This window comes from Burkholderia anthinoferrum (assembly GCF_002925705.1).
Classification (GTDB): domain Bacteria; phylum Pseudomonadota; class Gammaproteobacteria; order Burkholderiales; family Burkholderiaceae; genus Burkholderia; species Burkholderia semiarida.
In genome coordinates, this window is the sequence record NZ_LFZP01000004.1 from 1 (window position 1) to 55,516 (window position 55,516).

General features: G+C 68.3%; 53 protein-coding genes (1 of these 53 cut by a window edge). 20 read left to right on the forward strand and 33 right to left on the reverse strand.

Annotated features, from left to right (window positions below):
- From C5F75_RS01870 to C5F75_RS01880, 3 genes are all read left to right on the forward strand, one after another.
- Positions 1–402 (forward strand): hypothetical protein (locus C5F75_RS01870; protein ID WP_181035358.1); only part of this gene is annotated, 402 nt, incomplete at its 5' end.
- Complete coding sequence (locus C5F75_RS01875; protein WP_081066436.1) at positions 374–640, forward strand: PAAR domain-containing protein; 267 nt, start codon at positions 374–376, stop codon at positions 638–640. The genes C5F75_RS01870 and C5F75_RS01875, both read left to right, overlap by 29 nt.
- Positions 641–660: 20 nt before the next feature.
- The gene (locus C5F75_RS01880; RefSeq protein WP_059584021.1) at positions 661–4,110 is read left to right on the forward strand and encodes an RHS repeat-associated core domain-containing protein; all 3,450 of its coding nucleotides are present in this window, start codon (positions 661–663) and stop codon (positions 4,108–4,110) included.
- Between the two features lie 114 nt (positions 4,111–4,224).
- Here the strand turns inward: C5F75_RS01880 and C5F75_RS01885 are convergent, their stop codons facing one another.
- The 8 genes from C5F75_RS01885 to C5F75_RS01920 are packed head-to-tail and all read right to left on the reverse strand — an operon-like array spanning position 4,225 to position 13,068.
- Complete coding sequence (locus C5F75_RS01885) at positions 4,225–5,580, reverse strand: GlcNAc-transferase family protein (RefSeq protein WP_059584020.1); 1,356 nt, start codon at positions 5,578–5,580, stop codon at positions 4,225–4,227.
- 38 nt (positions 5,581–5,618) lie between these two features.
- Positions 5,619–6,653, reverse strand: coding sequence for a fimbrial protein (locus tag C5F75_RS01890; protein ID WP_059584019.1), 1,035 nt, complete (start codon positions 6,651–6,653; stop codon positions 5,619–5,621).
- Positions 6,654–6,688: 35 nt separating this feature from the next.
- Positions 6,689–7,747, reverse strand: a complete 1,059-nt coding sequence (locus C5F75_RS01895; RefSeq protein ID WP_104011817.1) for a type VI secretion system protein TssA — start codon at positions 7,745–7,747, stop codon at positions 6,689–6,691.
- The gene (gene tssG / locus C5F75_RS01900) at positions 7,744–8,805 is read right to left on the reverse strand and encodes a type VI secretion system baseplate subunit TssG (protein ID WP_059584015.1); all 1,062 of its coding nucleotides are present in this window, start codon (positions 8,803–8,805) and stop codon (positions 7,744–7,746) included. The genes C5F75_RS01895 and tssG overlap by 4 nt, the downstream gene beginning before the upstream one ends.
- A 3-nt stretch (positions 8,806–8,808) precedes the next feature.
- Entirely contained in the window at positions 8,809–10,689 is a 1,881-nt protein-coding gene (tssF, locus tag C5F75_RS01905) for a type VI secretion system baseplate subunit TssF (RefSeq protein ID WP_059584013.1), read from the reverse strand.
- 1 nt (position 10,690) lies between these two features.
- Positions 10,691–11,212 (reverse strand): type VI secretion system baseplate subunit TssE, encoded by a 522-nt coding sequence (gene tssE / locus C5F75_RS01910; protein WP_059584011.1) that lies wholly within the window; start codon positions 11,210–11,212, stop codon positions 10,691–10,693.
- Positions 11,196–12,050 carry a type VI secretion system accessory protein TagJ gene (locus tag C5F75_RS01915; protein ID WP_104011832.1) on the reverse strand — a complete coding sequence of 285 codons (855 nt, stop codon included), beginning with the start codon at positions 12,048–12,050 and terminating at the stop codon, positions 11,196–11,198. Before C5F75_RS01915 ends, tssE begins: the two co-directional genes overlap by 17 nt.
- On the reverse strand, positions 12,037–13,068 hold the full coding sequence (locus C5F75_RS01920; protein ID WP_081066427.1) for a TagK domain-containing protein: 1,032 nt from the start codon (positions 13,066–13,068) through the stop codon (positions 12,037–12,039). Before C5F75_RS01920 ends, C5F75_RS01915 begins: the two co-directional genes overlap by 14 nt.
- A gap of 520 nt (positions 13,069–13,588) precedes the next feature.
- Between C5F75_RS01920 and tssH the strand changes: the two genes are divergently transcribed.
- Positions 13,589–16,258 carry a type VI secretion system ATPase TssH gene (tssH, locus tag C5F75_RS01925; RefSeq protein ID WP_059584008.1) on the forward strand — a complete coding sequence of 890 codons (2,670 nt, stop codon included), beginning with the start codon at positions 13,589–13,591 and terminating at the stop codon, positions 16,256–16,258.
- Between the two features lie 103 nt (positions 16,259–16,361).
- On the opposite strand, the gene slmA is transcribed toward tssH, so the two are convergent.
- The 3 genes from slmA to argB are packed head-to-tail and all read right to left on the reverse strand — an operon-like array spanning position 16,362 to position 18,681.
- Positions 16,362–17,027, reverse strand: a complete 666-nt coding sequence (slmA, locus tag C5F75_RS01930) for a nucleoid occlusion factor SlmA (protein WP_059584006.1) — start codon at positions 17,025–17,027, stop codon at positions 16,362–16,364.
- Positions 16,994–17,785 carry a pyrimidine 5'-nucleotidase gene (locus C5F75_RS01935; protein ID WP_059584005.1) on the reverse strand — a complete coding sequence of 264 codons (792 nt, stop codon included), beginning with the start codon at positions 17,783–17,785 and terminating at the stop codon, positions 16,994–16,996. Before C5F75_RS01935 ends, slmA begins: the two co-directional genes overlap by 34 nt.
- Positions 17,782–18,681 (reverse strand): acetylglutamate kinase, encoded by a 900-nt coding sequence (argB, locus tag C5F75_RS01940; RefSeq protein WP_006490510.1) that lies wholly within the window; start codon positions 18,679–18,681, stop codon positions 17,782–17,784. The genes C5F75_RS01935 and argB overlap by 4 nt, the downstream gene beginning before the upstream one ends.
- A 293-nt stretch (positions 18,682–18,974) precedes the next feature.
- Between argB and C5F75_RS01950 the strand changes: the two genes are divergently transcribed.
- The 3 genes from C5F75_RS01950 (at position 18,975) to C5F75_RS01960 (ending at position 21,284) form a co-directional block, all read left to right on the forward strand.
- A complete protein-coding gene (locus C5F75_RS01950; RefSeq protein ID WP_059584003.1) occupies positions 18,975–19,199 on the forward strand; it encodes a cysteine-rich CWC family protein in 225 nt (74 codons plus the stop codon).
- 110 nt (positions 19,200–19,309) lie between these two features.
- Positions 19,310–20,728 carry an ATP-binding protein gene (locus C5F75_RS01955; protein ID WP_059584001.1) on the forward strand — a complete coding sequence of 473 codons (1,419 nt, stop codon included), beginning with the start codon at positions 19,310–19,312 and terminating at the stop codon, positions 20,726–20,728.
- 13 nt (positions 20,729–20,741) lie between these two features.
- Complete coding sequence (locus tag C5F75_RS01960; protein ID WP_021156278.1) at positions 20,742–21,284, forward strand: response regulator transcription factor; 543 nt, start codon at positions 20,742–20,744, stop codon at positions 21,282–21,284.
- A 68-nt stretch (positions 21,285–21,352) separates the two neighbouring features.
- Here C5F75_RS01960 and hslU read toward each other — a convergent pair whose 3' ends face one another.
- The 8 genes from hslU to dapF all read right to left on the reverse strand — a co-directional run bounded on the left by hslU (position 21,353) and on the right by dapF (position 29,547).
- Positions 21,353–22,696 carry an ATP-dependent protease ATPase subunit HslU gene (hslU, locus tag C5F75_RS01965; RefSeq protein WP_059584000.1) on the reverse strand — a complete coding sequence of 448 codons (1,344 nt, stop codon included), beginning with the start codon at positions 22,694–22,696 and terminating at the stop codon, positions 21,353–21,355.
- Between the two features lie 10 nt (positions 22,697–22,706).
- Positions 22,707–23,243, reverse strand: coding sequence for an ATP-dependent protease subunit HslV (hslV, locus tag C5F75_RS01970; protein ID WP_059583998.1), 537 nt, complete (start codon positions 23,241–23,243; stop codon positions 22,707–22,709).
- A gap of 261 nt (positions 23,244–23,504) precedes the next feature.
- Positions 23,505–23,921 carry an RNA polymerase-binding protein DksA gene (dksA, locus tag C5F75_RS01975; RefSeq protein WP_006477498.1) on the reverse strand — a complete coding sequence of 139 codons (417 nt, stop codon included), beginning with the start codon at positions 23,919–23,921 and terminating at the stop codon, positions 23,505–23,507.
- A 495-nt stretch (positions 23,922–24,416) separates the two neighbouring features.
- A complete protein-coding gene (locus C5F75_RS01985) occupies positions 24,417–25,502 on the reverse strand; it encodes a CobW family GTP-binding protein (protein ID WP_059584036.1) in 1,086 nt (361 codons plus the stop codon).
- Positions 25,503–25,695: 193 nt separating this feature from the next.
- A complete protein-coding gene (locus tag C5F75_RS01990) occupies positions 25,696–26,910 on the reverse strand; it encodes a class I SAM-dependent rRNA methyltransferase (RefSeq protein WP_011546461.1) in 1,215 nt (404 codons plus the stop codon).
- Positions 26,911–26,986: 76 nt separating this feature from the next.
- Positions 26,987–27,907: a tyrosine recombinase XerC gene (xerC, locus tag C5F75_RS01995; protein WP_059583996.1), complete on the reverse strand. Its 921-nt coding sequence runs from the start codon at positions 27,905–27,907 to the stop codon at positions 26,987–26,989.
- Between the two features lie 13 nt (positions 27,908–27,920).
- On the reverse strand, positions 27,921–28,640 hold the full coding sequence (locus C5F75_RS02000) for a DUF484 family protein (RefSeq protein WP_059583995.1): 720 nt from the start codon (positions 28,638–28,640) through the stop codon (positions 27,921–27,923).
- 37 nt (positions 28,641–28,677) lie between these two features.
- Complete coding sequence (gene dapF / locus C5F75_RS02005; protein WP_059583993.1) at positions 28,678–29,547, reverse strand: diaminopimelate epimerase; 870 nt, start codon at positions 29,545–29,547, stop codon at positions 28,678–28,680.
- A 375-nt stretch (positions 29,548–29,922) separates the two neighbouring features.
- Here dapF and C5F75_RS02010 point away from each other — a divergent pair, with 375 nt between their 5' ends.
- Positions 29,923–30,225 (forward strand): HigA family addiction module antitoxin, encoded by a 303-nt coding sequence (locus C5F75_RS02010; protein ID WP_059583991.1) that lies wholly within the window; start codon positions 29,923–29,925, stop codon positions 30,223–30,225.
- A gap of 30 nt (positions 30,226–30,255) precedes the next feature.
- On the opposite strand, the gene lpxL is transcribed toward C5F75_RS02010, so the two are convergent.
- Positions 30,256–31,140, reverse strand: a complete 885-nt coding sequence (gene lpxL / locus C5F75_RS02015) for a lauroyl acyltransferase LpxL (RefSeq protein WP_059583990.1) — start codon at positions 31,138–31,140, stop codon at positions 30,256–30,258.
- Positions 31,141–31,405: 265 nt separating this feature from the next.
- On the opposite strand from lpxL, the gene metK reads away from it, so the two are divergent.
- The gene (gene metK, locus C5F75_RS02020) at positions 31,406–32,593 is read left to right on the forward strand and encodes a methionine adenosyltransferase (RefSeq protein WP_011546455.1); all 1,188 of its coding nucleotides are present in this window, start codon (positions 31,406–31,408) and stop codon (positions 32,591–32,593) included.
- Positions 32,594–32,704: 111 nt separating this feature from the next.
- Here the strand turns inward: metK and C5F75_RS02025 are convergent, their stop codons facing one another.
- A complete protein-coding gene (locus tag C5F75_RS02025; protein WP_059583988.1) occupies positions 32,705–33,046 on the reverse strand; it encodes a hypothetical protein in 342 nt (113 codons plus the stop codon).
- A gap of 352 nt (positions 33,047–33,398) precedes the next feature.
- Here C5F75_RS02025 and C5F75_RS02030 point away from each other — a divergent pair, with 352 nt between their 5' ends.
- On the forward strand, positions 33,399–34,172 hold the full coding sequence (locus tag C5F75_RS02030) for a phytanoyl-CoA dioxygenase family protein (protein WP_059583986.1): 774 nt from the start codon (positions 33,399–33,401) through the stop codon (positions 34,170–34,172).
- 139 nt (positions 34,173–34,311) lie between these two features.
- On the opposite strand, the gene C5F75_RS02035 is transcribed toward C5F75_RS02030, so the two are convergent.
- Entirely contained in the window at positions 34,312–34,518 is a 207-nt protein-coding gene (locus tag C5F75_RS02035; protein WP_059583985.1) for a DUF3185 family protein, read from the reverse strand.
- A gap of 193 nt (positions 34,519–34,711) precedes the next feature.
- On the opposite strand from C5F75_RS02035, the gene mgrA reads away from it, so the two are divergent.
- The gene (gene mgrA, locus C5F75_RS02040; protein ID WP_059583983.1) at positions 34,712–35,755 is read left to right on the forward strand and encodes an L-glyceraldehyde 3-phosphate reductase; all 1,044 of its coding nucleotides are present in this window, start codon (positions 34,712–34,714) and stop codon (positions 35,753–35,755) included.
- A gap of 107 nt (positions 35,756–35,862) precedes the next feature.
- On the opposite strand, the gene C5F75_RS02045 is transcribed toward mgrA, so the two are convergent.
- Both C5F75_RS02045 and C5F75_RS02050 read right to left on the reverse strand, forming a co-directional pair.
- On the reverse strand, positions 35,863–36,048 hold the full coding sequence (locus tag C5F75_RS02045) for a hypothetical protein (protein WP_006482800.1): 186 nt from the start codon (positions 36,046–36,048) through the stop codon (positions 35,863–35,865).
- A 354-nt stretch (positions 36,049–36,402) separates the two neighbouring features.
- Positions 36,403–37,287: a DMT family transporter gene (locus C5F75_RS02050; RefSeq protein WP_104011818.1), complete on the reverse strand. Its 885-nt coding sequence runs from the start codon at positions 37,285–37,287 to the stop codon at positions 36,403–36,405.
- A gap of 806 nt (positions 37,288–38,093) precedes the next feature.
- Between C5F75_RS02050 and C5F75_RS02065 the strand changes: the two genes are divergently transcribed.
- Together C5F75_RS02065 and C5F75_RS02070 are read left to right on the forward strand one after the other, a co-directional pair.
- Complete coding sequence (locus C5F75_RS02065; protein WP_006477514.1) at positions 38,094–38,306, forward strand: hypothetical protein; 213 nt, start codon at positions 38,094–38,096, stop codon at positions 38,304–38,306.
- A 46-nt stretch (positions 38,307–38,352) separates the two neighbouring features.
- Positions 38,353–39,384: a serine/threonine protein kinase gene (locus C5F75_RS02070; protein ID WP_059583980.1), complete on the forward strand. Its 1,032-nt coding sequence runs from the start codon at positions 38,353–38,355 to the stop codon at positions 39,382–39,384.
- A gap of 75 nt (positions 39,385–39,459) precedes the next feature.
- Here the strand turns inward: C5F75_RS02070 and C5F75_RS02075 are convergent, their stop codons facing one another.
- A complete protein-coding gene (locus tag C5F75_RS02075; RefSeq protein WP_059583978.1) occupies positions 39,460–40,902 on the reverse strand; it encodes a coniferyl aldehyde dehydrogenase in 1,443 nt (480 codons plus the stop codon).
- Positions 40,899–41,405 carry a hypothetical protein gene (locus C5F75_RS36655; RefSeq protein WP_155634564.1) on the reverse strand — a complete coding sequence of 169 codons (507 nt, stop codon included), beginning with the start codon at positions 41,403–41,405 and terminating at the stop codon, positions 40,899–40,901. The genes C5F75_RS02075 and C5F75_RS36655 overlap by 4 nt, the downstream gene beginning before the upstream one ends.
- 496 nt (positions 41,406–41,901) lie before the next feature.
- Here C5F75_RS36655 and C5F75_RS02090 point away from each other — a divergent pair, with 496 nt between their 5' ends.
- Complete coding sequence (locus tag C5F75_RS02090; RefSeq protein ID WP_059583975.1) at positions 41,902–43,542, forward strand: GMC family oxidoreductase; 1,641 nt, start codon at positions 41,902–41,904, stop codon at positions 43,540–43,542.
- Positions 43,543–43,571: 29 nt separating this feature from the next.
- Here the strand turns inward: C5F75_RS02090 and C5F75_RS02095 are convergent, their stop codons facing one another.
- Genes C5F75_RS02095 through fliF form a run of 6 tightly spaced genes read right to left on the reverse strand, consistent with a single transcriptional unit; the run spans position 43,572 to position 50,415 of the window.
- Positions 43,572–44,951 (reverse strand): flagellar hook-length control protein FliK, encoded by a 1,380-nt coding sequence (locus tag C5F75_RS02095; protein WP_104011819.1) that lies wholly within the window; start codon positions 44,949–44,951, stop codon positions 43,572–43,574.
- Between the two features lie 31 nt (positions 44,952–44,982).
- A complete protein-coding gene (fliJ, locus tag C5F75_RS02100; RefSeq protein WP_059583972.1) occupies positions 44,983–45,441 on the reverse strand; it encodes a flagellar export protein FliJ in 459 nt (152 codons plus the stop codon).
- 5 nt (positions 45,442–45,446) lie between these two features.
- On the reverse strand, positions 45,447–46,952 hold the full coding sequence (fliI, locus tag C5F75_RS02105; protein WP_264160265.1) for a flagellar protein export ATPase FliI: 1,506 nt from the start codon (positions 46,950–46,952) through the stop codon (positions 45,447–45,449).
- 32 nt (positions 46,953–46,984) lie between these two features.
- The gene (gene fliH / locus C5F75_RS02110; protein ID WP_059583968.1) at positions 46,985–47,668 is read right to left on the reverse strand and encodes a flagellar assembly protein FliH; all 684 of its coding nucleotides are present in this window, start codon (positions 47,666–47,668) and stop codon (positions 46,985–46,987) included.
- Positions 47,661–48,656, reverse strand: coding sequence for a flagellar motor switch protein FliG (gene fliG, locus C5F75_RS02115; RefSeq protein WP_050014223.1), 996 nt, complete (start codon positions 48,654–48,656; stop codon positions 47,661–47,663). Before fliG ends, fliH begins: the two co-directional genes overlap by 8 nt.
- Positions 48,646–50,415, reverse strand: a complete 1,770-nt coding sequence (fliF, locus tag C5F75_RS02120; RefSeq protein WP_059583966.1) for a flagellar basal-body MS-ring/collar protein FliF — start codon at positions 50,413–50,415, stop codon at positions 48,646–48,648. Before fliF ends, fliG begins: the two co-directional genes overlap by 11 nt.
- A gap of 248 nt (positions 50,416–50,663) precedes the next feature.
- Here fliF and fliE point away from each other — a divergent pair, with 248 nt between their 5' ends.
- The 6 genes from fliE to C5F75_RS02155 all read left to right on the forward strand — a co-directional run bounded on the left by fliE (position 50,664) and on the right by C5F75_RS02155 (position 54,772).
- Entirely contained in the window at positions 50,664–51,008 is a 345-nt protein-coding gene (gene fliE / locus C5F75_RS02130) for a flagellar hook-basal body complex protein FliE (protein ID WP_059583964.1), read from the forward strand.
- Positions 51,009–51,205: 197 nt separating this feature from the next.
- Positions 51,206–51,640 carry a flagellar export chaperone FliS gene (gene fliS / locus C5F75_RS02135; RefSeq protein WP_059583963.1) on the forward strand — a complete coding sequence of 145 codons (435 nt, stop codon included), beginning with the start codon at positions 51,206–51,208 and terminating at the stop codon, positions 51,638–51,640.
- Complete coding sequence (locus C5F75_RS02140) at positions 51,637–51,969, forward strand: flagellar protein FliT (RefSeq protein ID WP_059583960.1); 333 nt, start codon at positions 51,637–51,639, stop codon at positions 51,967–51,969. The genes fliS and C5F75_RS02140 overlap by 4 nt, the downstream gene beginning before the upstream one ends.
- 132 nt (positions 51,970–52,101) lie before the next feature.
- Positions 52,102–53,451, forward strand: a complete 1,350-nt coding sequence (gene fliK / locus C5F75_RS02145; protein WP_059583958.1) for a flagellar hook-length control protein FliK — start codon at positions 52,102–52,104, stop codon at positions 53,449–53,451.
- Positions 53,451–53,768, forward strand: a complete 318-nt coding sequence (locus tag C5F75_RS02150) for an EscU/YscU/HrcU family type III secretion system export apparatus switch protein (RefSeq protein WP_059583955.1) — start codon at positions 53,451–53,453, stop codon at positions 53,766–53,768. Before fliK ends, C5F75_RS02150 begins: the two co-directional genes overlap by 1 nt.
- A 269-nt stretch (positions 53,769–54,037) precedes the next feature.
- The gene (locus C5F75_RS02155; protein ID WP_059583953.1) at positions 54,038–54,772 is read left to right on the forward strand and encodes a PepSY-associated TM helix domain-containing protein; all 735 of its coding nucleotides are present in this window, start codon (positions 54,038–54,040) and stop codon (positions 54,770–54,772) included.
- A 61-nt stretch (positions 54,773–54,833) separates the two neighbouring features.
- Here C5F75_RS02155 and C5F75_RS02160 read toward each other — a convergent pair whose 3' ends face one another.
- Positions 54,834–55,516: the 3' portion of an XdhC family protein gene (locus tag C5F75_RS02160; protein WP_059583951.1), read on the reverse strand. It continues 343 nt past the right edge of the window; the window shows 683 of its 1,026 coding nt (coding positions 344–1,026); its start codon lies off the right edge, out of view; the stop codon is at positions 54,834–54,836.

Genomic DNA, 55,516 nt, shown 5'->3' on the forward strand with positions numbered 1-55,516 from the left:
GCCGCCAAGCGAGACGCCGCCGCCAAGCGAGACGCCGCCGCCAAGCGAGACGCCGCCGCCGAGCGAAACGCCGCCGCCGAGCGAGACGCCGCCGCCGAGCGAAACGCCGCCGCCGAGCGAAACGCCGCCGCCGAGCGAAACGCCGCCGCCAAGCGAGACGCCTCCGCCAAGCGAAACGCCGCCGCCAAGCGAAACGCCGCCGCCGAGCGAAACGCCGCCGCCGAGCGAGACGCCACCGCCGAGCGAAGAGCCACCGCCGAGCGAAGAGCCACCGGAATCGGAATTTTGATTGCGTGGCTAAACCGTGTGTCGCCGCACCCTGCACGGGTGCGGCGACACCAAAGTGATGGGTTTTACGGGGAGAGAAATCACCATGAGCAATCCAGCAGCCAGAGTCGGTGACGCGATCGGCCATGGCGGAGCGATCGTGACCGGTTCGGGCGACGTGTTCACCAACGGAATATCGGCCGCCTATGTCGGCAGCGCCGCGGTTTGCGGCCTTCATTGTTCGGCCCAGGCGGTTGTAACCGGTTCGGGGTCTGTCTTCATCAACGGCTCGCCGGCGGCTTTCGTTGCATGCTCGACGTCCTGCGGCGCCCCGGTCGCGTCGGGGTCGGGCGACGTGTTCATCGGCGGGTAACGGCAGGTCAGGGAGTTCAAATGAGTGGAATTGGAGGGTTGGGCGGCGTGCTTGCCGGGTTGCAGGGCACGGTGCTGGAGTCGCTCGACGTCGCGCCGCGTCTCGATCGTCATCGCGGGCAGCCGAGTGATTTGGCCGGCCGCCACGGGGTGGAGCGGGCGTTGTCCGGCCTCCTTTGCGAGTCGGTCGACATGGTTTCGGGCAACAAGATTTGCCTGCCGCGAAACGAAGTCGACTTCAGGCTGCCCGGCCGCTTGCCGATCGAATGGTCAAGGTTCTATTCGAGTGCGCTGTCCGCGAACGGCATGCTCGGGGTCGGCTGGCGCACTGCATGGGACGTCACGCTGCGACGCCGGAACGACGACCGGCTCGACTACATCGACGAACAAGGCCGGATCGTATCGCTGCCGATGCCTGAACGCGGCGACCAGATCATCGTTTCATCCGAGCAGCTTCATGTGGCCCGCCTGTCGGACGACCGGATCGTAGTCGCCGATCTGACGCCGCGTTACACCGTCTTCGGGGAATTCGACGAACACGGCATCGCACGTGTCAAGTATGTCGAGGATCTGGGGCGCCGCCGGGTGGGATGCATCTGGGACGGCGGGCGCCTGCTGCGCGTGCGCGGCACGTGCGGGCATGAATTGCGGATGCACTACGAGCGTGACGGATCGCACTTGACCGGCATCGAATGTGTCGACGGCGGACCGACCGGTTTTCTTGTTCGTTATGCGTACGACGAGCACGGCCGGCTAGCCGAGGTGCGTAATCGGCTCGGCGACGTCGTCCGCGGCTTCGCCTACGACGACAGCGGCCGCATGGTCGAGGAAATCGGTCCGCTTCGGCAGACCATGCGTTACACGTGGCAGACGATCGGCGGTGCGTCGCGCGTCGTCGAGCGCTCGACCTGCCGCGGCGCGCGCGAGCACTGCACGTACGAACTGGCCGAACGCAGTACGCAGGCAACCGACGTGTTCGGCCATACGGCACACTGGCAATACGATGCGCGGGGCCGCGTGCTCGCTTATGTCGATTTCGACGGGCGGCGGTACGCGTTCGAGTACGACAACGCAGGCTGGCCGAGCGCACTGACGTTGCCGGGCGAGCGCGAGGTGCGCGTCGTCAACGACAACCTGGGCCGGCCGATCCGTGAGGAGGCGCCATTGAGCGGCGAACGCTCGACGGTCTACGCGTTCGCGAGCCGCGAGCCGCTGAGCATTCGCCTGCAGGACGGCCGGACGTGGCTCTGGCAGCGCGACGACGAATTGCGGCCGACCCAGTTCCAGTCGCCGTCCGACGGCGTGACGCAGACGACGTATTCGGAACAGGACGGCGTCCAGATTCGGACCGACACGCACGAGCAGCGCGGCGCCGTCGTGCTCGAATACGACGGGCGCGGGCTCGTGTCGAAGCGGACCGATGCGGCGGGGCGCACGGTGAGCTATCTGCGCGACGGCAACGGACATGTCGTGGCCGTCACGGACCCGTTCGGGGCCGTGACGAAGATCGAGCCCGATCTGCTCGGGCGGCCGTTGATCGTGACGCTGCCGGACGGCCGGCAGGAGCGGCGGATCTGGAACGCCGCGGGGCAGTTGACCACGTCGACCGGCGTTGACGGGCAGGCGCGGCACTGGCATCGCGACCAGTACGGATGCGTGGTGAGCGCGGTGGACGAGGAAGGAAACGTCACGGCGCACGAGTTCGATGCGCACGGCCGCAGGATTCGCACCGTCGCCGGCAACGGCGGGATTCAGCGCCTGACCTGGGACCCGGTCAAGCGGTTGACGTCGATCGTCGACGCGGACGGCGTGACCCGGTCGTTCAGCTATGCCGCATCGGGCGCGCTGCAGCAGATCACATCGACGTCGGATGGACAGACGCGCACCGAAACCTTCGCCAACGATGTGCTCGGGCGGATGGTTGGCCGCGACACCGAACACGCGCGCTATCGTTACACGTACGTGCGCGACGGCCAGCTCGGGATGGTGCACTGCCTGCCGACCGAAGCCGGGGCGGCGATCGGCGTCGAACCCGACACGCTGCGCTTCGAATACGATGCGGCCGGGCGTCTGACGGCGGAACACGACATGCATGGCGCGCTGCGCTACGTGTACGACGACGCAGGACGGCTCGCCGCCGTGACGCTGCCGGACGGGCACATCTTGAAATCGGAGCGCGACGAGGCTGGCGTAGTCACGCTGATGGGACTGGGCCATGGCGACGAAATGCATGGTATCGCCGCATTGAGTTACGAAGCGGCCACGCGCCAGTTGTTGCGCTCTCAAGGGGAACTGTACCTGCGCTCGGTTTACGCGGGCGCATTGATCGAGCGCTGGTTCGCGATGACGGTGATCCGGACGGCCGACAACGAGATGTTGCCGGGCAGCGCGGAATTCTGGCGCGAGTTTCATTACAGCCCGGCCGACAATCTCGTGCAGGTCGACGATCGTTTCAACGGCCGGACCTATTACGACTACGATCGTCGGGGCTGTCTGCTGCGCGTCGTCTCGGACGAACTCGGCATCGAATATTTCACGTGGGATGCGGCGGGCAACCTGCTCGAGACGCCGCGCACCGGATGGCAGCCTGCCGTGTATCCCGATCATCGGCTACGTGAGTGTCGAGGCTATCGCTACGAATACGATGCGTGGGGGCAGGTGGCCGCCAAGCGCGGCGCGGCGGACGAACAGACGTTCACGTGGGACGCGGACGGCCGGTTGATGAGCGTACGGAGCCGGCGCGGCGAGGTGCGTTATCGCTACGATGCGTTGGGGCGCCGCGTCAGTAAATCGTTCGGACAATCGCAAGCGGGCGGCGCGCGACGCCTGGATGACAACGCGGAGGTCACGCGCTTCGTCTGGCATGGCGAGCGCCTTGTCCAGGAAACGACGGGCGAGAACGTGCGGATTTATCTGTATCAGCCGGCACGGGACGGGGCCGTCGGTTATGCGCCGCTTGCCTGCGTGGACCGGCGACGCAAGGACGACGGCACGTTTTCCGGAATGCACGTGTATTACTACCAGACCGATCTCGCCGGCACGGCGGTCGCGCTGACCGACGCGGCGGGCAAGCTCGTGTGGAGCGGCCGCTACAAGGCATGGGGGCAGGTGATACCGTGGACCCAACTGGCCACGCCGGTGCGGCAGCCGTTGCGGTTCGCGGGGCAGTATCTGGACGACGAGACCGGGCTGCATTTGAATGGCCGTCGCTACTACGACCCCGATGCGGGCCGCTATCTCAGCCCGGATCGTGCCGCGCCGGCGGGCGTGAGCCCGTATCGCTACGTGTCGAGTCCGTTGAGCGTCGCGAACCCGAACGGTCGCGCCGTTTCGCTGAGGCGGCCGAAGGGGGACGTTGACGGCGCATCATGCGCGGACGGCCCGATTGATCTGTCGACGCGGCTGACGGGCGGCATCGACGAGTGCGATGTCATGTCGGGCGGCGAATGGCTGGCGTGGCTGGACCGTTGAGGCGGGGCGGCGTATCAGGTGGGGGGCGGTCGGCCCCCCGTTTCATTTCGGTGAAGCAGACGGCGTTTTCCCTGCACCGGCCGGTATTGCGGCCATGCTTCACGCCGCAGCGGATCAGATCGAGCGCTGGAGTGCGCGCAGCAGGGTGCCGTCGCGGTCGAATAATTCGATCGTGTAGTGGTCGGGGACTTGTTCGAATCCGGTGGCGAAGTACAGATGCATGTCGAACCATTCACGCTTGATGTGCTTGTGAAACTTGCCGGCATCGAGCATTTCGCCGCGGTGAATCACCGTCCCGTCCTGCGCATGGGCGTTCATGCGGAAATGATCGAGCTGCGGCAGGATATCCGTGAACCGGGCCCGATGCGCCCAGACGCGGAAGTCGTGGGCGCGCAGCAGCGTGGCCTTGTATTCCTCATCGGATGTGCAAACCGGCGTATCGGAATTCGGCGGTAAGCCATCGAGCGTTTCCCGGCGCACGCCGCGGTGCGCGAAGCTGATGCCTGCGTAGGCTTCGTATTGTGCGAGCGTGCGCTCGACCCCGAGGCCGTACGGCCCGAAATCGATGCCGTCGGACGACGCGCCATCCACGCCGAGCAGCGCCCGGTTTCGCTCCAGGGAACGGTCGTTGCGGACATGCCAGTTCTCCGCGACGAGGCCGCTGGCTTGCGCCTCGGGCGTGTGGTCGTCCCATATCTTGACTCGGCTGGCGCGCGTGTATTCGTGCCACGCCAACACGCGATGCGGGATGTAGATATCGTAGCCGTGCGTGAACGCACGAGCGGCGATCGAGATTTCCTCGCCCAGAAAGAAGTAGTTCGGATCATGCCGCACATCGACGGCGAAATGCCCGTCCGCAAAAGCGAAGTGAGCGCTGTAGAACGCGCCCGGGACAGGCGCCTCCAACGCTTGCCAGTTATCGAGCCAGCCGGAACGAAGCGACAGCACGCCTTCCGGCATGAAGCGCTGGAAATACAGGCCGGTCGGCGTATGCGCGAGCGTGTCGCGCTGCGCGCCGGGCTGGAAGCCGGGCAGGTAGGTGGTAAGGAGCGGCTTCGCGCTGCGCGGGCGCAGCGACTCGAGCATCGCGATGGCCTGATCGTCCCACGCGTCGACGAAGTAGTGGTGAGAGTCGAGCTGCAACGTGTAGCGTTCGTCGCGGTACTGTTGCTGGATCAGATTGCGTGCCCAGCACGCGCCCTGGGATTGCCGATGGGGCACGTCGATCAGCTCGACGGTGGCGTCTCGATAGGAGAGCGTATGAGTCGGGAACGCGCCATCGTGGCACGCATGCCAACGCGAGAAGCCGTGCGCGAAGAAGGCGCCGATGGTCTCGTCCAGTGCGTGCTGCCAGCACACGACGACGCGGAGCTGGTCGGGTCGGGTGGCGCGCTCGATCAGGTCGAGCAGCGTCGGGATCAACTGCGGATCGCGATAGCTGGCGATCTGGACGAAAATGGTGCGTTCCATGGTCGATGAGTCGGGTTTCGTGAATCCCGTTGGAAAAGTTAGAGAATGTTCAGCGTGATGACCGAAGTCGCGTCGATCTTGCCCGTGGTGGGCGGCTGGTTGCCGACGCGCAGCACGGTGGCTTCGAGATCGAAACCTGACTCCATCGCGCCGCCCGGCTTCTGAACGAGCATGCTGCTCGCGTCGCCGGGCTTGAGCAGGGTGCCGGTCGTTTTGTCGCGCAGACGGATCGCGAGGTGCTGGGCGCCGGTATTCTGGATCAGCGCGGGGTTGTCCGAGTCCCGAGGCGCGCTGAGCGTGGCGGTGATCGACGCCGGGGGCGTCGGGCCCGAGCAGAGCACCCGGAAGTTCACGGGGCGCGTCGGGCCGGTTGTCTGCGAAACGTCATAGGGGCCGAACTGCCCGAAGTCGATGTTCAGCGTGCTGCTGTCGACGCGGCAGCTCGGCAACACCCGGAGCGACACGTTGCCGGAGTAGATGTTGGTGACGGCCACACCGGGATTGCCGTCGCCATAGGTTCGGGCGACATGGCCGAAGCTCGTCGTCGAAAAGCTCGGGATGTCGTTGCTGGTCTTGACCAGATCGATCCTGTATTTTGCGCCGTTGCCGTAGTTGACCGGCTGCGTGCCCGGGGTGGACGGATTTTCCTTCCAGTTGTTCGTGTAAGGCACGACGCTGGTGCTGCCGCTGGCGCGAACGTAGTTGAGCCGAAACCCGACTCCTGGCACGTTGGTATCGTAAATCTTGCCGCCGAGCGACGAAAGCTTGGGAGGCGTGATGAACTCCACATTGATCGTGCCGGTCGGCGGATCGCAGGCGATGAAAATCATCTCGGGCGTCGGAGCGGACTCACCGCTGACGAGCGGGCTGCCGATCGGCAGATCGGGGTCGACGTCGACGACCCCGGCCGGAAAGCTGATATTGAACGTCGTCAATATCTGGTTCGGCATGGGCCGTGTTTCGGTCCACCGCTCCGACTCCGCTTGAGTAACGGGCCGACACGCCGCCAGCACGGCCGGCGACGCGGACAGCAGGCACGCGGCAGCAAGGATAAATCGGGCTTTTTTCATCATTTGAATGCGCTGAAGACGATGAGAGGGCGAGGCGCTCAGATGTCGACGGCGTCCCATTGCGCGAGAAGCTCGGCAGGGATCACGTTCGCCAGCTCCGAGAAGCGCTTGCCGACCATGCGTTCGGATTGCCGGAGCAGCACGACGACGGGGCTGCTCGGCTCGTTTTGCTCGAACCACAGGCGCGTTTCCTGAATCGTCGCGAGCGCGCTCCAGCGATCCATCGGCCGCGCGTCTTGCGTGGTCCGGGCCGCGGCGCCGGCTTCGTGCGGCGCCGCTTCGGTCGGCGGGCTCGCCGTCGCCTCCGGTGCCGAAGCCGGCTCCACCGGCGCATCGGACGGACCGGCGGCAACCGGTGCGCGGCCCGCGTCGAGGGCCGTCCGCGCGAACGGCTGCAGCAGTTTCACGATACCGTCGAGATCGGGCGCATCGGCCTGCAACGTGTCGCGTGTCAGCGCGACGATCTCGGCGACGGCGCGTTGCGCATCCGCCAGTGCGACGATCGCGGCGTCGCGCCGGTTCCACAGTTCACCGAGCAGCCGGCTCGCCGATTCCGGCGCGAGCGCGTCCTTCGCGCGCGGGACCGCGAACGCCTTCTCGATGTCGCGCAACTGCAGTTGCAGACCGGCGGTTTTCGGCAGCCGGATGTCGCGGGCGTCAGCCAGTGCCGCGTCGGCGTCGGCGAGCGCGGCGATCGCGTTCGAGTAGACGATCGGATCGCGCTCGCCGTCGAGCACCGGCATCGGATGCAACGCCTCGCCGTAGCGCTCGAGCATCTGCAGCAGTACCGCGATGCCGTCGCGCAGCCCTTCGGCGCCGCTTTGGCGGATCCGGCAGCGGGTCAGGATCGTGAGCAGCCGCAGGTCCTTCGTGCGTAGCAGCAGCGCGCGGCAGTCGCGCTCGGCTTCGGCCCAGTTCGCCTGCTGCGGCGCATCGACGAAATCGCCGTATTGCGCATCCGTGCGTGGTGCGACGGCCGCTTGCAGCATCACGAAGGCCGGGTCGTATTCGAGATCGGGGCCGCATGGATCGTCGGCCGATACGGGTTCGAGCAGGTCGATGTAGCGCGCGAGCGGGTCGTGTGCGGCAGCATTCATGCCGGATTCTCCAGTTGATCGCAGTATTTCTCGGGCTCGAACACCATGCCGACCACCGGTTTGTCGTCCAGCGATTGGCCGAGCCAGGTCGAATAGCCGAGCCGGTGCGAGCTGTCGGCGCGCGCCGGCGGCGCGGCACGCGGCTTGACCAGCAGCTTGATTTCCCAGTCGTATTCGAGACCGACGAACGCGCGGACCCAGTCGACCAGCGTCGGGAGATCGTCGCCATGCGGCGTGAGACGCAGGTACTGGTCGAGATCGAGCGGCCCGATCACGAGACGGAACTTGTGCTGGCAGTCGGGGATCATGTCGCCCAGCAGCGCACCCTCGCCCATGATCGTCGACGGTGCGGGCGCGCCGAGCAGGCAGCGCTCGGGGCCGGTGATCTGAATCCAGTGCGGCACGAACTCGTCGACGGCCACCGGTACGCCGAAGTAATGGGACAGCGTTGCCGCCAGGCCGTCCGGATTGCGCGCCTCGCGCACCAGGTGCGCCGAGGCCGCATAGCGCGCATGCGGCGGCGGGTGCGTACGCGCGGCTTCGTCCGGATCGGTGCCCATCAGGCTGCCGATATAGAACGAGAAGGTTTCCTGCGACGGCCGGTCGAGCGAGACGGTCGCCTGTGCCGACGCCCACGCCCGGTAGAACAGCGTGAGCGCCCGATGATGGAACAGGTTGGCGAATGCAATGAGCGTCTTGTCCTGATGGCTCTCCGCACGGCTGTACGCCAGTTCCGTCATGTGGAGCGGCAGCGGGCCCTGCGGACCCCACAGTCCAAGCCCGAAGAGCCGGACGTCGAGCCGTCCGCCCTGCACGCCGAGCGCCGCGATTTCGCGCGGCGCGAACGCCATCGACGGTTGCTGGCCGACGCGGAAGGGTTCCTGCCGCGGCAAACGCGCCGTGCCGGGCAGCGGCTGGACGGTGTCGCGCGCGCTGATCGCGCGCAGCAGGCTGAGGAAGCCGGCCTGCCACGGCGTGTGCTCGTCGAACCACGCGCGCAGTGAATCGGGATGCAGCGGCGAGCCGTCGTTGACCGGCACCGAGTCGAATGCGTCCATCGCTTACACGGCCCCCCGCCCGCCCATGCGCGGTTTCCAGCGTGTCACGAGGCCGCGCTGCATCGAGCGCAGCTCCGTCTCGGTGAAGACATTGATCGATACGTGTCGGGCCAGGTATTGCTCGAGCACGAGGCCGAACAGATAGGGGCTCACTCCGGAAAAGCCGGTCTCGTCGACCGTCAGTTCGCAGCGCACGCCACGCCCGTAGACGAGCAGCCCGTGATCCGGAAGGCGCCGGACGACCGGCTCGGTGCGCGCCCCGACGAGGCTCTCGATCTGCGTGCGCTGTTCGTGCTCGCTCGTCCCGACGAACAGCCGCAGCATGTTGCGCAGCGCCTGGCCGCCGTCGCGATGGTCGAGCTCCGCGAGCGGCATGTAGTTGAAGCTCAACTGGCGGATCAGCCGCCATGCCGTCTCGCCCGTCGCATAGGGTTCGCGCGGCGTGCTCGGCGGATGCACGAGACTCACGCCCTCGATCGGCACCGAGTCCTGCATCGTGAGGTCGCTGAATCCGTTGCGCGGAATCAGGCGCGGCAGGTCGCGATTGGTCAGCCACGCGTCGACGGACAGATAGCGGATCGCGTCGTCGTAGGGTGCTTCGGCCTGATCGACGAGCGACACGAATACTTCGGTGCCGACGTACTCGCTGCGGGTGCCGTATTTGCGCGCGTTGGCCGACATCGCGCGCGGCTCCCGCAGAATCGAAAAGTAGCGCCCGTAATTGCCGATGTCGCTGTGTAGCGTCTGGTACAGCGGATTGAACGTCACCTCGGTCGACGTTTCGGCTTTCTGGCCGAATACGCGCGACACCGAGAAGACTTCGTAATCGAGCGGGCGGCTGCGGTCCGGAATCAGGTGGAACGCGGTCAGCGCGCGGTTGATCTCGATCCGGTCGGTACGCCGCGGAAACAGGTTGACGATCGGCGTGCAGAACAACTGAAAGCTCGACGCATCGACGTGTGTCGTCAGTTCGTCGGGCAGTCGGTCGAGCAGCAGCACGACTTCCGCTTCCTGGCCGTCGATCCTGGACAAGCCGGCCTGCAACTGCGTCAGCACGAAGAAATAGAAGCGTTGCCGGCAGGTGAAGTACTCGTGCAGCAGGTTGTGCCCGTGGAACGTATTCCACATTTGCGGCAACAGGCTCTGGTCGGGGCGAAGGCCTTCGAAATCGACCGGATGCTTGGCGACGACCGTGCAATCGTCGCGGGTGGCGCCGTGTGCGCGCACGACCGATGCGATGCCGCCGGCATGGATCAGTTCGAACAGATGCGACGCGATCCGTTCGTCGCCGCCGATATAGAGCGACAGCCTGTCGAGCCCGGTGATTTGCGAGAACTTGATCTCGCCCACCGTGCGCAGCCGCAACCGGAGCGCGCCGCGCAGCCGCATGTGCGGCATCAGTGTGCGCTGCAGGTCCGGAAGGTCCGGCGGGACGGCCGTCAGCTTCGCGTCGACGATCTCGATCGGCCAAAGCGTGATTTCATGGCCGCTGCGGAACTCGCACGCGGTCCGCTCGCCCGGCGGGATCGACGAGCGCAATACGCTGTGGCGCGGCACCGTGAAACCCTTGCTGAAGTTGCCTTCGCGCAGGCTCGGGCGCAGCTTCGCCACGGCCATGGACGGCGTCGGCGCAACGTAGTTCGGATACACGACTTCGAGCAGGCGCTGCGTGAAGCGCGGGAATTCCGCGTCGAGCTTGAGCTGCGTACGGGCCGACATGAAGCAGAACGCCTCGATCATCCGCTCCACGTAAGGATCGGCTGTCTCGATGCCGTGCATGCCGAGGCGGCGGGCGATCTTCGGATGCTGCGCGGCGAACTCCGCGGACAGCTCGCGCATGTAAGTCAGTTCGCGGTTGTAGTGGTCGAGAAATCTGGGATCCATATCAATGTTCGATGCGAGCGCCAGGATCGAGCGTCACCTTGTTCGATTCGATGTCGAAGGTGCTCTGGATCAGGAATTCGAGGGGGTACGGCGACCATTGCATCAGCCCGCGAATCTCGAACGCGAGCTTGTTGTAGCTGGCGGCTTCGCGCCCCGCGATGGGGCGAATCGCGATCGAATCCGCGAGCAGGCGCGGCTCGAAGCGGACGATCGCGGTCTTGACGAGCGTCTCGATCGTTTCCCAGTTGCGGTCGCTCAGGTAGCTTCCCGACAACGGCGGCACGCCATAGTTGACGACGGACGCGGCGGCCTGCGGATAGCGCGCGGCGTCCAGCTCGCCATCGAGATTGGTCGAGTTCAGCAGCAGCGCGAGATCGCGTTGAATGATCCGGCGCATGCCTTCGCCGTTCGGCGCATACGCGCGGGCGGTTTCGTGGCGCGCGTGCGGCGCGTCGTCCTGCAGCCGGTCAAGCAGGGACGGCAGGTACGCGGGCCGGTGCGGGTCTTCAGGATGACGTGCCATCGGTGTCTTCGTCCGTGAAGCGGCAGCCGCCGATATCGAGCAGCCCCCAGTCGCCGCGGTTGGTCGTCCAGGTTTTTTGGCCGAGCGCGATCACGTTCGTGTCGCCGAGATCCTGCCAGCGGGTTTCGCGCGCGAGCCGAATGGTGGCCGGGCCGTGCTCGGAGCCGGGGTAGCGGGTCGGTACGTAGCCGCGGAGAACCGTCGCGTCGCGCAGGATCAGCGTGGCAGGGCGCCATACGAGATCGGTCAACGTGCCGATCGGGGTGAGCGTGAGCGACTTGATATGGGCGAACGGAATCCACCGGTAACCACCTGCCACGGCCATTTCGCAGATCGGACCGAGGCGCGTGTCGCTGTCGGTCAGCCAGTCGAAGTCGCCCATTTCGGCGCTTTCGCCCCGGCTCGCGGGCGCCGCGTCGAGCGCGAACTCGCGCAGTGCGTCGGCGCCCGCCACGTCGCCGGCGCCCAGACGCGCATTCGCCTGCAGCAACCGCTCGACCCACGCGGGCGCCGCTTCATCGACGAAGCCGGGCGTGCGCGTGCCGGCGAATACCTCGGCGCGAAACATCTCGCTTTCGATGAGCCCGCGATGCAGTTGCGCGCGCGCGGTGCCCTCGGGCTCGAGCGTCGCCCAGGTCTGCAACTGCTTGAGCGCGCGTTCCCAGTCGCCGTAGACGCACAGCAACTGGAAAAGCAGCCAGCGTTCCGCCGGATCGGACGGTCGCCGCCGCACCGCTTCGATGGTTTGCTCTTTCAGCGCGTCGAGCGACTGGGTCTGCTGCAGGTTCTGTACCGTTGGGCTGCCGGTGGCTGGCGTGGCGGTATCAGGGGCGTTCATCGTCATGTTGTTCGGTCGTTGAAGTGTCGGTGAAGGTGGTCAGCATCGGGAAATGGCTATCGACGCTGATCAGGTGATGCTCGCGACGCGCGAGCAGCGCCGCCGTCGGAAAGTGCGGACGCCGCCGTTGCGCAGGCGCGAGCAGGTGGAGGACGTCGTGGCGTGCGTCGTCGACGAACAACTCGTCGGACAGGAACGGGTTCATGCCGTCGAGCACCCGATCGATTTGCTGGCGCGCGTCCAGCAGATCGCTCAGCAGCGAGCCGGTCCGATAGCGCTCGGTATCGAGGAACGGGTCGGGCGGCAACGGGACCGCGATCTGCGGCTGCTCTATTTCCTTCATCGCGTGCACGGCGGACCGCTCGCGGTGAATCAGCGCCCGCCGGTATTCTGCGAGCAGCGCGTCGAGCGGATCGCCGTTGTCGAGATCGGGCGAGACCGGTGCGACCACGCCGAGCGGTTCCTCGTCCAGCACGGTGCGCGGCGCGTCGCCGTGCGCGCCGTTCGATTTCGCGTCCGCCAGCGCCGTCAGATCGACGAACCCGGCCGGCTCGCTGCGCGGCAGCGCATTGCCCAGCGCGATCAGGTCGACGGGCGCCGGCGCGTCGTCCTGCGCGATGGCGGAGGACGGCAGGCCGATGGTCAACTCGTCGACGCCGACCGTGACCGTCTCGCCGAGCCGAACCTCACATGCGCGATGTCGCGGCACCAGGGTGGCGCCGACGCGGCAGGCGAGTGTTTCGCAGTGGTTTTCGAACTGGATGCGGCCATCGGCGTCGATGAGGAAGACCACGTGGTCGGTGAGCGGATTCGCATCGCCCGACACCGCGGCGAATTCGCCGGACGACGCCGAATACGCGCAGCGGTCCCGGCCGAGCGCGTGCTGCACCGGCGCGCGCGGCGCGCGGCCGCCCCGCCGGACGAGCTTCGCGAACGGCGGCGGCGCGGGATCGGCCGGCTGATGGTCGGGCGTCGTGCAATCGGGCTCGCGGGCCGCGTTCCTGCTCATTTTCGGCATAACGGTTGATCAGTAAAAAGCGAGGGTTTTATCGGTGCAGCGGCATGGCGCACGTGCCTCATTAATTCGAGATAAAGGGGCGCTTCGTTGCGGATTAATTCGAGATAAATCCGGCGTACAAGCGAGAATGAAGGTGCGATCGACGATTCGAGCGGGAATATTATCGTGCGCCGGTTTCGAGGTATATCGGAATTGTTCTAAATGTACGGGGCGTATTTCGTGCAACGACTTCGAAAGTCGGGCCGGCGTGGCAGTCGCGACGGATGTCGGGACGCCCGTGGCGGCGGCGATGTGAGCCGCCAGGGCGCCTTGCGAGGCAATTTGGGACGAACGCGCGGGGATGGAGGCGCGCGGTCCTTTTCGTGAAAAAGCGGATGAAAAAATAATACTTGTCCGATTGATCGATGAATGATGTGGGAGGTAATGTTGGCGGTTTTGATTTAGCATCCGCGGCGACGGATGACGTGACTGTATTCACGTTGGTCTTGCTTGCGGCGCGACTTATTTCCAGATCGATCTCATGACAATTTCAAGGCAGGCCTTATTCGGCAAACTCGGGCATTCGCTGTTCCGAAGCGTCGAATCCGCCACGACTTTCTGCAAGCTGCGCGGCAATCCTTACGTCGAACTGGTGCATTGGCTGCATCAACTGCTGCAGGCGCCCGACGGCGACCTCCAGCGGATCATCCGGCACTGCGACGTCGACTCAGAAGCACTCGATCGGGACGTGCTGCGCGCGCTGGCCGCGCTGCCGGCCGGCGCGAGTTCGATCAGCGATTTCTCCCATCACGTCGAAACCGCCGTCGAGCGCGCATGGGTGCTGGCATCCCTGGATTTCGGCGACCGCCGGATCCGCGGCGCATGGCTCGTCGCCGCGCTGGTCAGGACGCCCGAACTGCGCCGGGTGCTGCTGTCGATCTCTCCGGCGTTCGGCAAGATCCCGGTCGAGAACCTCGGCGAGATGCTGCCCGCGTGGATCGACGGCTCGCCGGAGGCAGCGGATGCGCCGTATGACGGGACCGACTTCGGCGGCGCGGTGCCCGGCGAGGCCGCCGGCGCGCTTGCGCCCGCGGGGGCCGGCGGCTCGCCGCTCGAGCAGTACTGCAGCGATTTGACGGCGCGCGCGCGCGCCGGCGAGATCGATCCGGTCGTCGGCCGCGAACTCGAGATCCGCACGGTGATCGATGTCCTGTTGCGGCGGCGTCAAAACAATCCTTTGCTGACAGGCGAGGCGGGCGTCGGCAAGACGGCCGTGGTCGAGGGGCTCGCGCGCGCGATCGTCGACGGCGACGTGCCGCCGAAGCTGGCCGACGTGCGTCTGCTGAGTCTCGACGTCGGCGCGCTGCTCGCCGGCGCGAGCATGAAAGGTGAATTCGAGGCACGCCTGAAGGGCGTGCTCGAGGCGGCAACGAAGTCGGCGGTACCCGTCATCCTGTTCGTCGACGAGATTCATACGCTGATCGGTGCGGGCGGCCAGGCCGGCACGGGCGACGCGGCAAACCTGCTGAAGCCGGCGCTCGCGCGCGGCACGCTGCGCACGGTCGGCGCGACGACCTGGGCCGAGTACAAGCGCCATATCGAAAAGGATCCGGCGCTGACGCGGCGCTTCCAGGTGCTCCAGGTGCCGGAGCCCGAGGAGGCGGCGGCGATCGACATGGTGCGCGGGCTCGCGCGCACATTCTCGCGGCATCACGGCGTCGTGGTGCTTGACGAGGCGATTCGCGCTGCGGTCACGCTGTCGCATCGGTACATCCCGTCGCGGCAACTGCCGGACAAGGCGATCAGCCTGCTCGACACCGCTTGCGCGCGCGTGGCGCTGTCGCAGCACGCGCCGCCGCGCGAGCTGCAGAACGTGCGCCAGCGCCTGCAGGCGGCGCAAGTCGAATGCGACCTGCTCGACCAGGAGCGATGCATCGGCCTGGGCGACGCGGACGCGCTGGCCCGCACGCAGGCGCGCATCGCCGAGCTGGAGCGCGAGGCGGCGAACGTCGATGCACGCTGGCGCGCGCAGGCCGAGGCCGCGCAGGCGCTGTTGAGCGCGCGAGAGGCGGTGCGCGAGGCCGCCGACAGCGTGTCGGCCGACCGGCTGCAGGCGCTCGAGCGTGCGCTCGTGGATCGGCAGGGCGAGGCCGCGTTCGTTTTCCCGGAAGTGAACGAGGCGATCGTCGCGGCGATCGTGTCGGACTGGACCGGTATTCCGGTGCGCCGGATGGTCACCGACGAGGTTGCCGCGGTGCGCACGCTGCCCGACACGCTCGCGGCGCGCGTGATCGGTCAGCCGGACGCGCTGCAGCAGATCGGCGAGCGCGTGCAGACCGCGCGCGCAGGGCTGACGGATCCGAAAAAACCGCTGGGCGTGTTCATGCTGGCCGGCCCGTCCGGTGTGGGCAAGACCGAGACGGCGCTGGCGCTGGCCGAAGCGCTGTACGGCGGTGAGCAGAACCTGATCACGATCAACATGAGCGAGTATCAGGAAGCCCACACGGTGTCCGGGCTGAAGGGCGCGCCGCCCGGCTACGTCGGTTACGGCGAGGGCGGCGTCCTGACCGAGGCGGTGCGGCGCCGGCCGTACTCGGTGGTGTTGCTCGACGAGATCGAGAAGGCGCATCCCGACGTGCACGAAATGTTCTTCCAGGTGTTCGACAAGGGCTACATGGAGGACGGCGACGGGCGCTACATCGATTTCCGCAACACCACGATCCTGCTGACGAGCAACACGGGCTCCGAGCTGATCGCGAGCCTGTGTTCCGACGAGACGCTCGCGCCTCGCGCGGATGCGCTGTGCGCGGCGCTCGGGCCGGTATTGCTGAAAACGTTCCCGGCCGCGTTCCTTGGCCGCGTGACCGTGGTGCCGTACAGGCCGCTCGCACAGGCGGCGCTGGCGCAAATCGTGCGGCTGCATCTGGATCGTGTAGTGACGCGCATGGCGGACGGGCACGCGGTGGCGTTCGGCTATGCGCCAGCGGTGCTCGACTACATCGTCGAGCGCTGTCTCGTCCAGGAAACCGGTGCGCGCCTGCTGATCGGCTTCATCGAGCAGCACGTGCTGCCGCGGCTCGCCTCGCACTGGCTCGATGCGCTGGCGTCGCAGCGCACACTCGCACGTGTCGACCTCGAGGTGATCGACGCGAACGCGGTACCCGCGGAGGCCTTCGTGTTCCGCGCATCCTACGCGCACGCGGGCGATTGACGCACATCGGTACCACCCGATACGAGGCGCTCGCTCCGTGCGGCGTATCGAGCCGCGTATCGAGCCGCGTATCGGGCGGGCATCGGGCGCGCATCGTCGTCGCCTATTGCAGGATCAGCCTCAGATGGGCATCCGCCTGCTCGCCCGGCGGCTTCTGAAACCCGCCTTTCGCGAATCGATGCCACCGGCCGATCACGTAGCTGACGAGCAGGCTCGCGCGGGCGCCGGGATCGTAGTCGGCCGGCAGCACGAACGGCGCCGCGCCCTCGTGCGGCGCATTCGCCTCGGTGCGCGCAACCCGCAGGCATTGCTTGACCGTCGCCTCGATGCGGTCGAGCAACTGGTTCACGCGCTCGGTCAGCCGCTCGTCCTCGCCGACCAGCGCCTCGCCGGTCAGCACGCGCGTCATGCCCGGGTTCTTCGCGGCGAAATTGAGCATCGTCAGCGCGATCGTGCGCGCCTGCAGCACGCCGTTCGGCTCCTTCGCGACGATCTGGTTGACGAGCCCGAAGAGCGCCTGCTCGATGAACTCGATCAGCCCTTCGTACATCTTCGCCTTGCTGGTGAAGTGCCGGTACAGCGCGGCTTCGGACACGTCGAGCCGGGCCGCGAGCGCGGCGGTCGTGATTTTCTCGGGTTTCGGGGCCTCGAGCATCGCGGCGAGCGTCTGCAGGATCATCACGCGGCGCTCGCCCGGCTTCGGGCGCGGGCGAGAGGGTGTGGCCTGGCCTTCCGTTACGGCTTGGTCCTGCGGGTAAGTCGGCTGCATTTCTGTCGCCCCGATCGTGTGCCCAGTCGCAGCGATTTTAACGAACGAATGCGCTGGTCGACATAATGCGGGCGTCCGGTTGCCGGCAGATGACCGGGCAGGTGGCCGGTGATCCATACGGTACCGATGCCCAGACGCTTGTAGCGCTTCAGGTGGCCGCGCGTATCCTCGACGAGGATCGCGTCGGCGAGCCGCGCATGCGCGGCGCGCAGCGTCCGGCGCAGCATCGCAGGGTCGGGCTTCGCGCGCCACGTGCGGCGGTCGCGCATGTGCTCGATCGCGATCACGCGCTCGAACAGCCGCTCGATGCCCAGCTCGCGCAGCACCGCGCGCGCATAGTTTTCCGGCGCGTTGGTCAGGATCAGCTTGCGGCCCGGCAGCGCGGCGACGATGCGCGCAAGGCCGCGCTCGGCGCGCACCATCGCGGGCAGGTCGGAAAACGTGTGGACCACGCGCAGGAAATCGTGAGGATCGATCGGATGATGGCGCGTGAGGCCGAGCAGCGCGGCGCCGTAGCGCTCGGTGTAGCCGATGCGCAGGCGGTCGGCTTCGGCGCGCTCGACCTGCAGCGCGTCGATGATGTATTGCGTCATCGCACGATTGATCTCGGGAAAGATCGCGTGCGACGCGTGGTGCAGCGTATTGTCGAGATCGAACAGCCACACGGGCGTGCCGGCGCGCGGCCGGCTGCGGGAGATGCGCCGGCGCCGCAGCGACGCCGGCAGGCCGGGGCTGGCAGGCGGGCGGCGCGCGCTCAATGCGAGCGGATCATCGTGCCGAACGGCTGCTCGGTCAGGATTTCCAGCAGCACCGAGTGCTCGATGCGGCCGTCGACGATGTGTACCGACTTCACGCCGCTCTTCGCGGCGTCGAGCGCCGACGAAATCTTCGGCAGCATGCCGCCCGAGATCGTGCCGTCCTCGAACAGCGCGTCGATCTCGCGTGCGGAGAGGTCGGTCAGCAGGTTGCCGTCCTTGTCCATCACGCCGGGGATGTTGGTCATCATCAGCAGCTTCTCGGCGTTCAGCACCGTGGCCAGCTTGCCCGCGACGAGGTCTGCGTTGATGTTGTACGACAGGCCGTCCTCGCCGAAGCCGATCGGCGAGATCACCGGGATGAACGCGTCGTCCTGCAGCGCCTTCACGACTGCCGGGTTGATCGCCTCGACTTCGCCGACCTGGCCGATGTCGATGTACTGGCCCGGGTTGTCGCGATCCGGCATCAGCAGCTTGCGCGCATGGATCAGGCCCCCGTCCTTGCCCGTGAGGCCCACCGCGTGACCGCCGAAGTGGTTGATCAGCATCACGATGTCCTGCTGCACTTCGCCGCCCAGCACCCATTCGACGACTTCCATCGTCTCTTCGTCGGTGACGCGCATGCCCTGGATGAAGGTGCCGGCCTTGCCGATCTTCTTCAGCGCGTGATCGATCTGCGGACCGCCGCCGTGGACGATCACCGGGTTGATGCCGACCAGTTTCAGCAGGATCACGTCGCGCGCGAAGCCCTGCTTGAGCCGCTCTTCCGTCATCGCGTTGCCGCCGTATTTGATGACCACGGTCTTGCCGTGGTAGCGGCGGATGTACGGCAGCGCCTCCGCGAGGATTTCTGCTTTCAGCGTGGGGGCGATCTGCGAGAGGTCGATGGGCTCTGACATGGCGGCGGCTCTGGCTGGGAACGGTTGAAACAGGCCGAATTGTACAGGAGTGGCGCAGCGCAGCATCGGTTTTTGGGCTGGCCGGACGGTGGGTCGCGCAGGTCGGACGGCACGCGCGGCGGCCCGCCGGCCAAGGCTCCCGCTGCCGCGGCGGCGCGCGGGACGGGGCCGCGCCCGGCGCATCAGGCGGGGTCGGCGGCAGCCGTCGGCCAGACGGCCGACGTGCAAAATCCGTCGGCCGCGCTATGCTAGTCGCGTAGGGCGACGTTCGTGCCCGCTTCCGCACCTCGACCATGACCGATTCCGCCGCCGACGCCCGTTCGGCCCCGCGCCGTGCGCGTTGTCCGCACTGCGGGCGCGGTTTCGACTGCGGCGCGCACACGCAGCCGTTCGACTGCTGGTGCGCTGCGATGCCGGTCTTGCCGGGCGACACGGCCCCGGCAGCCCGCGCGCGCTGCCTCTGCCCGGAATGCCTCGCCGACGAGATCGCGCGGCGCATGGCGGCGGCGCCCGGCTGACGTCGCTCGCTCGCGCCCCCGGACGCCGCGCCGGGGCGTCCGACCGTCCATTCGTCCTTCCCGATCCGGCCCCGTGGAGGCGCCGCCCGCTAAACGGGTAAACTGCTCGGATGCAACGAATCACCACCACCGGGCGCGTCAACCTCAGCCACCTGTTCTGGCTGCGCAATCTCGCGATCATCGGCCAGCTCGTGACGATCGGCGTCGTGCAGGCCTATTTCGGCGTGCACTTGCCGTTGCCGGCGATGCTGATGGTCATCGCGCTCGAAATCGTTTTCAACGCGCTGACCTGGGTGCGCGTGCTGCGCGCGCGGCCCGAGACCAATTTCGAGTTGCTCGGCCAGCTGTGGGTCGACCTCGGCGCGCTGTCCGCGCTGCTGTTCCTGTCGGGCGGCACGACCAATCCGTTCGTGTCGCTGTACCTGCCGTCGCTCGCGATCGCCGCGGCCGTGCTGCCGTGGCACCTGATGATCTGGCTCGCGGCGTTCGCGGTGGCCTGCTACGCGGCGCTCGGCTTCGATTCGGTGCCGCTCAACATGGACAATCCGGCGAACCTGTTCGACTACTACCGTACCGGCATGTGGGCGAACTTCATGGTCAGCGTCGGGCTGATCGCGTGGTTCGTCGCGCGCATGTCGAATGCGCTGCGCCAGCGCGACGCGGCGCTCGGCGAGGCGCAGCAGCACCTGCTGCGCGACGAGCGGGCGGTTGCGCTCGGCGTGCAGGCCGCCACCGTCGCACATGAAATGGGCACGCCGCTGTCGACGATCGCGATGCTCGCCGAGGAGTTGCGCGATGCGGCGCGCGCCGATCCGGGGCTCGCGCGCTACGAGGCCGACCTGAAGGTGCTCGAGGAACAGATGACGCTCTGCACGTCGGCGCTCGCGCGCCTGCGCAGCCGCGCGAGCGCGCCGGCGAGCCGCCAGCCGGTGGACGACTGGCTCGACACGTTCGTCGAGCACTGGCGCCTGCGGCATCCGCACGTGCAGTTCGAGCTGCTCGGTGCGCGCCCGGCCGGCGTCGCGCTCGACGATACCGTCGCGGCCGGCCAGATCCTGACGATCCTGCTCGACAACGCCGCGCGCGCGAGCCCGCAGCGCGTGACGCTCGCCGCGAAGGTCGCGCATGGCGGCACGGCCGACGAAATCGAATTCGAAGTATGCGACGACGGGCCCGGCATTCCGGCCGCGCTGCGCGAATCGCTCGGCGCGATGCCGGTCGACAGCACGCAGGGCGGGCACGGCGTCGGCCTGTACCTCGCGTTCAGCGCGGCCGCGCGGCTCGGCGGCGAGATCGAGCTGTCCGATGTCGCGCCGCGCGCCGCGAGCGGCAACGGGCGGGCCGGCGGCGCGGCAAACGGCCACGCGGCGGCCGCATCGGGACAACGCACGGGCGCACGTACGGTCGACCGGCCAGCCGGCACGCCGGAGAGCCGCCCGGCCGGCGCGGCGGCCGGGCGCGGCACGCGGGCCGTGCTGCGCCTGCCGGTCGTGCGCGTCGCGATGCCGGCGGCCTCAACCAACACGTAGACGGAGAAACCACATGAGCGAGAACAATTTCCTGGTGATCGACGACAACGAGGTGTTCGCGGGCACGCTCGCGCGCGGCCTCGAGCGCCGCGGTTACGCGGTCCAGCAGGCGCACGACAAGGAGGCGGCGCTCAGGCTCGCCGCGGGCGGCAAGTTCCAGTTCATCACCGTCGACCTGCATCTCGGCGAGGATTCGGGGCTGAGCCTGATCGCGCCGCTGTGCGACCTGCAGCCCGATGCGCGGATCCTGGTGCTGACCGGCTACGCAAGCATCGCGACCGCCGTGCAGGCCGTGAAGGAAGGCGCCGACAACTACCTCGCGAAGCCGGCGAACGTCGAGTCGATCCTGGCCGCGCTGCAGACCAACGCGACCGAAGTGCAGGCCGACGAGGCGCTCGAGAATCCGGTCGTGCTGTCGGTGGACCGGCTCGAATGGGAACACATCCAGCGCGTGCTGGCCGAGAACAACAACAACATTTCGGCGACCGCGCGCGCGCTGAACATGCACCGCCGCACGCTGCAGCGCAAGCTCGCGAAGAAGCCGGTGCGGCAGTAAGCGGGCGCACCAATGAAAACGGGCGACCCCCGAAGGGGCCGCCCGTCTCTCGTCCCGCACTGCGCGCGTTACAGCACGTAGCGCGACAGGTCTTCGTCCTGCGACACTTCGCCGAGCGCGCGATCGACATACTTCGCGTCGATCGTCACGCGCTCGCCCGCATGGTTGCCGGCCGAGAACGACACTTCCTCGAGCAGCTTCTCGATCACCGTGTACAGCCGGCGCGCGCCGATGTTCTCGGTTTTCTCGTTGACCGCGAACGCGATCTCGGCGAGGCGCCGGATGCCGTCGTCGGCGAATTCGAGCTGCACGTCCTCGGTCGCGAGCAGCGCCTGGTACTGTTTGACGAGGCTTGCGTCGGTCGCGACGAGGATCGCTTCGAAATCGTTCACCGACAGCGAATCGAGCTCGACGCGGATCGGGAAGCGGCCTTGCAGTTCGGGAATCAGATCGCTCGGCTTCGCCAGGTGGAACGCGCCGCTCGCGATGAACAGGATGTGATCGGTCTTCACCATCCCGTACTTCGTGTTGACCGTCGTGCCTTCGACGAGCGGCAGCAGGTCGCGCTGCACGCCCTGGCGCGACACTTCGCCGCCGCTGCCTTCGTTGTTGCGCGACGTGATCTTGTCGATCTCGTCGAGGAACACGATGCCGTTCTGCTCGACGTTCTGCACGGCCTTCGTCTTCACTTCCTCTTCGTTCAGCATCTTCGCCGCTTCCTCGTCGGTCAGCAGCTTCAGCGCTTCCTTGATCTTCACCTTGCGGCGCTGCTTCTTGCCGCTGCCGAGGTTCGAGAACATCGAGCGGATCTGCTCGGTCATCTCTTCCATGCCCGGCGGCGCCATGATGTCCATGCCGACCGACGGCTGCTCGAGGTCGAGCTCGACTTCCTTGTCGTCGAGCTGGCCTTCGCGCAGGCGCTTGCGGAAGGTCTGGCGCGTCGCGTTGTTGTCGTCGTTGGCGTGATCGGCATTGCCGCCGAAACCCACCGCGCGCGGTTGCGGCAGCAGGATGTCGAGGATGCGGTCTTCCGCCTGGTCGGTGGCCTTGCTGCGCACCTTGCGCATTTCGGTCTCGCGCGTCTGCTTGACCGAGGTCTCCATGAGGTCGCGCACGATGCTGTCGACGTCGCGGCCGACGTAGCCGACTTCGGTGAACTTGGTGGCCTCGATCTTGATGAACGGCGCATCGGCGAGCTTCGCGAGGCGGCGCGCGATTTCGGTCTTGCCGACGCCCGTCGGCCCGATCATCAGGATGTTCTTCGGCGTGATTTCCGTGCGCAGCGGATCGGCGACCTGCTGGCGGCGCCAGCGGTTGCGCAGCGCGACGGCGACGGCCTTCTTCGCCTTGTTCTGGCCGATGATGTGCTTGTCGAGTTCCGAGACGATCTCGGCAGGGGTCATGGTGCTCATGGGGCGGTCCTTACTCGATCGTTTCGATGATGCGGTTGTGGTTCGTGTAGATGCACATGTCGCCGGCGATCCCGAGCGACTTCTCGACGATCTCGCGCGGCGACAGTTCGGTGTTCTCGACGAGCGCGCGGGCCGCTGCCTGCGCGTACGCGCCGCCCGAGCCGATCGCGCAGATGCCGCCTTCCGGATCGAGCACGTCGCCGTTGCCGGTGATGACGAGCGTGGTGTTCGCATCGGCCGTGATCAGCATCGCCTCGAGGCGGCGCAGCATCCGGTCGGTGCGCCAGTCCTTCGCGAGCTCGACCGCCGCGCGGGTCAGGTTGCCCTGGTGCTTCTCGAGCTTCGCCTCGAAGCGGTCGAGCAGCGAGAACGCATCGGCGGTGCCGCCCGCGAATCCGACCAGTACCTGGTTGTTGTAGATCCGCCGCACTTTCCGCGCGCCACCCTTCATGACGATGTTGCCGAGGGTTACCTGGCCGTCGCCGCCGAGCGCGACCTTGTCGCCGCGCCGGACCGAAACGATGGTCGTGCCGTGAAATTGCTCCATCTGCGTTCCTTGAGAAAAACGGGGAAGAGTCGGGCGGCGCGACGCGCCGCCGCGTGAATCCGCAGTGCGCCAGGGAGCGGCCCGGCGCGCGTCCGTTTCATTTTAGGGCGGGCGCCGGGATATCAAGAGGGGGAGGCAAATCGGTCGGCGCAAGCCCGTTATCAGGGGCACAGGCCCTGAACCGGTGCCGGAAAACAAAAAGCGCGCGGCAGGCCGCGCGCTTTCGGGAAGCAGCGTGTGTCGGAGCGGAATGCCGCTCGATCAGTCGCCGAACAGCTTCTGGCGCAGCTCGCGGCGCTCCTGCGCCTCGAGCGACAGCGTGGCGGTCGGACGCGCGAGCAGGCGCGGAATGCCGATCGGCTCGCCCGTTTCCTCACACCAGCCGTAATCGCCGGAATCGATGCGGGCGAGCGACTGCTGAACCTTCTTGAGGAGCTTGCGTTCGCGATCGCGCGTGCGCAGCTCGAGCGCGTGCTCTTCCTCGATCGTCGCGCGGTCGGCGGGATCGGGGACGATCACCGTCTCGCGCAGGTTCTCGGTCGTCTGGCCTGCATTCTTGAGGATGTCCGCCTGCAACTGTTCGAGCCGATTTTTGAAGAAGGCGAGCTGATCCTCATTCATGTAATCCTTGTCGCTCATCTTCAGGATTTCGGCTTCGGTCAAGAGTTTCTTCGTCATCTGCTTGCTTCTTCAATGTGCGGCAAATCAACAGATATTGCCTGCACTTTGGGATTACCCGCAACCGCGCTTGCAATCATTTGCGATTTGCCGCCGCGGGGCCGAAAGCCTCTGGAAAACCGGTTCTCAAATACCAGGATAGGCCTGGCGCAGATTTGCGCGCGCTGCGAACCGGTGTGCTGCGCGGCACATCGCATCGGCCGCGGCCGGGAGGCGGATTGGCGATCCGGCGCGGTTGCGATGCCCGGAAAACTGGTTCAGCAAGAACCGGGCCTGTTTGTTGCCGTACTCCAGCGGGCACGTATTGTAACTGAATCGCAAGCGGGCGCCGTATCGGGTCGATCCCCGTCGGCTGCGCCAATATCTAGAAAATATAACGCGCAAATCGCGAAAAAGCGATGACGGCGAAACCCTGCCCGGCAAAGGCGTCGCGCGGCAGCCCCCGCCGCCTCGCAGGCGGCCGGGCAGCAAGGGCGCGGCGGGCGCCCGCGCGGGTCAGGCGAGGCAGGCGTCGAGGCCGTCGGTGATCAGGTCCTGCGGCAGGTCGACGCCGATGAACACCATCTTGTTGGTCTTCTTCTCGACCGGCAGCCACTTCGCCGCGAGGTCGCTGCCCATCATCTGGTGCACGCCCTGGAACACGACCTTGCGGTCGACGCCCTTCATGTACAGCACGCCCTTGTAGCGCAGCATCCGCTCGCCGTAGATCTGCAGGATGCCGCCGAGGAAGTCTTCCAGCTTGTTCGGGTCGAATGGGCGGTCGTTGCGGTACACGAACGACTTGATCTTGTCGTCGTGGTGCGCGTGGTGGTGATGGTGGTGGCCGTGGCCGTGGTCGTGATCGTGCGCGCATTGACCGTGATCGTGGTCGCAATTCGCGTGATCGTGATCATGGTCGTGATCGTGGTGGTCGTGCGCGTGATCGTCCTCGGCGAGGAAATCGGGATCGATCTCGAGCTTCGCATTCAGGTTGAAGCCGCGCAGGTCGAAGATTTCCTTGATGTCCGCCTCGCCGAAATTCACGACCTTGATCGCGGCCTTCGGGTTCATGTGCATCAGGCGGTGCTTGAGGCCGGCGACGGTCTGATCGTCGACGAGATCCGACTTCGTGATGAACAGGCGATCGGCGAAACCGACCTGGCGCTGCACCACTTCGTGTTCGTCGAGCTGCGCGTTCGCGTGCTTCGCGTCGACCAGCGTGATGACCGCGTCGAGCAGGAAATCGTCGGCGATTTCGCTGTCGATGAAGAACGTTTGTGCGACCGGGCCCGGGTTCGCGAGGCCGGTCGTCTCGATCACGATGCGGTCGAAATCGAGCTTGCCTTCGCGCTTCTTCGCGGCCAGATCGCCGAGCGCGCGGGCGAGGTCGCCGCGGATCGTGCAGCAGATGCAGCCGTTGCTCATCTGGATGATCTGCTCGTTCGAATCCTGCACGAGGATTTCGTTGTCGATGTTCTCTTCGCCGAACTCGTTCTCGATCACGGCGATCTTCATGCCGTGCTGTTCGTTCAGGATGCGCTTGAGCAGCGTCGTCTTGCCGCTGCCGAGGAAGCCGGTAAGGATGGTGACGGGAGTGGCCATGTCGGTCGCCTGTGGTTCGTGAATCGGGGTCAAAACCAGGATGTGCGTCGCGCCCTCGCGCTGCGAGCCGGGGCGCACAACCATCCATTGAAACATACCTGTCAAGCCCCCGCCCGTCGTCCGGACGACAGGGGCAAGCGTCGGCCCGACAGGCGGGGCCGGCGGACCGGGGTGTCCGCCAAGATCGGGGCGATCAGACGATTTGCAACAGCAGGCCCTTCAGATATTCGCCTTCCGGGAACGCCGCGAGCAGCGGGTGATCGACGCCCGCTCCGAGCCGCTTCAGGATCCGCGCGTCGACCTTCGCGTCTGCCGCGGCGCCCGCGACGATCTTCTGGAACAGGTCCATGTCGATCGCGCCCGAGCACGAGTACGTGAACAGCAGGCCGCCCGGACGCAGCAGCCTGAAGCCGCTCAGGTTGATGTCCTTGTACGCGCGCGCCGCGCGATCGACGCTGTCGCGCGTCGGCGCGAACTTCGGCGGATCGAGCACGATCAGGTCGAAACGCTCGCCTTCGTCGACGAGGCGGCGCAGCGTCTTGAACGCATCGGCGTCGAGCCAGGTCGCGCGCGCCGCGTCGAAGCCGTTGGCCACGACGTTCTGCTGCGCGAGCGCGAGCGCGTCGCCCGACGAGTCGATCGACACGACGCGTTTCGCACCGCCCTTGAGCGCCGCGAGCGAGAAGCCGCCCGTGTAGCAGAAGCAGTTCAGCACGTCGCGGTCGGCCGCGTACTGCGCGACGAGCGCGCGGTTGTCGCGCTGGTCGACATAGAAGCCCGTCTTGTGGCCGTTCGGCACGTCGACGTGGTAGCGCACGCCGTTTTCGTTCGCGATCAGCGTCGCGGGCGGCGCGTCGCCGGCCAGTACGCCCGTCGTCTGTTCGAGCCCTTCCTTGTCGCGGATCGACACGTCCGAGCGCTCGTACACGTTCGGGCAGCCGGTCGCGCCGGTGAGCGCCGCGACGATCGCGTCCTTCCACGCTTCGACGCCCGCGGCCATGAACTGGCAGACGAGCTGGCCGCGCGGCGCGGCGCCGGCTTCGGCGGTGTCCGCGACGTAGTAGTCGACGATCAGCCCCGGCAGCCCGTCGGCTTCGCCGAACACGAGCCGCACCGCGCCCGTGCCCGACACCATCGTCGTGCGGTGCGCGACCGCGCGCTGCACGCGGCGCTTGAAGAACGCGTGATCGATCGGTTCGTGCTCGTCGAAGCTCCACACCCGCACGCGGATCTGCGACTGGGGGCTGTACGCGCCGCGCGCGAGGAAGCGGCCGTCGTGCGCGCGCACGAGCACGGTCGCGCCGGGCGCGGGCTTGCCGTCGACGCGGTCGATCGCATTGGCGTAGATCCACGGATGGCGGCGCAGCAGCGATTTTTCCTTGGACGGCTTGAGGGTGACGGTTTGCATGGTGAGATCGAAAGGGGCCGGGCGCGACGCCGGCCGGTGCCGGCTGCCGCGCGCGGCGGGTAACACGGGGCGCGCGTCAGTCGCGCTTCTTCGCGCGCGGATGCGCGCTGTCGTAAATCTTCGCGAGATGCTGGAAGTCGAGCGACGTATAGACCTGCGTCGCGGCGACGCTCGCGTGGCCGAGCAGTTCCTGCACCGCGCGCAGGTCGCCGCTCGACTGCAGCACGTGCGTCGCGAACGAATGGCGCAGCACGTGCGGGTGGACGTTGGCGGGGATGCCGGCGGCGAGCGCCGCGCGCTTCACGCGCTCGCGCACCACGCCCGGCGACATCCGGTTGCCGCGCACCGACACGAACAGCGGATGCGGATCGTGCTTCACGAACTCGCCGCGCACCGCGAGCCACGCGTTCAGCGCGTCGATCGCCTTGCGGCCGACCGGCACCTTGCGCTCCTTGTTGCCCTTGCCGCGCACGGTGACTTCGGCCTCGGCGAGATCGAGCCAGCCGGCCGAGCGGTAGCCGTCGGCCTGCGTGTACCGGACGTCGAGCCCGATCAATTCGGCGAGGCGCAGCCCCGACGAATAGAACAGCTCGAGGATCGCGTGATCGCGGATGCCTTCGGTCGTGCCGGCGAGCGGCGCGTCCATCAGCGCGGATGCGTCGTCGACCGACAGCGCCTTCGGCAGGGTTTTCGGGCGCTTCGGCGCGCGTACCGCGGCGACCGGGTTCGCGGGCATCTCGATGCGTTGCGCGAGCCAGCGGTAGAACGCGCGCCAGGCGGACAGCCGGTGCGAGATCGAGCGCGCGGACAGCCCGCCCGCATGCGCGCGCGCGACCGCGCCGCGCATGTCGCCGGCGGTCAATGCTTCGAGCGGCCGGCCGGCGGCAAGCTTCCGCAGTTCGTCGAGCTCGTGCGTGTATGCGCGCAGCGTGTGTTCCGACAGTTGCCTGACGTGCTTCAGGTTCGACAGGTAGGCGGCGATCGGATCGTCGGTCATCGCGTGCGGCGGATCAGTGCGGCAGCAGGCGCGTGAGCGCGGCGCTCGCGAGCGTCGCGATCTGCGCGAGGAAGTCGGTGGCCATCCCGTCGTGGAAGCGGCGCGGATCGGGCGAACCGAGGACCAGCAGGCCGAACGCGGGTGCATCGTTGCCCGCGAGCGGCGCACGCAGCGCGAGCAGCGCGACCGACGCGGCCGAGCCGTCGCCGGCCGGCGCGGCTTCGGCGCCTTCCGCCGCGCTCGCGGCGGCGCGCGCGGGCGCGAGCCACTGGGCGGCCTCGAAGCCCGTGTTCGCGCCGCAGTACGGCGTCGACAGCCCGTTCGTGAACAGGCGCACTTCCTCGCCGACCTGGCGGGCGAAATCGGCTTGCGCGTAGGTGTCGGCCACGTCCCACACGCGCAGCGCCGTTTGCGGCACGTCGAACACGTCGGCGATGCCGTCGGCGATCGTGCGCGGCAGCGCATACGGATCGCGTTCCGCGATCACGCGCGCGGTCCAGCGGCTGAACTTCGCCGACAGGCTGTCGTTCTCGTGGCCGTAGCGCACGAGCTCGGCGAGCCGGCGTTCGAGATGCTTGTTCTTGTCGCGCAGCATTTCCATCTGCCGCTCCTGCAGCGAGATCGCGGCCTTGCCGTGCGGGTTCGCGAGACGGATCGTCGCGAGCAGTTCGGCGTGCTGCGCGAAGAATTCGGGATTGGCGAGCAGGTAGTCGGCGACTTCGCGATCGTTCATGTGGCTGGAGCGTTCAGTTATCAGGGACGTTGCAGGGTCAGGCGTTCAGGTCGATCTCGCCTTCGAACACGGTCGTGGCGGGGCCGGCCATCATCAGCGCGGCGGTTTCGTCGCGCGCGCCGTCCCAGCCGATCGTCAGCGTGCCGCCGTGCGTGTGCACGGTCACGGGCGAATCGAGCAGGCCGCGCCGGATACCGGCCGCGACCGCCGCGCACGCGCCGGTGCCGCACGCGAGCGTCTCGCCCGCGCCACGTTCGTACACGCGCAGCTTCACCTCGTGGCGCGACACGATCTGCATGAAGCCGGCGTTCACGCGCTGCGGGAAGCGCGCATGGCGCTCGATCAGCGGGCCTTCTTCCAGCACCGGATACGCTTCGACGTCGGCGACGACCTGCACCGCGTGCGGATTGCCCATCGACACCGTCGAGATCCAGCGCGTCGCGCCGCCGACGTCGAGCGGCCACAGCGTGTCGTTGCCTTCCTTGCGGCCGTCGAGGCCCGACGCCTCGAACGGCACTTGCGCGGGCGCGAACACGGGCGCGCCCATGTCGACGACGACTTCGCCGTTCTCCTGCAGCGTCAGCGTGATCAGGCCCTTCATGACCTGCACGCGCACGCTGCGCTTGTCGGTCAGGCCGCGGTCGCTGACGAACTTCACGAAGCAGCGTGCGCCGTTGCCGCAGTGCTCGACCTCGCCGCCGTCGCAATTGAAGATCCGGTACTTGAAATCCGCGCCGTCGACGGTCGGTTTCTCGACGAGCAGCAACTGATCGGCGCCGATACCGAAGTGGCGGTTGGCGAGCGCGCGCACCTGCGCTTCGGTGAGCGGCGGCAGCGCGCGCGAATAGCCGTCGAGCACGACGAAGTCGTTGCCCGCGCCGTGCATCTTGGTGAACGAGAGTTTCACTGGGTCCGGAATTCCATGGCGAACAAGGCGGTCGGCACGACACGGACGGCCGGCTGCCATGCCGGGCGGCCTCGTTCGTCGTGCCGATCTCAACCGCAAATGATACATGCAGCCGACAGGGGCGTCCTGCGCCGGGCGGGCCGGCGTCCGTTGTGCGGGGGGCGAGGGCCTTGTCTGCCGATCGCGCCGACTGGTCGCGCGGATGATGAGCGGGCGGATTGACAGGGGGCGGCGTGGCGGGCTCGGCTGTGGCCGGTACGCGATGTGTATTTCGTACCCGTCAAATTGATGTCCCAATCCGGTGATTCGTATAGTGCGGCTATGCGCTGCCGGCGTTTCCGGCATCGCGCCTCGTCACTGAATTGATCCAACACCATGACCCGCATCTTCAATCCGCCCCATCCGGGCGAAACGCTGCGCGACGACGTGCTGCCGGCGCTCGGCCTGACCGTCACCGAGGCCGCGTCGCAACTCGGCGTGACGCGTGCCGCACTGTCGCGGATCCTGCACGGCCATGCCGGCATCTCGCCGGAAATGGCGTTGCGCCTCGAAGCGTGGCTCGGCGAGGAAAACGGGGGAAGGGCCGATCTGTGGCTCGCGCAGCAGTCGGCCTACGATCTCTGGCGCGCGCGCGCCAAGGGCGCGCCGAAGGTGGCGAGGGCGCGGGCACGCGCATGACGGCGCGCCCGCGAACGTCTCGCGGCAGGGTCAGTACAGGCTCGGCTCGCCGGGCGGGCGCGTCTTGAAGCGCTTGTGCACCCAGTAGTACTGCTCGGGCATCAGCGGAATCTGTTCCTCGAGGAATGCGTTCATCCGCCGCGCGTCGAGATCGTCGTCGCCGGTCGGGTAGTGATCCCACGGCTTGAACACCTTCAGACGGTAGCCCTTGTAGTTCGGCAACACCTCGCCGATGAACGGCACGACCTGCGCACGGCCCGTCTTCGCGAGCCGGCCGACGGCCGTCAGCGTGCACGCCGGCACGCCGAAGAACGGGACGAACGTCGAGTTGCGCAGCCCGTAGTCCATGTCGGCGCCGAGCATCACCGGCTTGCGGTCGCGCAGCCAGCGCAGCACGACGCGCGCGCTGTCCGCGCGGCCGACCATCTCGGCGTCGAAGCGCCCGCGCGCCTTCTTCGCCTCCTCCTCGAGCACCGCGTTCGAGAACGGCTGGTACAGCGATCCGCAGCGGCGGTGCAGCGACCGGTTCAGCCAGATCGAACCGGCTTCGATGCCGACGAAGTGCAGGCCGAGGAACAGCGTCGGCGGCAGGTCCGGATCGGTGAGATCGACCGCGCTGTCGACCTGGATCAGCTTCGCGAGCTTCTTCTCCGAGCCGAACCACTGCACGCTGCGCTCGACGTAGCTGCGGATCGCATGGCGGAAATGCCGGCCCGCCACGTCCTCGCGCCGCTCGTCGCTCCAGTCGGGGAAGCAGAGTTTCAGATTCGTATGTACGATGCGCTTTCGCCGGCTGGGGATCTGATACAGCAGCCAGCCGAGGCCATCGCCGAACCGTGCGGTCAGACCGTACGGCAGTAGCGCGAGCAGCTTCAGCAAGCCGATGGCGAGGTGCGTGCCGAGGCGGCCTAGCATGCGGAATCTCCGTGGGGCCGGCTGGCCGGCACGTTGCGAACAGGGTGGTAAGACAGCGGAAGATGCAGCACGGGCGGCGCTCTGTGACAATTCAGGAAAGCCGCTATAATACGGGCTTCGCCGAGTTAACTGACAACTTGCGGGGCGAAGCCGGCTGGCGCGACACACGCTGCCCGGTCCTGGTAATCCGCTAAAGCGTCGCCGCTTCAGGCCCAACGAAGCTGGCTACGTGAAACCAACCGTAACCACACAGGAGCCTGAAAAAGTGGCAAACGATTATCTCTTCACGTCCGAATCCGTCTCCGAAGGCCATCCGGACAAAGTCGCGGACCAAATCTCGGACGCGATTCTCGACGCCATCCTCGAGCAGGACAAATACTCCCGCGTCGCGGCGGAAACGCTGTGCAACACCGGTCTCGTCGTGCTGGCCGGTGAAATCACCACGACGGCGAACATCGATTACATCCAGATCGCGCGCGATACGATCAAGCGCATCGGCTACGACAACACCGACTACGGTATCGACTACAAGGGTTGCGCGGTGCTCGTCGCATACGACAAGCAATCGCCGGACATCGCGCAGGGCGTCGATCGTGCACACGACGACAACCTCGATCAAGGCGCGGGCGACCAGGGCCTGATGTTCGGCTATGCGTGCGACGAAACGCCGGAACTGATGCCGCTGCCGATCTACCTGTCGCACCGCCTCGTCGAGCGCCAGGCCAGCCTGCGCCGCGACGGCCGCCTGCAATGGCTGCGTCCGGACGCGAAGTCGCAGGTCACCGTCCGCTACGTCGACGGCAAGCCCGATTCGATCGACACCGTCGTGCTGTCCACGCAGCACGCACCGGACATCGAACTGCCCGCGCTGCGCGAAGCGGTGATCGAGGAAATCATCAAGCCGACGCTGCCGGCCGAACTGATCAAGGGCGACATCAAGTTCCTCGTGAACCCGACCGGCCGGTTCGTGATCGGCGGCCCGCAGGGCGATTGCGGGCTGACGGGCCGCAAGATCATCGTCGACACCTACGGCGGTGCCGCACCGCACGGCGGCGGCGCGTTCTCGGGCAAGGATCCGTCGAAGGTCGACCGTTCGGCCGCGTATGCGGGCCGCTACGTCGCGAAGAACATCGTCGCCGCGGGCCTCGCGTCGCGCGCGCTGATCCAGGTGTCGTACGCGATCGGCGTGGCCGAGCCGACCTCGGTGATGGTCAACACGTTCGGCACGGGCCGCGTGTCGGATGCGGTGATCACGAAGCTCGTGCGCGAGCATTTCGACCTGCGTCCGAAGGGCATCATCAAGATGCTCGACCTGCTGCGCCCGATCTACGAGAAGACCGCGGCTTACGGTCACTTCGGCCGCGAAGAGCCGGAGTTCTCGTGGGAAGCGACCGACAAGGCGCTCGCGCTGGCCGAAGCGGCCGGCGTGGAGCCGACCGCACGCGTCGCGTGAACGTCGCTCGCCTGAAATGAAAAACCCCGGCCAAGCCGGGGTTTTTTTATGGGTTCGATCGCCGAAGCAATGGCGGCCGATCGGGGCGGACGACGCCCGCCGGGTACATTCTCAGCGCGCGCCGAACCCGAACCAGCCGTTGCTGGCCGCGAGGCGACGCGGGCGGTTGATGCGGCGCTGCGGGCCGAGCTTGCGGCGCAGCGCGAGCGCGCGCAGCGACGACGGCTTCTGCAGCAGCGAGCGCAGGCCGGCGCGGCGCGCGAACGCCTGCGTGCTCATCATCGAGAAAAACGCGTGAAACCACGCACGGATGCCGTCCAGCCGGCTGTGCGGGTGCGTACGTTCGGCCAGCGCCTGCGTGCGTGCGCGGTGGTGGCGCAGCGGGCGGGCGGGAGCGGACGGCACGACGCGCTTCGCGGCGCGGTTGAAACGGGAAGTCAGACGGAATGGCATGTGAACGATGCTTCGCTTGTATGGATGGCGCCCTGCAGAGCGCACTGGTATGAACGGCCTCGGATGACGCAACGGATCTTACCGAAACCCGTTGCGCGCCGCGCCCGCCAGAATTGACAGGCCGCGTCAGGCTACAGGGGATTCGTGACGGGCAAAAGTCGCGATAAACCCTTGTGCCGCAACGCGTGTGCCGCATACCGCCTGTCGCTCAGGCAGGTGCCGCGCCGCACAGTTCCCTTGCGCTGGATCAAATCCGCGATTGGCATGCCCCTGCGCACGACAATGGCGCTGTTCGCGGTATCCGGCGCCGATTTACAATCGTCACATTCACACAATAAACGTCTGGCATCCCATGTCGTCTCCATTGCAGTCGGAATCGATCCGCGCGCAAGTCGCGGAATTGCGCGAGCGCGGCTTCGTCGTCGCGCGCGGCCTCGTCGGCGAAGCGCAGTGCGCGACGCTCAGGCAGATCGCGGAGCGCCAGTTGCGGGAGGCCGCCGAGCCGATCGAATTCGAGGCCGACCTGCGCTACCCGGGCGCGCCCGAATCGAAGCATGCGCCCGGCGGGCATACGGTGCGGCGCCTGCTCGATGCGTACGCGCGCGATCCGGCATTCGCCGAGCGTGCGATCGCGCCCGAAATCGGCGCGTGGATGCGCGAGTATTTCGGTGAGCAACCCGTGCTGTCGCGCGCGCATCACAACTGCATGATGACGAAGCACCCGGCGTACGGCAGCCTGACCGGCTGGCATCGCGATTTCCGCTACTGGGCGTTCGAGCGCCCGGACATGGTGTCGGTGTGGCTCGCGCTCGGGCCGGAAACCAACGAGAACGGCGCGCTGTGGCTGGTGCCCGGCTCGCATACGGCCGAATTCGGGCCGGAAGCGTTCGATGACGCGAAGTTCTTCCGCGGCGATCTGCCGGAAAATCGCAGGATGATCGACGCGGCCACGTGCCCGTCGCTGCAGACGGGCGACGTCGTGTTCTTCCACTGCAACACGCTGCATTCGGCCGGGCAGAACCGTTCCGACCAGGTGAAGTTCTCGCTCGTGTACACGTACCACGGTGCAAGCAACCGGCCGGTGCCCGGCACGCGCTCGGCGTCGAAGCCGGAAGTGCAGTTCTAGGCGCGGATCTGGCGGCCGGTGAAGCCGCCGCGGCCACGCGATGCGGCGCATCGCGGGCGGATGAAACGACGGGCGGCCTGGCCGCCCGTTTCGTTTGGCGCGGCCCCCGCGCGTGACGCGAGCCGCGGATGCGTCGCGATCAGCGCTTGCCGCCCGGCATCGCGAGGCCGATCAGGCCGATGAACGACGCGACGGCGCCGCCGACGATCAGCAGGATCGTCTTCGTCGCGGGCGAGCCGGTGAAGAAGCGCGACACGTTGTCGTTGATCGAATGGAACGACTGGCCGCCGAAATACAGCAGCACGATGCCGCCGACGAGCAGTGCAACCGAGATGACCCGGGACATACCAACCTCGCTGAAACGGTGATTCGAGACGCCGCAGTGTAGGCGAGCGCCGCGGTCGCGTCCATCGCCGTGCCGCCGTGCGCGATTCGGCCGCTTTCGCTACCATAGTCGTCGTATGACTCCTTCGCCGCCGTCGCGCCATCGGCGCGGCCGGCGCGCGTCCCTTCCCCCGATGTCCTGACGGAACAGACTCATGGCCTACGAAGCAGCTTCCGAACGTTATGCCGACATGCAATACCGTACCTGCGGCAAATCCGGGCTCAAACTGCCCGCCCTGTCGCTCGGCCTGTGGCACAACTTCGGCGATTCGACGCCGATCTCGACGCAGCGTGAGATCCTGCGCACCGCGTTCGATCTCGGCATCAACCATTTCGACCTCGCGAACAACTACGGGCCGCCGTACGGCAGCGCCGAAACCAACTTCGGCCGGCTGCTGAAGGAGGATTTCCGGCCGTATCGCGACGAGCTGCTGATCTCGACGAAAGCCGGCTGGGACATGTGGCCGGGCCCGTACGGCAGCGGCGGCGGCTCGCGCAAGTACGTGCTCGCGAGCCTCGATCAGAGTCTGCAGCGGATGGGGCTCGACTACGTCGACATCTTCTATTCGCACCGTTTCGACGCGCATACGCCGCTCGAGGAAACGGCGGGCGCGCTGGCCTCGGCCGTGCAGCAGGGCAAGGCGCTCTACATCGGCATCTCGTCGTACTCGGCCGCGAAGACGCGCGAGATGGCCGACCTGCTCGCGCAGTACAAGGTGCCGCTGCTGATTCACCAGCCGTCGTACAACCTGCTGAACCGCTGGATCGAGCGCGACCTGCTCGGCACGCTCGACGACGTCGGCGCGGGCAGCATCGCGTTCACGCCGCTCGCGCAGGGCTTGCTCACGTCGAAGTATCTGAACGGCGTGCCGGCCGACGCGCGCGTGAACAAGCCGGGCGGCGGCTCGCTGAAGCAGGAGCACCTGAGCGCGGACAACCTCGAGCATGTACGCAAGCTCAACGCAATCGCCGAACGGCGCGGGCAGAGCCTCGCGCAGATGGCGCTGGCGTGGGTGCTGCGTGACGGCCGCGTGACGTCCGCGCTGATCGGCGCGAGCCGGGCGGAGCAGGTGCGCGAGAACTTCGGTGCGTTGAAGAACCTCGAATTCTCGGCGGAGGAGCTCGCGGAGATCGATCGCTACGCGACGGAAGGCGGCATCAATCTGTGGGAAAAGCCGTCCACCGATCAGGCGATCTGACCGGAACTCGATACGGCATGCGAAACATCGCGCGCCGTATCGTCGACGCGCAGGCAGTGCGTCACCTCGCTGCCGTGCAGCGAGGTGTGTCGCGCACGGCGGTGGCGCTAGATCAGCGCGGGCAGGCCTTCAACGAGCAATACCGCGACGCCGACGCCGAGAATGACGCCGAGTACGCGCAGCAGGTTGTGACGGAACTGGGTGGCGCACGGCACCGCGCCGAGAAATAGCGCTCCGGCCAGCGCCATCGGAATCAACAGGATGAAGTCGCCGATCGTGAAATAGGTCGTCATGCGTGTCTCCAGTGTCGGCCGAAGTGAGCGCTTCAGTGCGTGCCTTGGCGGCTCCATCCCCGCGGGATATCGGCCGAAGCCGGCACGCGTGCGCTCACCCCGGCCCCATGCCGGGTGTTTCTAGTTGGTCCGGCCCGTTACGAGCAGGCCGGTCCATTCGAGTATAGGCAACCGGCGGCGTTTTTCGCTATCCGAACCATTAAAAATCAGCGGAAAGCCCCGGGAATCTCGCATTTTTCGTGCGAACAAGACGAACGCCTTGCACGCATCTTTCCCGTTCCTTTCGATTTTCGCGGAATCGTCGTATGTGTCCGATACGGGCCGCCGCACCCGCGGGCGCGGCGGCCGGCCCGCTCACGCGCGGTCGGATTGCGGGCGGCCGGCCGGCGCGCGGAACACGAGCGCGAGCCCGGCGATGATCGCGCCCATGCCGGCGAGCGCGAGCGGCTCGGGCCGGTTGCCGAGCCACGCGGCATCCATCAGCGTGGTGACGACCGGCACGAGATAGAACAGGCTCGTCACGTTCACGAGATCGCCGCGCTGCATCAATCGGTAGAACAGCAGTTGCGCGATCACCGAAATCACGATGCCGAGCCACAGCAGCGGCACGACGAACGCCCAGTTCAGCTCGAACGACACCGGCCGGAACGGCACGATCGCGACGCACAGCGCGAGGCCGATCGCGTTCTGCATCGGCAGCACGTCGGCGGGCGCCGCGCGCACGCGCTTTTGCAGCAGCGAGCCGACGGTCAGCGCGACGAGCGCCGTGAGCGCGCACGCGATGCCGGCCGCCGACAGGCCGCCCGTCCCGCCGCTCACGCCGCGACCGACGACGAGCGCGAGGCCGGCGAGCGACAGCGCGAGCCCCGCGATGCGCGCCGGCTGCCAGCGCCGCTCGACGATCGCGAGCGTGAGGATCGGCTGCACGCCGAGGATCGTCGCGAGCACGCCGGGCGCGATGCCGCGCTCGAGCGCGAGCAGATAGAAGATCGAATAGCCGCCCATCATCAGCAATCCGGTCAGCGCGGCCATGCGCCGCTCGCCGCGCGGCAGCCAGCGTTTGCGCATGAAGGCCAGCACGATCAGCACGAGTGAGGCGAGCGCGAAACGGGCAGTGAGAAAGGCGAACGCGGAGGCGTGCCGCAAACCGAGTTCAGCGAAGATCGCGCCGCTGCTCCACAGCAGCACGAAGAGCGACGTCGCGCCATGCGCGGCAAGCGCGCGTTTGAACGAAACCATGTGAATCCACCTGTCGAACGGATCGAAACGTTCCATCCGCGCGCGGCAACGTGCCGTGCGTCATGACGCACGCACGTGCAGACAACGGGGCGAATGGAAGACGAAGAAGCCGGCGAGTCAGCCGGCGCGTGCCGCCGGCGGGGGCGGCGCGGCGCAGACGCGCGGCGGTGCGACAGGAGGAGGAAGGACCGACGGATGCACGCACGCCCGCGGCCGCGAGTCGAACTGCGGCCGGGATGTTGCGCGGGCGGACGTGAGCGGATGCATCGTGTCGGAATGCGATTGAACGCGAATGAAAGCCAAAGGTACCGCAAGGCAGCCGTCGAACGCAACTGCTGTCGGCGGCGGCGCATCGCGGGCGGGGCGATGCAAGACGGCGCCCGCTCTCTGGCCGATGCGCATGCAAGCTTTCGGCGAACGGAAGAAGGCGATCGGCAAGCGACGCGCGGGACGTGATGTGAGCGCCGATCGCGGGCGTGCTCCGACGATTGCGCGCGGCGCAAGCGAAGCGGGACGCGCGTTGCGTCGATCGCGCGTGCGCGGCGGCGCCGGACGGTTTCGGTAGGCAGCCGCATTCGACAGGGTATGATGGGGGTAACCGGGCGGGCAAGTGCATGCCCGGCGCAGTGGTTGATTGGAGACATTCGACGAATTCGCGGCACTTCGCCCGCTTCTTCTTCTTTTCGCGCTTCGATAAACCGTGAACAATGGGATCACGCGCAACGCTCCGCCGAGAGCGGCGCGGATCGTGCATTTGCCGGCTCGCCAGCGGGCCGGGTTTCAAGATTCAAGAGTGGGGAACCATCATGCATATCGGGTCGATCGTCTGCACTACCCATATCGCGGTGCCGAAGGGCGCGCGCGGCATCGTCCAGCGCATCCTGGGCGACATGGCCATGGTGACCTGGTACGCGGGCGTGCCGGGTGAGTCGAAAGAACTCAACACCGAGCCGTTCTTTCTCGAGGACCTGATCGACACCGGCGAATCCGTCTTGCCGGCCGGCGCGGCGCTTCACTAAGGACGCTCGTACCGGACGCTCGTCTTTCGGTCCGGCTGGCGGCACAATGCGGGGCATGACCGACACCACTTCCGCTCCCGCTTCTCCCGCCAGCCCGCCGTTCGCCGGCCTCACGCCCGAGTGCGTGCTCGACGCGCTCGACAGCGTGCTGATGCCGGCCGGCCTGCGCACCGACGGGCGCCTGCTCGCCCTCAACAGCTACGAAAACCGCGTCTACCAGGTCGGTATCGAAGACGGCCCGCCGGTCGTCGCGAAGTTCTATCGCCCGGCGCGCTGGTCGGACGACGCGATTCTCGAAGAGCATGCGTTCGTCGCCGAACTCGCCGCGCACGAGATTCCGGCGGTGCCCGCGCGAGCCTTCGACGGCCGCACGCTGCACGCGTTCGACGGCTTCCGCTTCTCGATCTTCGAGCGGCGCGGCGGCCGCGCACCCGATCTCGACCGCAGCGACACGCTCGAATGGCTCGGCCGCTTCATCGGCCGCATTCATGCGGTCGGCGCGACGCAGCCGTATGCCGCGCGTCCCGTGCTCGACATCGGTACGTTCGGCTACGAGCCGCGCGACTACCTGCTCGCGCACGATTTCATTCCGGATGACGTAAGGCCGGCGTACGAGACCGCGGTCGCACTCGCGCTCGAAGGCGTCGAGGCCGCGTTCGAGCGCGCGGGCGAGATCCGCCTGCTGCGCACGCACGGCGACTGTCATCCGAGCAACGTGCTGTGGACCGATGCCGGCCCGCATTTCGTCGACTTCGACGACAGCCGGATGGCGCCGGCCGTTCAGGATCTGTGGCTGCTGCTGCCGGGCGATCGCGAAGGCGCGTCGCGCGCGCTGGCGGACCTGCTCGCCGGCTACGAGGATTTCTGCGAATTCGAGCCGCGCGAGCTGCATCTGGTCGAAGCGCTGCGGACGCTGCGGCTGATCCACTATGCGGCGTGGCTCGCGCGGCGCTGGGACGACCCGGCGTTTCCGGCCGCGTTCCCGTGGTTCAACACGCATCGTTACTGGGAAGCGCGCGTGCTCGAATTGCGCGAGCAGATCGGCGCGATGCAGGAAGGGCCGCTCTGGCCCGTGTGATGGACGACGGCTGCGTGCGCGGCATCCCATGCCGTGCGGCAAGGGCCGCGGCGCGACGCGCGCGGCCCGTCTACCTCAGAACTTCAGCATCAGCTTGATCAGCGCGGCGAAGCGCTTGCCGTATGGCGGCGCGAGCAGGTTGCGCGCGTTCAGCCGCGCCTGCGTGAGCACGGGCTTCATCTTCGAGAACGTGACGAAGCCGTCGTAGCCGTGATACGCGCCCATGCCGCTCGCGCCGACGCCGCCGAACGGCAAGCTGCCGCACGCGATGTGCATCAGCGTTTCGTTGACCGTTACGCCGCCGGAGATCGTTTCGTGCATCACGCGGTCGACCGTGCCGCCATCCTCGTCGAACAGGTACAGCGCAAGCGGACGCGGGCGCGCGTTGACGTATGCGATCGCTTCGTCGAGCCGTTCGTACGGCACGAGCGGCAGCAGCGGCCCGAAGATTTCCTCCTGCATCAGTTGCGACGCGGCCGGCACCCGCGTGAGCGCGCACGGCACGAAGCGGCGCGACACGGGATCGGACTGCGCGTCGGACAGCGGATGCAGCTGCGCGCCGCCCGCCTGCGCGTCGCTCGCGAGTTGCTGCAGACGCGCGTAGTGGCGCGGTGACACGATCGTCGTGTAGTCGCCGTTGGCCGACAGGTCCGGATACAGCTTCGCGAAGCGGGTTCGCGCGCGTTCGATGAACGCGCCTTCCATCCCGCGCGGCAGCAGCACGTAGTCGGGCGCGATGCAGGTCTGGCCGGCGTTCAGCGTCTTGCCGGCGACGATCGCGTCGACGGCCGCGTCGAAGCGCGCATTCGGGCCGATGATCGCCGGCGACTTGCCGCCGAGCTCGAGCGTGACGGGCGTGAGGTTGTCGGCGGCCGCGCGCATCACGTGGCGGCCGACCTGCGTGGAGCCGGTAAACAGCAGATGATCGAACGGCAGCGCGCTGAATGCGGCGCCGACCTCCGCGTCGCCGTTGACGACCGCGACGTGGTCGCGCGTGAAGGTCTTGCCGATGAGCTGCTCGAACAGCGCCGACGTGCGCGGCGTCAGTTCGGACATCTTGATGATCGCGCGGTTGCCGGCGGCGAGCGCGCAGATCAGCGGGCCGGCCGCGAGCAGCACCGGGTAGTTCCACGGCACGACGATGCCGATCACGCCGAGCGGCTGCGGCACGACCTTCGCGCGCGCCGGGCGCAGCCATTTGTTCATCGGCTTGCGGATCGGCTTCATCCAGCGCTTGCCGTGCTTCAGCGCGTCGTCGATCTCTTCCTTCGCCATCCAGATTTCCGACAGCAGCACTTCCTGCTTCGCGCGATGGCCGAAATCGGCGCTGATCGCGTCGGCGAGCGCATCCGCATGGTCGATCAGCATCGTGCGCAGCGCGCGCAGGTGCTGCGCACGCGTGTCCCACGCCGGGTACGGTGCGCGCAGGTACGCCGCGCGCTGGTCGTGCAGCAGCGACGTCAGCGCATCGACCGACGGGCGTGCTTGCGGAGCCAGTTCGGGCAGGTCGTTCTTCATGTCGTCTCCTCCAGTTGGGCCTGGCTGGTCGGCCGGCCGTCACGCCGCACGCTCGGCGAGCGCGGCGACGCGGATCGGGTGATGCGTGTCGCGCGGCACGGGGCCGGATGCGACGGGTGCTCGAAAACCGGTTGATGCATGCGGCCGGCGTCGTATCCGCGCGACGGTGTCCGTGTCCGAAAGTCGTGCCGCACGGCAGGCGAGCACGGCTCGATGCGGTGACGCGCGGGCACGCGACGCCGTCTTGCGAGCGTGTGCCGGTGCACCGCGGCAGCGTCGCGCGACGGGTCCGTGACGGCGTGTCGCCGCGCGTCGTGCGACGGCGCCGAGACACCGTCCAAACGGTCGGCGACGACACGCGCCGTTCGATTTCGACCGAGGGCGCGCATCACGCCGCGCAGCGTCGCGCGGGCCGCCGTTTGAAATGAAATGCGGGCCGCGCGCTTGACCTCTGGATCACCCGGTCGGCACGCGGCCTGCAGGATCTGGCGCTGCATCGTCATTCTTCCCGTTTCGCGACGAATCGGCTTCTCGTGGCCGGTGCATCGCGCGAAGCGCATCGACACATCTTAAATTTAGTTCACGCGGGCGTTTAGAGGAATCGCTCTTGAATCGGCGCGCCGCGCACGGGACGGCCATTCCTACAATGCCCCGAGGGTCTGTTTGCAGATGGAACACGCATGCGTTGCCGCGAGAACGGCCGCTCACGAGGCACGCGACGCCGCGAATACCGACGTATCGCCAAGGAGCACAACGCGGCGAGCGGCCGTTCTCGTGGCAACCCCAAATTGAAAAGATCATGTCACGGGAATGCCCGAAATCGCCCGTCCGCCAAGGGGACTTCCTTCGGGGCGTATGGCGGCGTCGCTCGTCGCTCCTTGCCCTACGAGCGATTTCGGGCATTCGCATGCGTGTTCCATCTGCAAACAGACCCTCCAAAGAGGAGACACGGTCGCGCGGCAGTGCCGGGCGACCTCCATGACACGACGGAGACGTGACATGCAATACGACTACATCATCGTGGGCGGAGGTTCGGGCGGAGCGAGCCTTGCCGGCCGTCTCGCCGATGCCTGCCCCGATGCGACGATCGCGCTGATCGAGGCCGGCTCGCATACGGAGCGCAATCTGCTCGTCAACATGCCGGTCGGCATCGCGGCGCTGGTGCCGTTCAAGCTCGGCACGAACTACGGCTACGAGACGGTGCCGCAGCCGGGCCTCGGCGGGCGGCGCGGTTACCAGCCGCGCGGGCGCGGGATGGGCGGCTCGAGCGCGATCAACGCGATGATCTATACGCGCGGCCACCCGGGCGACTACGACGAGTGGGCGCAACTGGGCGCGACGGGCTGGGGCTGGCAGGACGTGCTGCCGTATTTCCGCCGCGCGGAAGGCAACGAGCGCGGCGCGGATGCATGGCACGGCGCGGACGGCCCGCTCACGGTGTCCGATCTGCGCTTTCGCAATCCGTTCTCCGAACGATTCATCCAGGCCGCGCATGCGGCCGGCTATCCGCTGAACGACGACTTCAACGGCGCGACGCAGGAAGGCGTCGGCTTCTATCAGGTCACGCATCGCGACGGCTCGCGCTGCAGCGTGGCGCGCGCGTATATCTACGGCCGCAACCGGCCGAACCTGCACGTGATCACCGATGCGACGGTGCTGCGCGTCGGCTTCGACGGCAAGCGCGCGGTCGGCGTCGTCGTGTCGCGCGACGGGCGGCTCGAGACGCTCGGCGCGCGTGCGGAAGTGATCCTGTCGGCCGGCGCGTTCAATTCGCCGCAACTGCTGATGTGTTCGGGGATCGGCCCGGCCGAGCAGTTGCGCCGGCACGGGATCGCGGTCGTGCACGATGCGCCGGACGTCGGCGCGAACCTGATCGACCACATCGACTTCATCATCAACACGCGCGTGAATTCGTCGGAGCTGGTCGGCGTGTGCCTGCGCGGCATCGCGAAGATGACGCCGGCGCTCGTGCGCTATTTCTCGCGCCGCACGGGGATGATGACGAGCAACGTCGCGGAGGCCGGCGGCTTCATCAAGAGCGACCCGTCGCTCGAGCGTCCCGACCTGCAACTGCATTTCTGCACGGCGCTCGTCGACGATCACAACCGCAAGATGCACTGGGGCTTCGGCTATTCGCTGCACGTGTGCGCACTGCGGCCGTTCAGCCGCGGCACGGTCGCGCTCGCGAGCGGCGATGCGCGCGATGCGCCGCTGATCGATCCGCGCTTCTTCAGCGATTCACGCGACCTCGACCTGCTGGTGCGCGGCACGCAGGCGATGCGCCGCATCCTGTCGCAGGCGCCGCTGGCGTCGCAGGGCGGGCGCGAGCTGTACACGCGGCCGGACCAGAGCGAAGCGGAGCTGCGCGCGACGATCGTCGCGCATGCGGACACGATCTATCACCCGGTCGGCACCTGCCGGATGGGCTCGGATGCGCGCGCGGTCGTCGATCCGCAACTGCGCGTGCGCGGCGTCGACGGATTGCGCGTGGTGGATGCGTCGGTGATGCCGACGCTGGTCGGCGGGAACACGAATGCGCCGTCGGTGATGATCGGCGAACGCGCGGCGGACTTCATCGCCGCGGCGCGCAAGGGCGGCGTGCCGCGCGGCGAGGCGGCCGCGGCGGTGCACGGTCGCTAGACGCGGCGCGCGCACGGCAGCGACCATGCTCAGGCAAACGTATCGACGAGGCCGGCGCGGCTCACGGGTGCGGCGACCGGTGCGGATCGCGCGGCGTCGACGGGTGCATCGACGGCTGACGGTCCGCCGTTCCCGCGTCGCGACGGCTGGCCGCCGGCGAAAGTCTGCTGCGGGTTTTGCTGCTGTTGCTGCGACGCGAGGCCGCCGTCGCTGACGGTCGCGCTGCCGAGCCCGAGCCCGCCCGCTTCCATCGCCTCGCGCAGCTTCGGCAGCGCGGCTTCGACCGCGTCGCGCACCTGCGCGTGCTGCGACACGAACAGCGCGTGCGCGTGATTGTCCGCGACGCGCAGCACGACCTGCAGCGGCCCGAGATCGGGCGGGTTGAGCGTCAGTTCGGCGCTCTGCTGGTGCGCATTCGACAGGAACACGACCTTCTGGCTCAGCGCATCCGTCCAGTCGGCCGTGCCGACGTGCGGCGCGAGCGCGTGCGCGTTGGCGGCGGCGATCGCACCGGCAGCCGGCGACAGTTGCAGGTTCGCCTGCGCGGCGGCCGTGGCCGCCGCGCCTGCCGCGAGCGTCGCGCTGGCGGCCGGGTCGGTTGCGTTGCCGGCTGCCGCGAGCGCGTGCTGTGCGCCGGATTGCGCGGTCGCGTCGGCCTGCAGCGTCTGCGGCGTGACCTGGGCCGGCGTCTGCTGGGTGGCGAGCGCGCCTTTCGCGTCGGCGAGCGTACGGTCGAAGGTCGGGACTTTCGGCGTGAGCGGCGCGGCGGCGTTCGACGTGGTCGCGGCCGGCGCCGTCGGCGTGGCGGTGGCGCTCGTGCCGGTCGCAGGCATCGCAATCGCGTTCGCACCACCCGTCAGCTTGGCGAGCGCCGCTTGCAGCGCGTCGCGGCTCGATGCCGGGTCGGTTGGCAGGGCGGCTGCGTCCTGGGTTGCATGGTCGGCGAGCGTGGCCGCGGCGTCCGGCTGGCCCGGCACGGCCGTCTTTTGCGCGGCGGCAGCGCCAGCCGCCGCGGCCGTGGTCGTCGCGTCGGCCGGCGTCGCGGTGTCCGGGCGCGCCTGCAGTTGCGCCTGCACGGCCGCGGCAGCCGCGAGCGCGGCGGCATCGGGGTTGGCGGTGGCGGTGGCGTTCGCGGCCGTGGCGTCGGTTGCGTCGTCGTCGTCCGTGCCGGACGGCTTCGCACCGGCGGCCGGCTTCGACGCAGCCTGTTTGGCCGGCACGTCCGGCGCACCGGTGCTGGCCGTGTCGCCGCGCGTGGTGACGCTTTGCTTCAGCGTCTGCGCGAACGGCACGGCGCTCGCGGCAGCCGGCGCATCGTTGGCAGTGGCGGACGCGCCCGGGCCGCGGGTGGCCTTGAGTGCGGCGCCGGCGGTGTCGAGCAGCGCGCCGAGCAGGGGCAGGGGAGGCATGACGGTTCTCTCGTTCGAAGGCGGTGGTCGGTTACGACGAGCGGGCCGCGTCGGCCCGCATGCGCAGGATCTTCGCGGCATGTTCGTCGGCGTCGCGCTGTTCGCGCCGGGCGTCGCGCTTCGCCTCCTGCGCGACGCCGCGCGCCTGCAGGATTTCATACGAGCCGACGGTCCGTTTCTTCTGCTGCCAGTTCGGGCGCGCCTCGTCGATGCGGACGTCGGCCGCGGCGAGCACGGTGCGCTGCTGTGCGATCGCCGCATCGAGCGTGTCGATGAACGCCTGGAAATTGCGCCAGTTGCCGGCCGGCATCCCGCTCTGCGCGGATTGCGCGAAGCGCGCGTGATATTCGTCGCGGTAGCGCAGCAGCGCGTCGAGCTGTTCGGCCGCCGCGGTGCGGTCGCGCTGCGCGGTGCCGAGCTGCTTCGCGGCCGAGTCGAGGTCTTCCTGCGCACGGTCGAGCAGCAACTGAAGGGGAAAGCCGTGGGCCATCGGGATCAGCCTCCGTAAGCGTCGAACAGCGCATCGAGCGCGGTGAGGCTCGATGCGAACGGCGCGCATTCGCGAAAGCCCTGCTGCAGGAAGGCCTCGATGCGCGGGTAAAGCGCGATCGCGCGGTCGAGCTGCGCGTCGCGGCCGGGTGCGTAGGCGCCGACCGCGATCAGGTCGCGATTGCGCTGGTAGCGCGACAGCATCTGCTTGAACTGCCGCACGTGGTCGAGATGCGTTTCGTCGATCAGCGCGGTCATCGCGCGGCTGATCGACGCCTCGATGTCGATCGCGGGATAGTGGCCGGCCTCGGCGAGCGCGCGCGACAGCACGATGTGGCCGTCGAGGATCGCGCGCGCCGAATCGGCGATCGGGTCCTGCTGGTCGTCGCCTTCGGTCAGCACCGTGTAGAACGCGGTGATCGAGCCGCCGCCTTCGGGCCCGTTGCCGGTGCGCTCGACGAGCGCGGGCAGTTTCGCGAACACCGACGGCGGATAGCCCTTCGTCGCGGGCGGCTCGCCGATCGCCAGCGCGATCTCGCGCTGCGCCATCGCATAGCGCGTCAGCGAATCCATCAGCAGCAGCACGTGCTTGCCCTGGTCGCGGAAGTACTCGGCGAGCGACGTCGCGTACGCGGCGCCCTGCATCCGCAGCAGCGGCGACACGTCGGCCGGCGCGGCGACGACGACCGAGCGCGCGAGCCCGTCCTCGCCGAGGATCTGCTCGATGAATTCCTTCACTTCGCGGCCGCGTTCGCCGATCAGCCCGATCACGATCACTTCCGCGCTCGTGTAGCGCGCCATCGTGCCGAGCAGCACCGACTTGCCGACGCCGGAGCCGGCGAACAGGCCCATCCGCTGGCCGCGGCCGACGGTGAGCAGCGCGTTGATCGCGCGCACGCCGACGTCGAGCACATGGTGGATCGGCTCGCGATCGAGCGGGTTGATCGACGGCGCCGACAGCGGCGCGTCGACTTTCGACGCGAGCGGGCCGAGGCCGTCGAGCGGGCGGCCCGATGCGTCGACGACGCGCCCGAGCATTTCCCAGCCGACCGGCAGCCGCTTCGCGCCCGCGAGCGGATCGGCGACGGGCGCGGCCTCGAGCGGCCACACGCGTGCGCCGGGCAGCACGCCGGCGACGTCGGTGGTCGGCATCAGGAACAGGCGGTCGCCGGCGAAGCCGACGACTTCGGCTTGCGCGTGCGGCAGCGTGCTGCCGGGCGGCAGTTCGATCGTGCATTCGGCGCCGACCGACAGGCGCAGCCCGATCGCCTCGAGCACGAGGCCGGCCGCGCGCGTGAGGCGGCCGCACGGCCGCAGCGGCAGCGCGCGGTGGCTGCGTGCGGCGAGCCCGTTCAGGTGCGTGCGCCAGTGCGCGAGGTGCGGATTGTGCGGCGCGCGCGGGGCGGCGCCGGCGGCCTCGGATGCCGCGTGCGGCGAGGCGTCGAATGCGGGATCGTGCGGGGCAGCCGGCCCGAACGACGCAAGCGCGAGCTCGCGTTCGAGCGGCGTCATGCCGTCGTGCGCGAGCGCGTCGGGCGAGCGCGTCACCACGTGCTCACCTTGCCGATCGCGGCGGCGACGCGCTGCCAGCGCGTGGGCAGCGTCGCGTCGACCTCGCCGGTCGCGGCGTGCGCGCGGCAGCCGCCGCGCTCGATCGACGCGTCGGTGCGCACGTTCCAGCCGAGCGTGTCGAGGTCGTCCTGCAGATACGCCTCGACGACGGGCAGGTCGGCCGGATTCACCGCGAGATGCGGCGCGCCGGCGAGCGCCGGTTCGGCCGCGAGCACGTCGCGCACGGCGGCGACCAGCGCGGCCGGGTCGTGCTTCACGTGCTGGCGCACGACCTGCTGCGCGATGTCGAGGGCGAGCTGCGCGAGGTCGGACGCGAGATCGTGTTCGACGGCCGAGACGGCTTCGCGAAACGACGCGGCGAGCGCCGCCAGTTGCGCGGCCTGTTCGCGCGCTTCGGCCTGGCCGGCCTCGAAACCCTGTTCGCGGCCCTGTTCGAAACCGGCCTGGTAGCCGCGCGCCTGGCCTTCGACGTGGCCGGCCGCATGGCCTTCGGCGTGCGCGGCGTCGCGCACGCGCTGCAACTCCTCGGCGAGCGCGGCCGCAGCGGCCGCCGCGTCGTCGGGCGGCGGCGGGGGCGGCGGCGGGTCGAACGACGCCATCTCCCACCGCTGGTACGCGGTGAGGGTGCCCACGCGATCGCTCGCCGAATCAGACATAGGCGTCTTCCGCCTTGCCGCCGATCGCGATCGCGCCGCTCTCGGCGAGGTTGCGCACGATCTGCAGGATGCGGCGCTGCTGCGTCTCGACGTCGGACACGCGTACCGGGCCGCGCGCGTCGAGATCCTCGGCGAGCAGTTCGGCCGCGCGCTGCGACATGTTCGCGAGGAACTTCTGGCGCAGCGCGGGCGGCGCGCCCTTGAGCGCGATGATCAGCGTTTCGGACTCGACTTCCTTGAGGATCATCTGGATTGCGCGATCCTCGAGGTCGAGCAGGTTCTCGAACACGAACATCTGGTCGATGATCTTCTGCGCGAGATCGGCGTCGTACTGGCGCACGCTTTCGAGCACGCCTTCCTCGTGCACGCTCGTCATGAAGTTCAGGATCTCGGCCGCGGTGCGGATGCCGCCCATCGGGCTGCGCTTCAGGTTGTCGCTGCCGGACAGCAGGCCGGTGAGCACGTCGTCGAGCTCGCGCAGCGCGGCCGGCTGGATGCCGTCGAGCGTCGCGATCCGCAGCAGCACGTCGTTACGCAGCCGTTCGGTGAAGCACGACGCGATTTCCGACGCCTGGTCGCGGTCGAGGTGCACGAGGATCGTCGCGATGATCTGCGGATGCTCGTTCTTGATCAGTTCGGCCACCGCGGCCGAATCCATCCATTTGAGGCCCTCGATGCCGCTCGTGTCGCTACCCTGCAGGATGCGGTCGATCAGCACGCCGGCCTTGTCCTCGCCGAGCGCCTTCGTCAGCACCGAGCGGATGTACTCGTTCGAATCGAGCGACAGCGCGGTGTGCTGCTCGGCTTCCTTCACGAACTCCTGCAGCACGTCCTCGACCTGCTCGCGCGTGACGTTCTTCAGCGCGGCCATCGCCACGCCGATCTTCTGAACCTCGCGCGGCGCGAGGAACTTGAATACCTGCGCGGCCTCTTCCTCGCCGATCGACATCAGCAGCAGCGCGCTCTTGGTCAAGCCTTCAGCGTTCATCGGACACCCAGTTCTTCACGACGGTGGCGACGATCTTCGGATCCTGGCGGGCGATCGTGCGCGCGTAGTCGAGGTTGCGTTCGTAGCGGTTCTTCTCGTTTTCGAAGCCGAGCAGCAGCGGATCGGCTTCCTCCGCCGCCTTCTCTGGCGCGGGCAGGCCGTCGAGCGCGACCGTGTCCTCCGGCGCCGCGAGCGCCGGCGCGGCCGGCTCGGGCGGCGGGAACGCGCGGCGCATCGCCGGGCGCACGAACATGAAGTAGAGCGCCGCCGCGGCCGCCGCGATGCCGAGCCACTTCGCGGCTTCCTTCGCCATCGCGATCACGTCGGGCTGGCGCCACCACGGCAGGTCGGCGTACGGGTCGCTCACGGTCGAGAACGCGCTGTTCACGACGTTCACCGAGTCGCCGCGCTTCGCGTCGTAACCCATCGCGTCCTTCACGAGTTGTTCGACCTGCGCGAGCTTCGCGGGCGGCAGCGGCTGCATCGTCACGTGGCCCTTCGCGTCGGCCACCGGCTGGTAGTTGACGACGACCGCCACCGACAGCCGCTTCACGCTGCCCATCGGCTGTTCGGTATGGCGGATCGTCTTGTCGAGCTCGTAGTTGGTCGTCTGGTCCTTGCGGTCGCTGACCGGCGTGGTCTGCGGCGCGTTCTGGCCGTTGCCGGCGACGATCGGCGCGGAGGCCGGCTGCGGCGGCGTGTTCGACAGCGCGCCCGGCACGCCGGACGCGCCGCCCTGCGCGAGTTCGGTCGCGCTGCTGGTCTGCTGGCTGCGGATCGCGGCCTGCTGCGGCGTGCCGTTCGGGCCGTAGCTTTCCGAGGTCTGCTCGATCTTCGAGAAATCGAGATCCGCGCTGACCTGCGAGCGCGCGTTGCCGGCGCCGAAGATCGGCGCGAGGATCGCGTCGATGCGCTTCTGCGTGTTGTGCTCGACCTGCTGCACGTACTTGAGCTGGCTCGCGTCGAGGCCGGAAGCGGATGCGGTCTGGGTCAGCAGGTTGCCGTCCTGGTCGACGATCGTCACGTTCTTGGCCGGCATGTCCGGCACGCCGGACGACACCATCCGCGTGATCGCCTGGACCTGGCCCTCGTCGAGCACGCGGCCCGGGTAGAGGTCGACGAACACCGACGCGCTCGGCGCTTCCTTGTCGCGCACGAACACCGACGGCTTCGGAATCGCGAGATGCACGCGCGCGCCGCGCACGGCATTGATCGATTCGATGGTGCGCTGCAGCTCGCCTTCGAGCGCGCGCTGGTAGTTGATCTGCTCGGCGAACTGGCTGATGCCGAATTTCTGGTTGTCCATCAGCTCGAAGCCGACCGAGCCGCCCTTGGGCAGCCCCATCGCGGCGAGTTTCAGGCGCGTCTCGTGCACCTGGCTCGACGGCACGAGGATCGCGCCGCCGGCATCGGCGAACTTGTAGGGAACGTTTGCCTGCTGGAGCGCGGCGATGATCGCGCCGCCGTCGCGGTCCGACAGGTTGCTGTACAGCACGCGGTAGTCGGGCGCCCGGCTCCACAGCACGAGCGCGGTGATCGCGGCGATGGCGAACGCGACGGCGATCACGAACGGCAGCTTCGGGTTGCCCTTCATCCGCGAGATGCCGGGAATGCGTTCCGCGAAGCCGCCAAGCCCGAAGTCCGCGCCTGCGCCTGCGCCGCCCGCGCCCGGCAACGCGGCGGCCGCGGCGGCGCCGGGCACCGGGCTGAGGCCCGCGCGGGCGTCTGGGTTGATCAGCGAGTTGGCCTGCGAATCCATGCGTCGAGTTTCTCCGGAGCGGGACGACTGAGCTCGCTCGGACGAGCGGGCGGACAATGACACGATGCGATTATCGGGACCCGCGGCGCACTCCGATCGACCGAAAAGAGCGGGGTTTCCCCCGTACTTTCGCGGCTTTGACGCGCACCGCGCTGCTATCCTTTGTCGCGATCCGGCATGGTGCGCGTGGTGCGGCGCCGGCGGGTCGCCCGGTGTGTCCGGGTCTCTTCTCTATGTCTGGGGACAGCATGACTGCGAACGTCAGCGGAATCGGTTCGGTGTTGCAACAGATGCAGTCGATGGCCGCGCAGGCGTCCGGCGGCGTCGCGAGCCCGACGGCGGCGCTGGCCGGCGCGGGCGCGGCGACGGCCGGCACGTTCGCGAGCGCGATGAAGGCATCGCTCGACAAGATCAGCGGCGACCAGCAGCACGCGCTCGGCGAGGCGAAGGCGTTCGAGGTCGGCGCGCCGAACATCTCGCTGAACGACGTGATGGTCGACATGCAGAAAGCCAATATCGGCTTCCAGTTCGGGCTCCAGGTCCGCAACAAGTTGGTGAGCGCTTACAACGACATCATGCAGATGGCGGTGTGACGGCCATCCGGGGACGGCCGTCCGGCGACGGCTCGGGGCTTGCCGGGTGAGGCGGGCGGCCGGCATCGCTTGCCCGACGGCAGCCTCCGCGCACCTAAAGCTTTTCAAATCCCTTCCGATAACTCCGGTGAAGGCCGTCCCGTGCAACGCACGGCCGCGGCTCCTGACTAGCCAACGCAAATAACAAGGAGAAGCGCATGTTTTCCCCAGGACACGCTGGAGCCAATGCGTACGCGCGTGTCGGCGTCGAGACGGGGGTGATGGGCGCCTCCCCGCACCGGCTGATCGCGATGCTGTACCAGGGCGCACGGCAGGCGATCGCACTGGCGCGCATGCATTTGCAGCAGGACAACGTGTCCGGGCGCGGCGAGGCGATCGGCAAGGCGATCCGGATCGTCGAGAGCGGCCTGCAGGCGTCGCTGAACCGCGACGCGGGCGGCCAGATCGCCGACCGGCTCGATGCGCTGTATGCGTATATCGGCCGGCGCCTGCTCGAAGCGAACACGCAGGCGAGCGACGCGATGCTGGTCGAGGTCGACCGCCTGCTCGCGACGCTCGAGGAAGCATGGACGGGCATCGCCCCGGAAGTCGCGCGGATGGCCGCGCAACAGGTAGCGGAAGCATCACGATGAATCACAAGGCCGAATACTTCGCGCGTTACGAGGCGCTCGCCGCCGTGTCGGGCCGGATGCTGTGCGCCGCGCGCGACGCCGACTGGAGCGCGTTGCCGGAGTTGCAGGCCGAATTCATGCAACTCGTCGACGGGTTGAAGGAGGCCGATCCGGGCGTCGCGCTCGACGAGTCGGATCTCGGCCGCAAGCTCGACCTGATCCGTCGCATCCTGGCCGACGACGCCGCGATCCGCGATCTCGCGAGTCCCGACGTCGCGCGGCTGTCCGCGCTGTTCGAGGCGCGGCGCTCGACCCAGGTATTGACCGATCTGTACCGCGCGCGCGGGTAGGGCCGTGGTCCGGAGGCGGGTGCGGGGCGCCCGGGCCCGGCGCCGCACGCGGCGCGTGCCGGTCCCGCGGGCGGCACCGGCGTGCCGCGCCCCGATTCGCAACGATGTGGCTGATATAGGCAGGCTTCGATCATGACCGGTATCGACTCCGTTGCGGCCGCGCTGCTGGCGAGCCGCCTCGACAGCCTGCTGACCGGCACCGTATCGGCGCCGGCGGGCGGCGGCGCGGCCTCGCAGGTCGGCACGCCCGGCGCCGGCGCGTCGTCCTCGCCGCCGGCCGGCAGCCCGAGCGCCGCGCCGCCCGCTTCCACGCAGACCGCGCTGTCCGACGTCGGGCGCGTGCTCGACGCGATCTCGCGCTCGGGCGGCGACGCGACGCCGGCGATCGTCGGCCGGCTGCCGCTGCTCGCCGATCCCACCGTGCTGCTCACCGAGACGCCCGTGCCGGCGCGCGCGCCGGCTGCGTCCGGTCCCGCTGCGTCTTCCACGCCGGCTTCCGCTGAAGCGTCGTCCACGGCAGCGGCGCGCGATGCGGCCGCGCCGCCGCCGGTCGCTGCGTTGCGGGCGGCGTTGGCGCAGGCCGTGAGCGAAAGCGGCCTCTTCTACGAATCCCATCTCGCGCAATGGCTGGCCGGCCAGCGGCCGCTCGCGGCACTGATGCGCGAGCCGCAGGCGCGCCTCGCGACCGCGCTCGCGCCCGTGCCGGCCGACCCGGAAGCCGTCCCGCGCGAGCCGACCGACGTGCTCGACGAATTGCTCGCACCGCGCCCGCCGCTGCCCGCCGCCGCGCGGGCCACCGCGCAACCGCCGGCCCAGGGCGGCGCGCCTGCACGCGACCCCGCCCAGGCCGCGCCGGCGGCCGCCCGGCCGGGCGCACCGTCGCCGCCCGACGCCGCCGATCCGCTGGCCGCGCACGCCGATACCCACTGGACGCCCGCGCGTGCCGGGCTGGCCGCCGCATCGTCCGACCCGCAGGCGCAACCGCTCGCGCCCGTGCACCCGGCCGCCGTGCCGCTCGTTCGGCAGCAGCTCGATGCGCTCGCGACCGACCAGTTTCGCTGGACCGGCGAGGCGTGGCCCGGCGCGCGGCTCGACTGGACGATCGAACCCGACGAGCCGGGCCACCGTGCACCGCGCGGCGGCGGTGACGACGACACGGGCGACGGCATCGCGTGGCGCACGCGCCTGACGCTGACGCTGCCCTCGCTCGGCACGGTGGACGCCGAGCTGGTGCTGAACGGCGCACAGCTCGTCGCGCGGCTACGCGCGAACCAGACGGGCGCCGACCGCCTCACGCGCAACGAAGCCGCGCTGCGGCAGCGGCTCGAGGGTTCGGGGCTCAAGGTGGGCGGGCTGTCGATTCGCGCGGTCGACGACGGGCCGGACGGCTTCGACCTCTTTGCCGCCCAGGCCGCCGCCGCCGCGTACGCGCGCGGCGCGGCCGACGTGCGGGTGCCGGGCGACGACGACGAGGCGCTGTGATGAGCATGACGTCCCGCAAGCGCGCGGCCGCGCTCGTCTACGACCCGAAGGGCGGCGACGCGGCGCCTCGGGTGGTCGCGAAGGGCTACGGCGTGCTCGCCGAGATGATCGTCGCGCGCGCACACGACGCGGGGCTGTACGTGCATACGGCACCGGAGATGGTGTCGCTGCTGATGCAGGTCGATCTCGACGACCGGATCCCGCCGCAGCTCTATCAGGCGGTCGCCGATCTGCTCGCATGGCTGTACGCGCTCGATCGCACCGAGCCCGCGCCGGACGCGGCCGCGCCGCGCTTCCCGCTGCCGCCGTTGCGCTGAACGGCCTGCCGTCGCGCGGCTTCTTGCGACATGCGGCTCGTGGTCGGCGGGATCATTCCGCCGGCATCGTGCGCCGATCGATTGGCTTCGTGCTGCAACGGACACCTTTCTTTCGCGTTCCGGCGCGCAGGGAACCCGCCGTTCCGCACGCGCACGGATTGAGCCGGCTTTTGATTTATGTAATGATATCCATTCTCATTTTCATGCTGCCCGGGCGGTGCGCACTTCCTGCGCGCCGCCCGTTGTTTTGAACGAATGGAACCTTTCGCGTGAACGCGCCCGAAACGATCGACCCGCCGAAGACGGGCATGCCGCGCGCCGGCGTCACCATGCTGCACCCGGCGGGCCGCCCGCTGAGCGACGACGAACTGGCCGCGCGCCGCCAGCGCTCGCGCCGCGCGACCTTCATCAAGTGGCTGCGCAAGGTGCACGGCTGGGTCGGGCTGTGGGGCGCGGTGCTCGGGCTGCTGTTCGGGGTGACCGGCGTGGTGCTGAATCACCGCGCGCCGCCGCTGAAGATTCCGACCGGCGAGCCGCAGGTCGAGGAGATGCAGATCGCGCTGCCGGATCCGGTGCCGAAGACGCCCGCCGCGATGACGAAGTGGCTGCAGCAGGAGCTGCATTTCGACGGCAAGCCCGGCCGCATGCGCAAGGAGCCGGCGCAGGCCGTCGCGTGGGGCGACAAGCGCGTGATGCAGCCCGAGCACTGGCAATTCGGCGTGTTCGGGCCGCACCAGAACCTGCAGGCCGAGTACTGGGTCGGCAACGGCTACGTGTCGGTGAAACGCACGGGCAACACGTTCCTGACGACGCTGAACAACCTGCATCGCGGCGTCGGGATGAACCTCGGCTGGGTGCTGCTGATGGATACGATCGCAGGTTCGTTGATCCTGCTGTCGCTGACGGGCGTGCTGCTGTGGACCGAGCTGAACAAGCGCCGCACGGTCGGCGTCGTGCTGGTGGTCGGTTCGGTTGCCGCCGCGCTGGCTGCCGGCCTCACCTGATCGGCGGTGGCGCCGGCCTGCGCCGGCGCCCGGCGCGAGCACGGCCGCCCGCCGCCGCGGGTCAGAGGCCGCAGGCCGCGCCGCCGTTCGCCGCGATTTCGCGCGCGGCCTTCGCGCCTTCGACCTGCAGGATCGTCGGCAGCGACACGTTGTTCTTCGCGGCGGTGATCTCGGCCAGGATCGAGATCGCGATTTCCGGCGGCGTCCGGCTGCCGATGTAGATGCCGGCCGGCCCATGCAGCCGGGCCAGTTCCGCTTCGCTCAGGTCGAATTCGCGCAGCCGCTCGCGCCGCGCCGCGTTGTTGCGCCGCGAGCCGAGCGCGCCCACGTAGAACGCGGGCGTCTTCAGCGCCTCCATCAGTGCGAGATCGTCGAGCTTCGGGTCGTGCGTGAGCGCGATCACGGCCGAACGCGCATCGAGCTTCATGTCGAGCACCGTGTCGTCGGGCATCGAGTGCACGACGCGCGTGCCCGGCACGTCCCACGCATCCGTGTATTCGTCGCGCGGATCGCACACCGTCACCTGGTAGTCGAGCCCGACCGCGATCTGGCACAGATAGCGTGACAACTGGCCGGCGCCGATCACGAGCATCCGGTAGCGCGGCCCGTGGATCGTCACGAGCCGTTCGCCGTCGAACGCGAGCCCGTCGGTCGCCTGCGCGGGCGACAGCGACGCGCGGCCGGTCGCGAGCGTCATCGTGCGCGTGACGAGGTGGCCGGCCTCGACCTGCGCGCACAGCGCGG

Excerpts from the sequence above, each read along its gene's own strand:
- C5F75_RS01895 (WP_104011817.1), bottom strand. The coding sequence starts at position 7,747 with ATGAATGCTGCCGCACACGACCCGCTCGCGCGCTACATCGACCTGCTC.
- slmA (WP_059584006.1), bottom strand. The coding sequence starts at position 17,027 with ATGCAGCCGACTTACCCGCAGGACCAAGCCGTAACGGAAGGCCAGGCC.
- fliK (WP_059583958.1), top strand. The coding sequence starts at position 52,102 with ATGACCGGTATCGACTCCGTTGCGGCCGCGCTGCTGGCGAGCCGCCTC.
- C5F75_RS01985 (WP_059584036.1), bottom strand. The coding sequence starts at position 25,502 with ATGGCCACTCCCGTCACCATCCTTACCGGCTTCCTCGGCAGCGGCAAG.
- fliJ (WP_059583972.1), bottom strand. The coding sequence starts at position 45,441 with ATGGCCCACGGCTTTCCCCTTCAGTTGCTGCTCGACCGTGCGCAGGAA.
- tssH (WP_059584008.1), top strand. The coding sequence starts at position 13,589 with ATGACAATTTCAAGGCAGGCCTTATTCGGCAAACTCGGGCATTCGCTG.
- fliG (WP_050014223.1), bottom strand. The coding sequence starts at position 48,656 with ATGAACGCTGAAGGCTTGACCAAGAGCGCGCTGCTGCTGATGTCGATC.
- C5F75_RS01890 (WP_059584019.1), bottom strand. The coding sequence starts at position 6,653 with ATGATGAAAAAAGCCCGATTTATCCTTGCTGCCGCGTGCCTGCTGTCC.
- hslU (WP_059584000.1), bottom strand. The coding sequence starts at position 22,696 with ATGAGCACCATGACCCCTGCCGAGATCGTCTCGGAACTCGACAAGCAC.
- C5F75_RS02035 (WP_059583985.1), bottom strand. The coding sequence starts at position 34,518 with ATGTCCCGGGTCATCTCGGTTGCACTGCTCGTCGGCGGCATCGTGCTG.
- C5F75_RS01920 (WP_081066427.1), bottom strand. The coding sequence starts at position 13,068 with ATGCCGAAAATGAGCAGGAACGCGGCCCGCGAGCCCGATTGCACGACG.
- C5F75_RS02140 (WP_059583960.1), top strand. The coding sequence starts at position 51,637 with ATGAATCACAAGGCCGAATACTTCGCGCGTTACGAGGCGCTCGCCGCC.
- C5F75_RS01960 (WP_021156278.1), top strand. The coding sequence starts at position 20,742 with ATGAGCGAGAACAATTTCCTGGTGATCGACGACAACGAGGTGTTCGCG.
- fliS (WP_059583963.1), top strand. The coding sequence starts at position 51,206 with ATGTTTTCCCCAGGACACGCTGGAGCCAATGCGTACGCGCGTGTCGGC.
- argB (WP_006490510.1), bottom strand. The coding sequence starts at position 18,681 with ATGTCAGAGCCCATCGACCTCTCGCAGATCGCCCCCACGCTGAAAGCA.
- C5F75_RS01955 (WP_059584001.1), top strand. The coding sequence starts at position 19,310 with ATGCAACGAATCACCACCACCGGGCGCGTCAACCTCAGCCACCTGTTC.
- C5F75_RS01950 (WP_059584003.1), top strand. The coding sequence starts at position 18,975 with ATGACCGATTCCGCCGCCGACGCCCGTTCGGCCCCGCGCCGTGCGCGT.
- hslV (WP_059583998.1), bottom strand. The coding sequence starts at position 23,243 with ATGGAGCAATTTCACGGCACGACCATCGTTTCGGTCCGGCGCGGCGAC.
- C5F75_RS02045 (WP_006482800.1), bottom strand. The coding sequence starts at position 36,048 with ATGACGACCTATTTCACGATCGGCGACTTCATCCTGTTGATTCCGATG.
- mgrA (WP_059583983.1), top strand. The coding sequence starts at position 34,712 with ATGGCCTACGAAGCAGCTTCCGAACGTTATGCCGACATGCAATACCGT.
- fliI (WP_264160265.1), bottom strand. The coding sequence starts at position 46,952 with ATGACGCCGCTCGAACGCGAGCTCGCGCTTGCGTCGTTCGGGCCGGCT.
- C5F75_RS02065 (WP_006477514.1), top strand. The coding sequence starts at position 38,094 with ATGCATATCGGGTCGATCGTCTGCACTACCCATATCGCGGTGCCGAAG.
- C5F75_RS01990 (WP_011546461.1), bottom strand. The coding sequence starts at position 26,910 with ATGCAAACCGTCACCCTCAAGCCGTCCAAGGAAAAATCGCTGCTGCGC.
- C5F75_RS01885 (WP_059584020.1), bottom strand. The coding sequence starts at position 5,580 with ATGGAACGCACCATTTTCGTCCAGATCGCCAGCTATCGCGATCCGCAG.
- C5F75_RS02095 (WP_104011819.1), bottom strand. The coding sequence starts at position 44,951 with ATGCCTCCCCTGCCCCTGCTCGGCGCGCTGCTCGACACCGCCGGCGCC.
- xerC (WP_059583996.1), bottom strand. The coding sequence starts at position 27,907 with ATGACCGACGATCCGATCGCCGCCTACCTGTCGAACCTGAAGCACGTC.
- C5F75_RS02075 (WP_059583978.1), bottom strand. The coding sequence starts at position 40,902 with ATGAAGAACGACCTGCCCGAACTGGCTCCGCAAGCACGCCCGTCGGTC.
- C5F75_RS36655 (WP_155634564.1), bottom strand. The coding sequence starts at position 41,405 with ATGACGATGCAGCGCCAGATCCTGCAGGCCGCGTGCCGACCGGGTGAT.
- C5F75_RS01875 (WP_081066436.1), top strand. The coding sequence starts at position 374 with ATGAGCAATCCAGCAGCCAGAGTCGGTGACGCGATCGGCCATGGCGGA.
- lpxL (WP_059583990.1), bottom strand. The coding sequence starts at position 31,140 with ATGCTAGGCCGCCTCGGCACGCACCTCGCCATCGGCTTGCTGAAGCTG.
- C5F75_RS02150 (WP_059583955.1), top strand. The coding sequence starts at position 53,451 with ATGAGCATGACGTCCCGCAAGCGCGCGGCCGCGCTCGTCTACGACCCG.
- C5F75_RS01915 (WP_104011832.1), bottom strand. The coding sequence starts at position 12,050 with ATGAACGCCCCTGATACCGCCACGCCAGCCACCGGCAGCCCAACGGTA.
- C5F75_RS02050 (WP_104011818.1), bottom strand. The coding sequence starts at position 37,287 with ATGGTTTCGTTCAAACGCGCGCTTGCCGCGCATGGCGCGACGTCGCTC.
- fliE (WP_059583964.1), top strand. The coding sequence starts at position 50,664 with ATGACTGCGAACGTCAGCGGAATCGGTTCGGTGTTGCAACAGATGCAG.
- fliF (WP_059583966.1), bottom strand. The coding sequence starts at position 50,415 with ATGGATTCGCAGGCCAACTCGCTGATCAACCCAGACGCCCGCGCGGGC.
- C5F75_RS02025 (WP_059583988.1), bottom strand. The coding sequence starts at position 33,046 with ATGCCATTCCGTCTGACTTCCCGTTTCAACCGCGCCGCGAAGCGCGTC.
- C5F75_RS02000 (WP_059583995.1), bottom strand. The coding sequence starts at position 28,640 with ATGAACGATCGCGAAGTCGCCGACTACCTGCTCGCCAATCCCGAATTC.
- tssF (WP_059584013.1), bottom strand. The coding sequence starts at position 10,689 with ATGGATCCCAGATTTCTCGACCACTACAACCGCGAACTGACTTACATG.
- C5F75_RS02090 (WP_059583975.1), top strand. The coding sequence starts at position 41,902 with ATGCAATACGACTACATCATCGTGGGCGGAGGTTCGGGCGGAGCGAGC.
- dksA (WP_006477498.1), bottom strand. The coding sequence starts at position 23,921 with ATGACGAAGAAACTCTTGACCGAAGCCGAAATCCTGAAGATGAGCGAC.
- C5F75_RS01880 (WP_059584021.1), top strand. The coding sequence starts at position 661 with ATGAGTGGAATTGGAGGGTTGGGCGGCGTGCTTGCCGGGTTGCAGGGC.
- C5F75_RS02010 (WP_059583991.1), top strand. The coding sequence starts at position 29,923 with ATGACCCGCATCTTCAATCCGCCCCATCCGGGCGAAACGCTGCGCGAC.
- fliH (WP_059583968.1), bottom strand. The coding sequence starts at position 47,668 with ATGTCTGATTCGGCGAGCGATCGCGTGGGCACCCTCACCGCGTACCAG.
- C5F75_RS02030 (WP_059583986.1), top strand. The coding sequence starts at position 33,399 with ATGTCGTCTCCATTGCAGTCGGAATCGATCCGCGCGCAAGTCGCGGAA.
- C5F75_RS02070 (WP_059583980.1), top strand. The coding sequence starts at position 38,353 with ATGCGGGGCATGACCGACACCACTTCCGCTCCCGCTTCTCCCGCCAGC.
- tssE (WP_059584011.1), bottom strand. The coding sequence starts at position 11,212 with ATGGCACGTCATCCTGAAGACCCGCACCGGCCCGCGTACCTGCCGTCC.
- tssG (WP_059584015.1), bottom strand. The coding sequence starts at position 8,805 with ATGGACGCATTCGACTCGGTGCCGGTCAACGACGGCTCGCCGCTGCAT.